The sequence below is a fragment of the Bradyrhizobium cenepequi genome (assembly GCF_020329485.1).
Taxonomy (GTDB): Bacteria; Pseudomonadota; Alphaproteobacteria; order Rhizobiales; family Xanthobacteraceae; genus Bradyrhizobium; species Bradyrhizobium cenepequi.
The window spans coordinates 1-57671 of sequence record NZ_JAGKJI010000025.1 but is presented as its reverse complement, the minus strand read 5'-3'; the positions used below and the strand labels follow the sequence as shown (position 1 = coordinate 57671).

The following is a 57671-nucleotide window of genomic DNA, read 5'->3' as shown; positions in this document are numbered from 1 at the left end:
ACCAGTAGGCGTGCGGCACCAGCGCCGCTGGCGCCGCCAATAGCTGCGCGCCGATGCCGCTTGCGATCGCCATCTCGGCGAGCGCGATCAACAGCCCGCCGTCGGAAAGATCATGCGCCGCGGTCGCAGTGCCAGCATGGATCATGCCGCGCACGACATCGCCGTTGCGCTTCTCGGCAGCGAGATCGACCGGCGGCGGTGCGCCTTCCTCACGACCGCAGACCTCGCGCAGATAGACGGACTGGCCGAGCCAGCCATGGGTCTCGCCGATCAAGAGGATCGCCTCGCCTTCCGCCTTGAACGCGAGCGTCGCCGACTTGGTGAAATCGTCGAGCACGCCAACGCCGCCGATCGAGGGCGTCGGCAGAATGGCGCGGCCGTTGGTCTCGTTGTAGAGCGAGACGTTGCCGGAGACGACCGGGAAATCCAGCATGCGGCAGGCTTCGGAAATGCCCTTCAGGCAGCCGACGAACTGGCCCATGATCTCGGGCCGTTCAGGATTGCCGAAATTGAGGTTGTCGGTGATCGCGAGCGGCTTGCCGCCGACCGCGGTGATGTTGCGCCAGGCCTCCGCCACCGCCTGCTTGCCGCCTTGATAAGGATCGGCCTCGCAATAGCGCGGCGTCACATCGACCGTCATCGCAAGCCCCTTCGGCCCATCCTCCACGCGGACCACGGCCGCATCGCCGCCGGGACGCTGCACGGTGTTGCCCAGGATGACGTGATCGTATTGCTCCCAGACCCAGCGCTTCGAGCAGAGATCGGGCGTGCCGATCAGTTTCTCCAACGCCTGGGGAATGCCGAGCGGCGCCTCGACGTCCCGCGCATGGATCACCGGCTGTGCGACGGAAGCAGTGTGCGGACGATCGTAGACCGGTGCCTCGTCGCCGAGCTCCTTGATTGGCAGATCGGCCATGACATCGTCGCCATGCTTGACCACGAAGCGCTTGGTCGGCGTCGTATAGCCGACCACCGCAAAATCGAGGCCCCATTTGCGGAAGATCGCCTCGGCTTCTTTCTCCTTCTCCGGCTTGAGCACCATGAGCATGCGCTCCTGGCTTTCCGAGAGCATCATCTCGTAGGCGCTCATGCCGGTCTCGCGGGTCGGCACTGCGTTGAGGTCGAGGTCGACGCCGAGATCGCCCTTAGCGCCCATCTCGACCGCCGAACAGGTGAGCCCCGCCGCGCCCATGTCCTGGATCGCGATCACGCAGCCCTTTTCCATGATCTCGAGGCAGGCCTCGAGCAGGAGCTTCTCCGCGAAGGGATCGCCGACCTGCACCGTCGGCCGCTTCTCCTCCGAGTTGTCGTCGAACTCGGCCGAGGCCATGGAGGCGCCGTGGATGCCGTCGCGGCCGGTCTTTGAGCCCAGATAGACGATCGGCATGTTCACGCCGGAGGCCGCCGCGTAGAAGATCTTGTCGGCATCGGCGAGACCCACCGCCATCGCATTGACCAGGATGTTGCCGTCATAGCGGGTGTGGAAGCGGACCTGCCCGCCGACCGTTGGCACGCCGAAGGAATTGCCGTAGCCGCCGATGCCGGCGACCACGCCGGAGACGAGATGCCGGGTCTTCGGATGCTCCGGGGTGCCGAAGCTCAGCGCATTGAGGCAGGCAATGGGGCGCGCCCCCATCGTGAACACATCGCGTAAAATGCCGCCGACGCCAGTGGTCGCGCCCTGGTAGGGTTCGATATAGCTCGGATGATTGTGGCTCTCCATCTTGAAGACCACGGCCTGGCCGTCGCCGATGTCGATCACGCCGGCATTCTCGCCCGGCCCCTGGATCACCCAGGGCGCTTTGGTAGGCAGCCCGCGCAGATGGATGCGCGAGGACTTGTACGAGCAATGCTCATTCCACATCGCCGAGAAGATCCCGAGCTCGGTGAAAGTCGGCACCCGCCCGATCAGTTTCAGGATGCGCTCATACTCGTCCGGCTTGAGCCCGTGGGCGGCGACGAGTTCGGGGGTGATCTGGGGCTCGTTCATGGGTCTCTTATTAGGTAGATCGGACGCGCGGGCAAAGGCCTTTTATGGCGCTTTTCCGCCCTGTCCAGAGCTTTGCGGCGGGTCGCCGCAGGCGCAGAATTTGCACAAGCGGACAGGATCGGATTTAAGACCCGGAACTCAATTTTGAAAGCCTCTCAGCGTGAACGACCTCTCCAAGACCGCATTCGTCCACCGTCCCGACCTGCATGTCGCAACCGAGGGCGAATTCAAGGGCTGGCGCGCGATAGTTTCGAGACCCATGTCGGCCCGTTCTGGCACCAGATGGATGAGAACGGCCGCGTGCATTGCGCCTTCCGGGTCGAGAAAAAACACCTCAACGGCATGCGCAACGTCCATGGCGGCTGCTTCATGGCCTTTGCGGATTACTGCCTGTTCGCGATCGCCTCGGCCGAGCTGGAAGGCCCGGGCGTGACGGTGGCATTCTCCTGCGAATTCCTCGACGCGGCACGCGAGGGCGAACTGGTCGAATGCATCGGCGAGGTGACCCGCGCCGGCGGCTCGCTGATCTTCCTGCGCGGCGTGCTGAAAGCTGCCGATCGCTCGCTATTCACCTTCTCCGGGACGATCAAGCGGGTGAAGCGGAAGGCGCCGCTTGAGGCCAGCGCATAGCTCCTCACCTTTCCTTTTTGCGCTCCCACGCTAAGAGTGGCTCCCAGCGCGCCAATGCGCCGGGGGCCACAAGTGCCGAAGAGCACATCAAGGACGGGTAGCGTGACGGCTGCCGTGGAAACGCCGACACTATCCACCCCGAAGCGGCCGCACCATCGCTGGCAGGATTATGCGCTGCTGCTCGCGCTCGCCTGCTGCTGGAGTTCGACTTATCCGCTGACCAAGATCGGCCTCGGCTCGATCCCGCCGCTCACCTTCATCTCGGCCCGCTCGCTGATCGCCGCACTGTTCCTCCTGGTGATCCTGCGGATCCGCGGCCTTCGCATTCCGACCGACGCCAAGGCGTGGAAGCTGTTCGCCTTCCAGCAGACCATCATCTCGACGGTCCCTTTCCTGGTCATCACCTGGGCGCAGCAATATGTGGCAGCGGCTCCCACTGTGGTGCTGGCCTCGACCACGCCGATCTTTGCCTTCCTGATCACCTGGGCCATCACGCGGCACGAGCCAGCCACGCTGTTAAAACTCGCCGGCGCGATCCTCGGCCTCGTCGGCACTGCCGTCGTCATCGGCCTCGATGCGCTGACTGGCCTCGGCAGCGAAATCTACGCCGAGATGGCGATCCTGCTCGCCACCATCTCGTTTGCCTGCGCCACGATCTTCGGCCTGCGCCTGTCCGATTACGACCCGATGGTGGTCGCGGCCGGCTCGCTGTTGTTCGGCGGTCTCGTGCTGCTGCCGGCATCTCTCATCATCGACCATCCCTGGACCTTGCACCCGACGCCGCAGGCGCTCGCCGCAGTCGCCACCATGGGCATCTTCTCCAGCGCGATCGGCCTGATGCTGTTCTACATGTGCCTCTCTCGTCTGGGCACGCTGACCACCAACGCACAAGGCTATCTGCGCATCCCGATCGGCGTCGGCCTATCGGTGGTGCTGCTGGGCGAAGCCGTGCCGCCGAACTTGGCGCTTGGACTCTTGCTCGTGATGGCGGGCGTGGCCGCGATGACCGTTCCGGGCGACCGCTACAAGCTCGCCCTGAATTGGTTACGTGCGCGGCTAAGGGGCTGAGAGCCTCGATATCCTTTATTGCAGGCTCACGAGGGTCATATCGACGAACCACGATTGCGGCGAGACGAATCCCTTGACCTTCGGGCTCATCGCGCGAGGGTTGAGATCGTGCACGATATAAAGCCAGGGAGGGTTGTCGACGAGGCGTTCATGCGCCTTGCGATAGGCCGCCGAGATCACCTTGGGATCGGTGGCCTCGGAGATCGTCTTGAGCGCATCGTCGAACTCAGCGTCCTTCCACTGCTCGAAATTGAACCCGTTTGGTGAAAAATTCTCGGACGAGAAATAGCGGGCCATGACGCCGGCATCGGAGGATGGCGAAGAGATATTGACCCCATGGCACCCTGTAACGTGGGGCTATCGGGCGTCGCCCGCGCGGCGGTCAAAAGAACCTGCCATTCGATCACGTCGAACGCCACGTTCACACCGCACGCCTCTTTCAGGTTTTGCTGCAGGAATTCGTTCATCGGTAAAGGCAGCATCTGACCCGAACCGGAGTTCGAGATCAGCACCTTGAAGGATAGTGGCTTCGCCGGCGTGTATCCGGCTTCGGCGAGCAGCGCCTTGCCCTTGGCGGGGGTCGAACTTGTAGCGGTTGACCGGCGATCCGAAATCGGGGTCGCTGGCCTTGAGCCAGCCCACCGAACGCTCGGCGGTCCCGTTGAGCAGTGCAACGAGGCCTTCGCGGTCGATGCAATAGTTCAGGGCCTGGCGGACCTTTACGTCTTTGAAGGGACTGTTGGTCGCGCCGATATTGTAGAACCATGGCCAGACATGGGGATATGAGCCGGTGGTAATAGTGAAGCCCGCTGATTTCAGCGAAGCAACGCCATCGGGCGGCGGCACCTCGATCCAGTCGACCTGACCGGAGCGAAGCGCGGCGAGCCGCGAGTTCGCTTCAGGGATCGGCATGAGCACGATATTGTCGACCTTCGCCATTTTGCTCCTGTCCCAATATCCATCCCATCGCGCGAGATCCGCCTCCTGGCGCGGCACGACCTTGGTGATGCGGAACGGTCCGGTACCGGCGGCCGGCAAGGTCGCGACCTTGGCCCAATCCCGCCCCGCCTTTTCGAATGAAGCCGGCGAGGTGAACAGCAGGTAGACCGCCATGTAAGGGAAATAGGACGCTGGCTTGGTCGTGGTGACGACGACTGTAAAATCGTCGATCTTCTTGTAGCTGCCCATGATGGGAACGCGAGCTCGCGACATCGCCGAACTGGCGGGCTCAAATTGCGGGCTGGAACTGTTGAAATATCGCTCGAGATTCCAGATCACGGCATCGGCATTGAAATCCGCACCGTCATGGAATTTCACGCCATGGCGCAGATGGAAGATCCAGGTCTTGCTGTCCTCGGGATCCTGTTCCCATTTCTCCGCAAGGCCTGGACGCAAGCCGGCCAATTTGTCGGTCCTGGTTAGATCCCACAGCACCAATCCCTCGAAGATCGGGTAGCCGAGGAAGCGCATTCCTTCAAAGCCGTTGTTTGGCAGCCCGGTAGCCGTGGGGATATCGGATGCCGTCATGCCGATGCGCAGCATGGTTTCGGCCATCGCCGCCTGCGACGAAAGCAGCGCGGCGAACGTGAACGTGCAGCAAGCCTTGCGAATGAGCATAAAACTCCTCCCGTCCGACGATCGGAAAGATCCGTGCCTGGATCGGGAGAAGTACGGGCAAGTTTCAGGCCAGCAGAGCGGGCCGGCTATTTCTGGTCGTCCGCGAGCAACTTTTTGTATTTCTCGACGTCGCGCGCCACGAGTTGCTGCAGCACCTCCGGCGCATGCTCGTTGGCGTCAGGCGCAACCGTTGAAAGATCGGCAAAGCGCTTTTTCACCGCCTCGCTCTCGACCGCCGTGCGGGCTGCGGTATTGAGTTTCGCGATGATCGCCGGCGGTGTGCCTTTTGGCGCGAACACGCCGTTCCAGCCCTGCGCCTCGAATTCAGGCAAGCCCGCTTCCGCCGAAGTCGGCAGATCGGGCAGCGTGGCGAGTCGAACGGTCGAGCCGACGACGAGTCCCTGCACCAGTTTCTCGTTGATCGCCTGCGACACCGAGGCCGCCGCGTCGCAGACGCCGTCGATCTGGCCGCCGATCGCATCGGTCAGCGCCGGCGCCGCGCCGCGATAGCCGACCAGCGTGACGTCGATTCCGGCAGCATTCACAAAACTCTTGCAGATCAGATAATTCGAGGAGCCGACGCCGGCATGGCCAAGATTGATCTTGCCGGGATTCTGCTTCGCGTAGGCGATGAGCTCCGGCAGATCCTTCGCGGGAAAATCCTTGCGTAACGCAATGATGCCAAAGGTCTTTGCGACCATCGCGACCGGCGCAAAGGAGTCCGGCGTGAACGGCAGTTTCGGGTAGATCGTGTAGGTGGCGGCGCTGGTGCCGGCGTTGCCGATCGCGATCGTGTAGCCATCCGGCTCGGCACGCGCGGCCCGGGCCAGTGCGGTAGAACCGCCGGCGCCTGCGACATTCTCGATCACGATCGGCTGCCCGAGCGCCACGCTCATCTGCTCGGCAACGACGCGCGCGATCACGTCGGAGGTACCGCCGGCCGCGAACGGCACGATCATGGTGATGGGGTGCTTTGGGAAATCCTGCGCCTGCGCGAAGGTTGCGAGCGGGAACGCCGCGATCGCGGCGACCAGCCTCCAGAGCGACTTCACGCAGCCTTTTCCAGATGCTGGACCAGGCCGGCGAACAGGCCGCGACCGTCGGTGCAGCCCATGATGTCTTCGACGTGGTTTTCCGGATGCGGCATCATGCCGAGCACGTTGCCGCCGTCGTTGACGATGCCGGCGATCGAATGGGCGGCGCCATTGAAATTGGAGGCTTCACCGACGACGCCGTCGGCCGAGCAGTAACGATAGAGCACCCGCCCCTCGCCCTCGAGCCGCTTCAGCGTCTCTTCATCGGCTTCGTAATTGCCTTCGCCATGCGCGACAGGCACGCGGATCACCTGCCCCGCATTGTAGCCGCGGGTGAACGGTGTATCGGAGCGTTCGACGCGCAGATGCGCGTTGCGGCAGACAAATTTGATCTCCGCATTGCGCATCAGGACACCCGGGAGGAGGCCGGCCTCGCACAGGATCTGGAAGCCGTTGCAGACCCCCAGCACCAGCCCGCCTTTGGCCGCGAAGTCGCCGACCGCGTTCATGATCGGCGCCCGCGCCGCAATCGCACCACACCTGAGGTAATCGCCATAGGAGAAGCCGCCGGGCACCACGACGAGGTCGGTGCCTGATGGCAGCGAGGTCTCGGCGTGCCAGACCATCGCCGGCTCCTTGCCCGAGATAAGCTTGAGCGCCCGCGCCATGTCGCGCTCGCGATTGATGCCGGGGAAGACGAGGACGGCTGATTTCATCAGAGCAGTTCGACCCGATAGTTCTCGATCACGGTATTCGCAAGCAGCTTGTCGGCGGCGTCTTTCAATGCGGCCTCCGCCTTGGCGCGGTCGGAGTCGGCAAGCTCGATGTCGAACACCTTACCCTGGCGGACGCTGGCGACGCCGTCGACGCCGAGCGATTTCAGCGCACCCTCGATCGCCTTGCCCTGGGGATCGAGGATGCCGGATTTCAACGTAACAGTGACGCGTGCCTTCACTTAAACCTTGCCCCTCTTCAGCTCTTCACCAGCACCGGACCCGAGCCGGCCGGCCGCTCGTTCTCCATGAGGATGCCGAGCCGCTTCGCCACCTCGGTATAGGCCTCCAGCAGCCCGCCCAGATCGCGGCGGAAGCGGTCCTTGTCGAGCTTCTCGTTCGACTTGATGTCCCACAGCCGGCACGAATCCGGCGAGATCTCGTCGGCGACGATGATCCGCATCATCTCGTTTTCAAACAACCGGCCGCATTCCATCTTGAAATCGACCAGGCGGATGCCGATGCCCAGGAATAGCCCGGTCAGGAAGTCGTTGACACGGATGGCGAGCGCCATGATGTCATCGATCTCCTGCGGCGTTGCCCAGCCGAAGGCCGTGATGTGCTCTTCCGACACCATGGGGTCGTTGAGCTGGTCGTTCTTGTAGTAGAATTCGATGATCGAGCGCGGCAGCTGCGTGCCTTCCTCGATACCGAGCCGCTGCGACAGCGAACCGGCGGCGACGTTCCGCACCACCACTTCCAGCGGCACGATCTCGACCTCGCGAATCAGCTGTTCGCGCATGTTGAGGCGGCGGATGAAGTGGGTCGGCACCCCGATATCATTGAGGTGCTGAAACAGGTACTCCGAAATCCGGTTGTTGAGGACGCCCTTGCCCTCGATCACCTGGTGTTTCTTGGCATTGAACGCGGTCGCGTCGTCCTTGAAATGCTGGATCAGGGTTCCGGGCTCAGGACCTTCGTAGAGGACCTTGGCCTTGCCCTCATAGATGCGGCGTCGACGGCTCATTGGGATGTACCGTGTTTTGTTGAAATCCATGAATCTGGTGTGCTCCGGTTGATAAGGGATTGCGACCCACGACGGAGCTGCCGCGGAAGCCTGGAACCCCAAACAGAACAAGAACCAAGCCGTGTGGCAACCTATCCGATTGGCCCATCCAGCACAATCGACCCGGACCCCTTTGGCGGACTTATCCGCCTTGGATTGGGGTCCAAAAATCTGCCATTCTGCCTGCGGCTTAACGGCTCGTTGTCTTGCCGATTCGCCCCTTTTATCTAGGCATCCGCCGGGGCTGCCGCAACGCAAGCTCCACCCGTCCGTCAGCAGGAATTGGAACCGCCCATGACTACATTCGACAAGCGCGAGGAAGGTTTTGAGAAGAAATTCGCCCTCGACGAGGAGCAGAAATTCAAAGCCGAAGTGCGCCGTAACAAGTTGCTGGGCATATGGACGGCGGAAAAGCTGGGCCTCACCGGCGACGCCGCCAACACCTACGCCAAGGAAGTAGTTGCCGCCGACTTCGAGGAAGCCGGCGACCAGGACGTGCTGCAGAAGGTCCTGAAGGACCTCACCGCAAAGGGCGAGGCCATCACGGAAGCTCAAATCCGCGCCAAGATGGACGAACTGCTGGTGCAGGCCGTGGCGCAGGTAAAGGCGGGCGGTTAACCATCCCCGTCATTCCGGGGCGTCCGCAGGACGAGCCCGGAATCCATTTCTCCGCCTCCGCCAGTGGCCCAATGGATTCCGGGCTCGCGCGATGCGCGCCCCGGAATGACCACGACAATGGTCACCCCTCTTTAAATCCGTATTCCGGTACGTTGCCGCTGGCGCCGTAATATTTGTACGGCAGGAATTTTCCGGACATCGTGATCTTGACGCGGTCGCCCTTGGGATTGGGCAGGCGCTCCATCACCATGTCGAAGTCGATCGCCGACATGATGCCGTCGCCGAACTCCTCCTCGATCAGCGCCTTCCAGGCCGGGCCGTTGACCATCACGAGCTCGTAGAAGCGATAGATCAAGGGATCCGTCGGCGGCATCGGCACGCCCTCCCCGCGCATCGGCGTCTCGTTCAACATCGCGATTTCGGATTTGGACAGGCCGAACAGCTCGCCGGCATTCGCGGCCTGCGGCTTGGTCAGTTTCATCTGGCCGAGGATCGCGCCGACGATCAGCACCTCGGAATAGCCGCCGATCTTCTCGCATATATATTTCCAGCTCCACCCCTTCTCCCGCTTGATGTCGAGCAGCTTTTCGATGAGGTCGGAACGTTTCATGTCGGGGTCTCCTTTTAAGGCTAGCGCGCGATGGTCTGCACGGGGCTGGTCTCGATCGCCCGTGGCGGCGAGATGATGGTTGGCTCGATCAAGCCCGGCCGCACCGTCGGCACGTTGCGCCGGTCGTGATTGGTGACGTCAGCCGTAAAGCTCTTGCTGCGGGTGACCAGGAAATCGATGATGTGGTTGCGGAGCGCGTAGTAGTAGGGGTGGCGGTGCAGGTCGATCCGGCCGCGATCCTTGGGCAGCGGATTTTCCACGATCTCCGCCAATACGGCGCCGGGACCGTTGGTCATCAGGAATATCTTGTCGGCAAGATAGATCGCCTCGTCCACGTCGTGGGTGATCATGAACGCGGTCTGTCCGGTTTCCAGACAAATGCGCCGGACCTCATCCTGCAGTGTGCCGCGCGTCAGCGCGTCCAGCGCCGAGAACGGCTCGTCCATCAGCATGATCTTCGGCGTGATCGAAAGCGCCCGCGCGATGCCGACGCGCTGCTTCATGCCGCCGGACAGTTCGGAGGGACGCTTATGCTCCGAGCCTGCGAGGCCGACCAGATCGATGAACTTCTGCGCATGCGCCTTGACCTTCGCGCGGTCCCATTTGCGCCATTTCGAGCTGACTGCATAGGCGACATTGCCGAGCACGGTGCGCCAGGGAACCAACGCGTGGCTCTGGAAGATCACGGCGCGGTCGAGACTGGTGCCCTCGATCGCCTGCCCGTCGACGATCACGGTGCCCTCGCTCGGCTCGTCGAGGCCGGCGAGGATGTTGAGCACGGTCGTCTTGCCGCAGCCGGAATGGCCGATCACGCAGCCGAATTCACCCCGCGCCATCGAGAGCCACAGGTTCTCGAACACGGTGGTGGTGTCGCCGCCCGCGCCCGGATAGCGCCGCGCGATGCCTGCGATCGAGATGAATTTGTCGGTCATCGCCCTACTCCGGAAACGTGACCATGCGCGTGAAGCGCGCAAGAATCTGGTCGAGCAGCATGCCGACGATCCCGATCATGAGGATCGCGATGATGACATTGGTGATCGAGAGGTTGTTCCACTCGTTCCAGACGAAGTAGCCGATGCCGGTGCCGCCGACGAGCATTTCGGCGGCGACGATCACGAGCCAGGCGATGCCGATCGAGATCCGCATGCCCGTCAGAATCGTCGGCGCCGCGGCCGGCAGGATCACCGTGAAGGCGCGCCTGATGGTGCCGACCTCGAGCGTGCGCGCGACGTTGATCCATTCCTTGCGCACGCTGGCGACGCCGAACGCCGTGTTGAGCAGCATCGGCCACACCGAGCAGATGAAGATCACGAAGATTGCCGAGATCGAAGAATCCTTGATGGTGTAGAGCGCGAGCGGCATCCAGGCGAGCGGAGAGATCGGCTTCAAGACCTGGATGAACGGATCGAGCGCCCTGCTGATCAATGGCGACATGCCGATCAGGAAGCCGAGCGGGATCGCGACCAAAACCGCGATGAGATAGCCCAGCCCGACGCGGCCGATCGAATAGCCAAGCTGGATGCCAAGCCCCTTGTCGTTCGGTCCGTTGTCGTAGAACGGCCGCTTCAGGTGCTCCCACAATTTGGCGGCAACATCGAGCGGACCCGGCATCGCCGATTTGCCTTGCGTGACGGTGAGCCCCATCAGCTTGGCGTATTCCGGGCTCATGTTGGTGGCCGGACCGGTGCTGCGGGTCGCAAGATGCCAGACGCCGATGAAGGCTGCGAACAGCACGACAGAGACGATCGCCGCGCGCAAGCGAAGTGAGTTCATCTGCTCCTCCCTTTCTGCGGGAGCACCTTCACGACGCCTTCCTGATCCTGAAGCTCGCAAGATAGTCGTCCGGCTTGGTGGGATCGAACGTCTTGCCCATCACCGCGAACGACTTATACGTGGTTGGCGGCGGCGTGAGCCCCATCTCGGCCATCAGCTTGCCGGTATCTGTGGCGAGATAAACCTGCTCGGCGACCGCCTTGTAATCGACGTCGCCCTTGATCTGACCCCAGCGCTTCATCTGGGTCATTATCCAGACGGCGAAGGACTGCCAGGGGAACGGATCGAAATCGAGGCGGTTGGGCTGCGTGACGACATTGCCGAGGCCATCGGCGAAGGTGCCCGTCAGAATCTGCTCCAGCACGACCTGCGGCTGGTTCAGGTAATTCGCCGGCGAGATCGCTTCCGCGATCTGCTTGCGGTTCTCGGCCTTGTGCGCGAACGCGGTCGCCTCGATGATCGATTTCAGGAGCGCGCCATAGGTGTTCGGCATCGAGGTGACGAACTCCTTCGACGCCGCGAAGGCGCAGCAGGGATGGCCTTCCCAGATATTCTTGGTCAGGATGTGGATGAAGCCTGCGCCGTCATAGACGGCGCGCTGGTTCATCGGATCGGGGCCAAGGAAACCATCGATATTGTCGGCGCGCAGATTGGCGACCATCTCCGGCGGCGGCACCGCGCGGATCTGCACATCGACGTCGGGATCGAGGCCGTGCTCGGCGAGATAGTAGCGCAGCAGGTAATTGTGCATCGAATAGTCGAAGGGAACGGCGAATTTGAAGCCCTTCCAGTCCTTCGGATTGCGCTTGTCCTTGTGCTTGATCGCAAGCGTGATCGCCTGGCCGTTGATGTTCTCGACCGCCGGCATCGTGTACGGCAGCGGGTTGGAGCCGACGCCCATGGCGATGGCGAGCGGCATCGGCGACAGCATATGCGCGGCGTCGTATTCCTTGTTGATGGTCTTGTCGCGGATCACCGCCCAGCCGGCGGTCTTGATCACGTCGACGTTCAATCCGTGCTTGGCGTAGAAGCCCATCGGCGCCGCCATGATGATCGGGGTTGCGCAGGTGATCGGGATGAAGCCGACCTTGAGGTCCTTCTTCTCGGGCGCCGCTCCTTGCGCGAATACCTCGGTCGCCGCCTTAATCGGGAAGAACTGCGACAGCGCCGCAAGCGCAGTGGACGCGCCGACTGACTTCAGAAAGGCGCGCCGGGCCGCGTCCTGCGGAAACACCGCCCGCATCACGGCCGAGGCGACGACGCCCTCGTAACGCCGGTCCTCGCTTTCCATGGGCTCACAGCGCAGTGCGAGCGCTGCATTCCGGTGCTCGGCTTCGCTGATGTGGCGGCCGCAGCTGCAGCCGGTGCGAAGATTGCGGTCGGGATCGAACGGATTATCGAAGATGGACATCGGACCTCCTGCGCGCGACGTTGCCGTTGATTTACGCAAGGTCCATGCCAGCCTCTTTTTTCAGCCGATGGCATTGATGTCGCAGGCTTTTGTCCTCGCCTTGGCGACTACAAAAACTCGTGATACACGAGAAATCGTAATCGAATTACGATTTTTCGGGGCACCTGCACAATGGACCTGGCTCTCAGCGCGACGGCGAGCGCGCAGGACGCAGACCTGCGCGCCGCCACCTTCGAATGCTCGGTCGAGCCAACGCTGCTGCTCGATCCGCATGCCGACGTGATCCTCGACGCCAATCCCGCCGCCTGCACCCTGCTCGGCTACGACCGCGCGCTGCTGCGTCAGACCAAGGTCAGCGCGCTGCATGCGGGCCAATTGCCGGCCCTGATCGTCTTCACCCAGGCGGTGCTCGACAAAGGCGCGTATTGGACCAATGCGCTGACGCCGCGCCATGCGACCGGGCAGAATCTTCGGATCGAATATGCCGGCTGCGTGGTGCCGCAGGACGGGCGCACGCTGATGCTGCTCACGATGAGCGACCTCGACGCCCGCCGCCGCCGCTACGTCGATGCCGCTGCCGAGGATCACATGCGCAGCGGCATTGCCACCTGGCAGCGGGTCGAGCGCGTGTTCCAGGACATCGAGCGCGAGAACCAGTTGATTCTGCGCGCCGCCGGCGAAGGCATCTATGGCGTCAACGCGGAAGGAAAGACCACCTTCGTCAACCCGGCCGCCGAGCGGATGCTGGGCTGGACCGCCGAGGAACTGGTGGGCAAGGAGATCCACCCGATCGTCCATCACACTCATCATGACGGGCGGCACTACCCCGATCATGACTGCCCGATCTATGCGGCGTTCCGCGATGGCGCCGTGCACCAGGTCGATAGCGAAGTGTTCTGGCGCAAGGACGGCTCGCCGGTGTGGGTCGAGTACACCTCGACGCCGATCCGCGACCGCAGCGTTGTGGTCGGCGCCGTCGTGGTGTTTCGCGACGTCAGCCAGCGGCGCGAGGCGGACGAGAAGCTGCACGCCGCGCTTGCTGAGGTGGATCGCCTGCGCGAGCGGCTGGAGCTGGAAAACGCCTACCTGCAGGAAGAAATCCGGATCGAGACCAATCCGCGCGGCATCATCGGCCGGAGCGAGGCGATCCAGAAGACGCTGCGCCAGGTCAAGCTGGTGGCGCCCACGTCAGCGGCGGTGATGATCACCGGCGAATCCGGCACCGGCAAGGAGTTGATCGCGCGCGCCATCCATGAAGCCAGCAGCCGCTCCGACCGGCCGCTGATCCGCGTCAACTGCGCGGCGATCCCGCGCGAACTGTTCGAGAGCGAGTTCTTCGGCCATGTCCGCGGCGCCTTCACAGGTGCGACGCGCGACCGCATCGGCCGGTTCGAGCTGGCCGATGGCGGTACGCTGTTTCTCGACGAAGTCGGCGAGATCCCGCTGGAGCTGCAGGGTAAATTGTTGCGCGTGCTGCAGGAGGGCAATTTCGAGCGCGTCGGCGAGGAGCGCACCCGCACCGTCGATGTGCGGCTGATCGCCGCCACCAACCGCGACCTCAAGCAGGAGGTGCAGCGCGGCCGGTTTCGCGAGGATCTCTATTTCCGCCTCAACGTATTTCCGATCGAGTCGGTGCCGTTACGCGAGCGGCGCGAGGACATCCCGCTGTTGGCGCAGCATTTCCTGATGAGCGAAAGCAAGGCACTGAAATCCGATCTGCGCCTGTCGGAAGGCGACGCCAGGCGGCTCGCGCGCTACGACTGGCCGGGCAATGTCCGCGAATTGCAGAACGTGATCGAGCGAGCGGCGATCCTTGCCCAGAACGGCCGGCTGCGCATCGACCTGCCCGATGCATCCGGCAGCCAGGCCTTGGCGGGCTCGGCCCGCGTGAAGACCGATGTGCGCCCCAAGGTGATGACCGCGGCGGAACTGCGCGATCACGAGCGCACCAACATCGTCGCGGCGCTCGAGGCCTGCGCCGGCAAGGTGTTCGGGCCGGGCGGTGCAGCCGAACTGCTCGACATCAAGCCGACCACGCTGGCCTCCCGGATCAAGGCGCTGGGAATCGCCGGGCGGCACGGCGCGCCGAGCTAAACTTTCATCGCGCCCTGCAGCCGGTCCAGCTCTCCGGCCAGATCGCGCTCCACATCAGCCGCGCGCATGTTGAGCACGCGATAGCCGCGCTCCTCCAACCATTCCCGACGCTTAGCGCGGTCGGCCACGATGGTCTCGTTCTCCTCAGGGTTTTCCAGTTCGATCGCGATCCGCTGGATGAAGGAGACGAAATCGGGAATATGGCGCCCGACCGGGGTCTGGCGCTTGAACAGGCCGGCGAAGCGGCGATCCTTGGTCAGCGCCTGCCACAGGATGCGCTCGGCGTCGGTCGGGTTGCGGCGGAGCAGCCGCGCCAGCCCGCGCACGGTGCTGCTGGCGTCCGCCGAGGGGCCGCCCTGTCCCTGCTCGGCCAGGAGCGCCCGGAGCCGGGTCGCCTGCTCGCCGTCGAGCACCCCGCCCTTGGCCGGCCCCTTGCGTCCCTCGGCGATCGCCATGATCACGCCGTGCAGGGTATGCATGTCCTGCTTGGTCGGCTCCATCCGGGTGAAGATGTTGCGCAGGTTGACCAGCATGGTGTCGCGCTTCTCGGCCGGCCGCAGGAACTCGACCTTGTCGAGCTCGGCGACCAGATTGTCGAAGAAGGCCTGGACCTGGTGCTGGGAGGCACGCTCGGATCGCTCGGGCATCGCGAACGGCAGCACGCCCGCGGTCGAGAGCTTGAACCACTCATAGCCCACCAGCAGCACCGCCTGGGCGAGGTTCAGCGAGGCGAAGCCGGGATTGACCGGAAAGGTGACGATGCGGTCGGCGAGCGCGACCTCCTCATTGGTCAGCCCCCAGCGCTCCCGGCCGAACAGGATCCCGGTCTCACCACTGGCGGCGATATTCGCCACGATCTCGCGGGCTGCCGCATCCGGCCCAATCACCGGCTTGGCCTGGTCATGGGCCCGGGCGGTGGCTGCGAACAGGAGATCGAGGTCGGCGACCGCCTCAGTGACCGTGTCGAACAGCTCGACATGGTCGAGAATATGGTCGGCCCCGGCGGCGGCACGCTGCGCGGCGACGTTCGGCCAGCCGTCGCGGGGATTCACCAGCCGGAGCCGCGACAGCGCGAAATTGCCCATCGCGCGCGCCGCCATCCCGATATTCTCGCCAAGCTGCGGCTCGACCAGGATCACCACGGGACCCCTGAGGTCGTGGCCGGTCTTGGTCTTGTCAGTGCCGGACATCTTAAGCTTCGCTTCCTGATTCAACTTCTGAAGACTCTGATTCAGGTCCTGAAGAACTTCAATCAGACCGCCAAGTTTCCTGGCCCGGCCCGGATTGCCCCGCGGCCGCAAATTTCTCAAGCGGAATAATGGCCTTACGGGCGTTCTTGAATCTTCATCCGAAACCTCAAGGCGCGAGCCTCGCGGCGCTCTTTCGGCTCTTCCGGTGCCATCGAAGCAATGGGGCATAACGGCAGCATTCTCGGCTAAAGGATGAGCCGAAACTGCATAACCCCTTGGCTTCCGCCGGCGCTTTCCCGGTGCTATAGGCCCGGAGCATATTCAGCTAGTCGCGCCCGAAAGCGCGCTGTTCCCCAAGAGGCCCTATTCCCATGGCAAAAATCAAGGTGACCAACCCCGTCGTCGAACTCGATGGCGACGAGATGACCCGGATCATCTGGCAGTACATCAAGGACAAGTTGATCCATCCGTTCCTTGATATCAACCTGATGTATTTCGACCTGGGGATGGAATACCGCGACAAGACCAACGACAAGGTCACGATCGACGCGGCGGAAGCGATCAAGAAGGTCGGCGTCGGCGTCAAATGCGCCACCATCACCCCGGACGAGGCCCGGGTGAAGGAGTTCGGCCTCAAGGAAATGTGGAAGTCGCCGAACGGCACCATCCGCAACATCCTCGGCGGCGTGGTGTTCCGCGAGCCGATCATCTGCAAGAACGTGCCACGCCTCGTGCCGGGCTGGACCAAGCCGATCATCATCGGCCGTCACGCATTTGGCGACCAGTATCGCGCCACCGACATCAGGTTCCCGGGCAAGGGCACGCTGTCGCTGAAGTTCGTCGGTGAAGATGGCACCGTGATCGAGAAGGAGGTGTTCAAGGCGCCTGGCGCCGGCGTCGCCATGGAGATGTACAATCTCGACGAGTCCATCGCGGACTTCGCCCGCGCCTCCTTCAACATGGGCCTGGCGCGCGGCTATCCGGTCTATCTCTCGACCAAGAACACGATCCTCAAGGTCTATGACGGCCGCTTCAAGGACATCTTCCAGGAGATTTTCGACAACGAGTTCAAGTCGCAATTCGAGGCCAAGAAGCTTACCTACGAGCACCGCCTGATCGACGACATGGTCGCTGCCGCGCTCAAGTGGTCTGGCGGCTACGTCTGGGCCTGCAAGAACTACGACGGCGACGTGCAATCCGACACGGTCGCCCAGGGCTACGGCTCGCTTGGCCTGATGACCTCCGTCCTCATGACGCCCGATGGCAAGACCATGGAAGCCGAGGCCGCCCACGGCACGGTGACCCGGCACTACCGCGAGCATCAGAAGGGCAAGGAGACCTCGACCAACTCCATCGCCTCGATCTTCGCGTGGACGCGGGGCCTCGCCCATCGCGCCAAGCTCGACAACAACCCCGCGCTTGCGAAGTTCGCCGACACGCTGGAAAAGGTCTGCGTGCAGACCGTCGAGGACGGCTACATGACGAAGGACCTCGCGCTCCTGGTCGGCGCCGACCAGCGCTGGCTCTCCACCACCGGCTTCCTCGACAAGGTCGCCGACAACCTCAACAAGGCGATGGCGGGATAGGCCGCCTCCCGGGCTTTGCCCCTTCCCGGGGATTACGTGTGGAGACTGACCATGCCGCTCCCCGGGAAAGCTGCGCTCGCATTGCTGGTGCTGTCGGGCACGATGGTCAGCGTGCGCGCTGAAACACCCCTCCCCGACGCCATCGCGGCGCCGGGGGAAGCGGTCGTGCTCAGCGTTCACGCCGAAGGCGCGCAGGTCTACGAGTGCAAGGCTGGCGTCGAAGGCAAGCTGACCTGGGCGTTTCGCGAACCGATCGCAACGCTGATGGCCGAAGGCAGGACTGTCGGCCGCCACTATGCCGGACCGAACTGGGAGCATGTCGACGGCAGCGTCGTGCTGGGCAGGGCTTCCGGCAATACGCCGGGCGCGACACCGAACGACATTCCCTGGCTCAGGCTCAACGTGATTTCGCGGCGCGGCAGCGGCACGCTGACCGGTGTCACGACGGTGCAGCGGATCAACACGGTGGGCGGCATTCTCGAGGGAGCGTGCGACAAGGCCGGTTCGACCCATAGCGCGCCCTACTCCGCGGACTACGTGTTTCTTCGCAAGGACTGAGCGACTCGCGAGCAGTGCCGTAGGATGGGTAGAGCGCAGCGAAACCCATCGCGATGGAGCAAGCCGCGCGATGATGGGTTTCGCTGCGCTCTACCCATCCTACGACTGTGGCAATAGCAGCGCTGGCGTCGTCCTCGCGAAAGCGAGGACCCATAACCACAGGCAGTTGTTGTGGCGCGAGCAAGCGGTTGTGGCGGAGCACATCACAAATGCCTGTGGTTATGGGTCCCGGCTCAAGGCCGGGACGACGTGGGGTTGGTTCTGATTCAAATGTCAAACAGCGAAGCGGATGTGAGTGTACGTTCTCGCGGCGCTTTGCGTCCGAGCTTTGCATCGTCTTCACCCTCCTGGAAGATAGAGGGCGCAGGGAAAGCCGGGTGCCGGTTGCACCCGTGGGCCCCGTGCAACAAAAAGCACGGGGGTAGGACCACAGGTCAACCGGAGCAACACCGGCTTTCCCTGCGCAGTGGTTTACGGCTTACTTCGTGCTCTTCCCGGTGACCGGGCTTTCTTGCCACCGTCACTCGCAGATCAGCTCCGCGAACTTAGCGCCAGCGTCGGGGCGCCAGAACCACACGACTTCGCCGTCCGCTGATGCCGCGCTCGTCAGTCGCAACACCCGCGTCCACCGCATCTCACCGCAACGTTCGTGACGATCGCGAGCCGCCCCTCATTCGGGTGAGACGCGCGGATTAATAGTGCTGATTTGCCCGACGACGGAAGCGGAATGTTTTTCGCGCGAGGGATGGACAGACTTTTGGTGATTTGCCCGTCGGGTTGATTTGTCGCAGCCAAACATCCAAATCACCGTTGCACTCGAAGCGAAGCAGGCGGCTGCGAAAGCAGGATGTTGGTCTCAGAGGCCAAAGGCTCAGCCGAATACCCTGCATGTCCGACTTCGGAGATAGATCGGAAATAGAAAACTCGATCCGATTGTCGCGACCTCGCCGAAGCGACTATGAGCGGAGCACATCAACGCGGGCCATATTTTGTAGAAGACACAGAGCTTCGTCGGCTCTGTGATCGGGCACAAACAAATGATCGTGGTAAAAAGCCGAAACCGCATTCACACTTATGCTGGCTTCCGCAAGTCTAGCGGTGATCGCTGCGAGAAAGCCCACCGCATCAAGCGATGAATGAACACGCAACGTGATCAGACGCGACGCAAACTGGTACGACAACCCTGTACTTTCGGCCTCCTCACGCCGTATCACAATGGTTGTTCCTTCTTGTTCACGGAATGTTAGCAGCGGGCTAATTGCGGCTGGCATTGCTCGTCTTTCGCAATCGTGCAAAACACGAAAATGCCGTCTTGCATTTCGGCTCTCATATCTCTCAACAATGGCAGCCCTGGCAAGAAAGCCTTGTCGCGGCCGGATTCCTGAGTGTCGCGGTGGTGATCATCGCCTGCTCGTTACTTCTCCTTTGGGGCCTTCGGCCCAGAGCATTGCGGCCGAAGCTCGATCTTGCAGGCGCAGCTCAGGCGCAAAGAAATGAGTGAGATCGACAAGCGCAGAAGCTGGGTTCGTCGAGCCCAAATTCCTATCGAGGTGAGGGACGGCATATAACAATGAGCCCATCTTAGTAGGCTCGGCAAACACGGCGCTGCCAGGATGCCGATCTAAAGGCTTAGCCGAGTGCCTGCATGTCCGACTTCGAAGATAGAACTGAAATAGAAAACTCGATTCAAGACTGACCGTTCTTGACCACTCAGCGGACCGTTGGCAAATCGCGAGCGACATCACCTTTGCAGCTCCCTTCCGAAAACTGCGATGCTGGCTGGGTGCTCGGTGGGTCTGTCGTGCGGGAACTGCACACGCAAAGCAAACCGGAACTCGGCCTGCGTCCGTGACGCCGGCCAAGCTGGCCGCAGATTTGTCAGCAGCAATGTTCGGCGACATGGTAGACGCAAGCCTGGTTGGATGTATGCTTAATGCGTACGTGAGGTTGTGAAGGCGCTTTCCGAGACGGCCGGACGGCCGGTCCCGTCGTGACGCCCCCGTCTAAACCATGACGCAGAATCGAAAACGCTGGTTGACCACCGTCCTCGTGCTGGTTGTTGCAGCAGGAGGCTACTTCGCCTGGCAGAAACTCGGAAGAGACAATCTTCCGGCTGGAATTGCCAGCGGCAACGGTCGTATCGAAGCCGTCGAAATCGACATTGCGGCCAAGACGCCTGGACGCATCCAGGACATCGTGGTCAGGGAGGGCGATTTCGTGACGACAGGACAAGTCCTGGCGCGCATGGACACGACCCAATTGGAAGCCCAGCTCCGACAGGCCAAGGCCCAGTTGCGTCGCGCCGGCATCGGCGTCGATACGGCCAAGAGTGTCGTGAGCCAGCGAGAGGCCGAGAAGAAAACTGCCATTGCCGTGATCGCACAGCGCAATGCCGAACTAGATACGGCGAATCGGAAATTCGAGCGATCGACGCGGCTGATAAGAACAAACGCGGTTCCGCAGCAGGTGCTCGACGACGATCGCGCTGCCGCCGAGGGAGCGAAGGCCGCAGTGGCCGCGGCGGAGGCCCAGCGTGCGGCGTCGGAGGCAGCCCTCAGCTCCGCCCAGGCGCAGGTGGTTGATGCCGAAGCGGCGGTCGATTCCGCCAAGGCCTCGATCGACAGCATCGAGGCCGACATCAATGAGGGCACGTTGAGAGCGCCGCGCGATGGCCGCGTGCAGTTCCGCGTAGCCCAACCGGGAGAAATTCTTGCCGCCGGCGGACGGGTGCTCAACATGGTCGACCTCGGCGACGTTTACATGACCTTCTTCTTGCCGACCGCGCAGGCGGGGCGCGTTGCGATCGGCGCGGATGTCCGCATCATCCTGGATGCCGCGCCGCAATGGGTCATTCCTGCCAAGGCAAGCTTCGTCGCCAACGTTGCGCAGTTCACGCCGAAAACGGTGGAAACGGAAGAGGAGCGTCAGAGGCTCATGTTCCGCGTCAGGGCCCATATCTCGCCGGATTTGCTCCAAAGACACATCGAGCAGGTCAAAACCGGCCTTCCAGGCAGGGCCTTCGTCCGCATCGACTCGAACGTCGACTGGCCGCCGTTTCTAACCGAGAAGCTGGTCAAATGAATCGGCCATCGATCGGCGATGATCGTCATCCTCCCGGCCGGGTGGTGCGGCTGGAAGCGGTCAGCCTGTCCTACGGCCAGACGCGTGCGCTCGATGCCATCACGGTCGATATTCAGGGTGGATGCATGGTCGGGTTGATTGGCCCCGACGGCGTCGGCAAGTCGAGCCTGCTCTCCCTCGTCGCCGGCGCTCGCGCCGTTCAGGAAGGGAGCGTCCAGGTGCTCGGCGGCGATATGGCTGACGCCGCGCACCGCCGGCTGACCTGTCCGCAGATCGCCTATATGCCACAGGGTCTCGGCAAGAATCTTTATCCGACGCTCTCTGTTTTCGAAAATGTAGATTTCTTCGGCCGTCTGTTCGGCCACGATAGGCGCGAGCGCGAACGCAGGATCGACCAGCTTCTCGAGAGCACGGGGCTTGCCCCTTTCGCCGGTCGGCCCGCGGGGAAGCTTTCAGGTGGGATGAAGCAGAAGCTCGGCCTGTGCTGCTCGCTGATCCATGATCCCGAACTTCTGATCCTCGATGAGCCTACCACAGGTGTCGACCCGCTTTCGCGGCGCCAGTTCTGGCAATTGATCGACGAGATCCGCGTCAGCCATCCGGGCATGAGCGTCATCGTCGCAACCGCCTATATGGAGGAAGCAGCTCGCTTTGACTGGCTGGTTGCGATGGACGAAGGCCGCCTTCTGGCTACCGGAACGCCTGCGGACCTGCTGCGGCAGACCCATGCAACCAATCTCGACGCCGCCTTTATTGCCTTGCTTCCGGAGACACAACGCCGGGCCCACAGGGAAGTGGTGATCCCGCCGCGGACGATCCAAGATGCCGGCGAGATCGCCATCGAGGCCGAGCATCTAACCATGAGGTTCGGCGACTTCACTGCCGTCGATAATGTGAGCTTTCGCATTCCTCGTGGCGAGATTTTTGGCTTTCTCGGCTCCAACGGCTGCGGCAAGACCACGACGATGAAGATGCTGACGGGACTGCTTCCGGCCAGCGAAGGTACCGCCAAGCTGTTTGGCCACGAGGTCGACCCCAGCGACATGGATGTCCGCCGCCGCGTCGGCTACATGTCGCAGGCCTTCTCGCTGTATTCCGAGTTGACGGTCCGGCAGAATCTCGAACTGCATGCGCGCCTGTTCCGGATGCTGCCCGACACGATCGCCGATCGTGTCGATGAGATGGCACGGCGGTTCGAGCTCGAAGACATCATGGGTATGCTTCCAGACGCACTGCCGCTCGGCGTGCGCCAGCGCCTTTCGCTTGCAGTCGCCATGATCCATGGCCCCGACATCCTTATCCTGGACGAGCCGACCTCCGGCGTCGATCCGGTGGCGCGCGACGGCTTTTGGCAGATGCTGTCCGACCTCTCCCGTCAAGACAACGTCACGATCTTCGTCTCGACCCACTTCATGAATGAGGCGGAGCGCTGCGACCGCATCTCGCTCATGCATGCGGGCAAGGTGCTCGTCAGCGATACGCCGCAACGACTTGCCCAGCAACGCGGCGGCGGCAGTCTCGAAGAAGCATTCGTAGCCTATTTGCAGGACGCCATTGACGCGACCGAGGTCAAGCCGTCGAACGTCGTACGCGCATCGGCGCTCGACGCTGCTGAGGCCAGTGGCCACGGCGCGACAAACAGCCCCCGAACGCACTCCTTCGATTTGCGGCGCGTTTCCGCCTATACCCAGCGGGAATCGCTCGAGCTCCGGCGCGACCCGATCCGTGCCACGCTCGCCATTCTCGGCAGTCTCATCCTGATGTTCGTGATGGGCTACGGCATCAACATGGACGTTGAGAATCTGACCTTTGCGGCCATGGACCGCGACGGGACAACGATAAGCCGCGACTACATCCTGCAAATCTCCGGATCGCGGTACTTCACGGAGATGCCGCCGATTGTCGACTATGACGATCTCGATCGCCGCATGCTCAGCGGTGAGCTGAGCCTTGCGATCGAAATTCCACCGGGCTTCGGGCGCGACGTAGCGCATGGCCGCAACGTTGAAATTGGTGCGTGGGTCGACGGGGCCATGCCCTCGCGGGCAGAGACCGTGAGAGGCTATGTGCAGGCCATGCATGCACAGTGGCTGACCGAGAGGGCACGCCAGATCTACGGCAATGCCGCCACCGTCGGCGATTTCCAACTCGCGGTCCGCTACCGCTACAACCCCGATCTCAAGAGCATCGTAGCCATGGCGCCCGGCGTGATCCCCATTCTCCTTTTGATCATACCGGCAATATTGGCGGCCCTGAGCGTCGTGCGCGAAAAGGAGCTGGGATCGATCACCAATTTTTACGTGACGCCGGTGACGCGGCTGGAATTCCTCCTTGGCAAGCAGATCCCCTATGTAATGCTCGGCATGGTGAACTTCTTGCTGTTGACAGCATTTGCGGTCTTCATCTTCCGCGTACCGTTTACCGGCAGCTTTGTTGCGTTGGCCGGCGGAGCCTTTCTCTACGTCATCATCACCACCGCTATGGGGCTTCTGATATCGGCGTTCATGAGCAGCCAGATCGCCGCGATCTTCACGACCGCCCTGCTCACCATGATCCCGGCCACCCAGTATTCTGGCTTGATCGATCCGGTCTCCTCGCTGCAAGGTGCTGGAGCCATCATCGGGCGAATCTACCCGACCGCACACTTTGTCACCATCACGCGCGGCACGTTCTCGAAAGGACTCGATCTCGCCGATCTGCCCGGCCCGTTCATAGCCCTGCTCGTGACAATCCCGATATTGCTCGTTCTAGCAACGGCGCTTCTCAAGAAACAGGCGAGCTAGAGATGCGCACCGCCAACATCGTTCAACTCGGCATGAAGGAGCTGTGGGGCCTCTTTCGCAACCCGATGATGCTGATGCTGATCGTCTATGCCTTCACGGTTTCGATCTATACCGCATCGAAGGCGCAACCCGAGACCTTGAACCGGGCTGCGCTTGCGATCGTAGACGAAGACAAGTCGCCGGTGGCGACGCGCATCATCACGGCGTTCAATCCGCCCTACTTCGCCATACCGCGTCTGATTTCACAGACGGAAATAGAGGGCCGCATGGACGCCGGTCTCGATACTTTCGCGCTCAACATCCCGCCGAACTTCCAGCGCGATATGTTGGCCCAGAGAACGCCGACCATCCAGCTCAACGTCGACGCCACCCGTATGTCGCAGGCCTTCACGGGTGCGGGCTACATCCAATCCATCGTGACCGACGAGGTGAGCGAGTTCCTGGCCCGCTACCGCTCGACCGCGCCACTTCCCATCGACCTCGCGCTGCGGGCACGATTCAACCCCGAGCTCAATAAGGGCTGGTTCGGCGCCATCAACAACGTGATCTCTTCCGTTACGATGCTGTCGATCATTCTGACTGGAGCGGCGCTCATTCGCGAGCGCGAGCATGGCACGATCGAACACCTGCTCGTCATGCCGGTGACGCCATTTGAGATCATGGCAAGCAAGATCTGGTCGATGGGCCTGGTGGTTCTGCTGGCCGCCAGCGTATCGCTGGTGTTTATCGTGCAGGGGCTACTGTCGGTACCGATCGGAGGCTCGGTGCCGCTGTTCCTGTTCGGCACGGCGCTCTACCTTTTCGCCATGACGAGCATGGGTATTTTCCTGGCAACAGTCGGGGGGAGCATGCCGCAGTTCGGCCTGCTGTTGATGCTCGTCCTGATGCCGCTTCAGATGTTATCGGGGGCTACCACGCCGCGGGAGAGCATGCCGCAGATCATCCAGGACATCATGCTCGCTGCACCGAACACCCACTTTGTCATTCTTGCCCAGGCCGTGCTGTTCCGTGGCGCCGGACTGACCGTTGTCTGGCCGCAGTTCGTCGCCCTGCTGGTGATCGGCGCGATTCTGTTCTCCTTCTCCCTTCGGAGGTTCCGAGCTTTCTTGCGGTAGGGGGCAAATGGTTGCCATGCACACTGACGGCTGACCGGGCCCGTGACGGGGATAAGGTCGGAATGAACTCCGAAGATCCGGGGGCGGTTAATGGCTCTCCGCCCGAAGCCGTGCAGTCAAAAGCGCTTCTCGGAAAGAATACGCGCAGCGTGTTGAAGCCTGTCAACAGAGCGCTCGGTGTCGGTCAGAGCGCAGCAGCTCACCAAGGTGTCGATAATGGCGAGTTGAGCTACGCGGCTGCTCATGGCCTCGGGCCGATATCGGGTTTCATTTGCGACAGTATAGAGCAGCACATCGCAATGGGCCGCGAGAGGCGACTTGCCGAGCCGCGTGATGCCGATGGTCCGGGCGCCGGCTTCCCGCGCCAATCGGGTCGCGAGCACCGTCTCAACCGTGCTGCCTGAGTGAGACACCGTGACGGTCGTGACTGACGGGCCGGTCATGCCCGCGCTGACGGCCTGGACATGAGAATCGACGACCGCGCTCGCTGCGAGCCCCAGTTGCAGCAAGCGATAGGACAGGTCCTGCGCAATTGGCGCCGAACTTCCTATGCCATAAATCTCAATCCGCTGCGCTTCCCTCAACAAGCTCGCCGCCTTCGCCAATGATTCCATTGAAAGCAGGCGGCGTGTCTCGTGGAGCGAAGCGGCGTGGGCGGCAAAGATATGATCCGTGACGGTCGCCGGATCATCGCCCCGATGCAGATCCTCCTGAATCAGACGGACCGGCTCGATCAGATCCCGCGCCAGAAGAATCTTGAGCTCCTGAAACCCCCGAACGCCCACCCGGCCGCAAAAGGAAACGATGGTGCCTTCGCTGACGCCACATGTCTCGGCAACTTCGGTAATCGACATGTGAATGAAAGAATCAGGCTGCGCGACAATCAGGTCGGCGATCTGTCTGGCTTTCGGAGGAAGATCAGACTGCAATTCACGAACGCGGGAAAGGATGCCGCTTACGGACGATCCTGCATTGAAGTTCGAGCGTGTCACCTGCGCCCTCGCTGACAACGTGGGACTTCATTTGGTTGATAGCGCAAGGTGACCGCGATTCCTCTGGCAGCGCGGAGCTTCAATTCTCGTGGGCCGCCGGCACAAGCCGGCGACGATGATGGCTCATATGTCATTCCCGCCCGCTCCCGCGTCTCTCCCTGGCGCCGTCACTCATATAGTGAGAAAAGCTCACAAAAAATTCTCTCGGAAATAAATTATTCACAGCGACGTCAAGTCGCACTGCTATTGCCGACCGGCTTGCCCGTGCAGGGAGCCAAGCCTGCACTGCAAACCGTCGTCCGTTCCTTCAACTATCAACCCAAGGTAGAATAAGAATGACAACACGTCGCGATTTTCTGGCGGGCGCCACGGCGGCGGCTGCCTTTGCCAGCATCGACCGGGCGCTGGCCATTCCGGCGAGGCGCCGGACCGGCACCATCAATGACGTCAAGCACATCGTGATCCTGATGCAGGAGAACCGCTCGTTCGACCACTATTTCGGCACACTGCGCGGCGTGCGCGGCTTCGGCGATCGCTTCCCTATTCCGCTCGAAAGCGGCAAGCCGGTCTGGTTCCAGTCCGATGGCACCCGCGAGATCCCGCCTTATCATCGCGACTCCGCGACCAGCAACGCGCTGGTCGGTTACGGCACGCCGCACTCGTTTGGCGACAGCCAGGCAGCGTGGAACCAGGGCAAGATGGGCTTCTGGGCCAAGTACAAGACCCCGTATGCGATGGGCTATTTCGGCCGCGACGACATCCCCTTCCAGTTCGCGCTCGCCGAGGCCTTCACGCTGTGCGATGCCTACCACGCCTCCATCACCACCGGCACCGACCCCAACCGGATCGTGTTCTGGTCGGGCTCCAACTTCAATCCCGCGCTGCGCGCGCAGGGCATCAACTGCACTACCAACGATTCCGAGCCCAACAACAACCGCTGCTGGCCCAACCCTCACAACTGGGTGGCCGGCCTGCCTCAGCCGCAGCCGTCCTACCGCTATGTCGGCAGCGACTTCAACTGGGACACCCTTCCCGACCTGCTGCAGCGCGCCGGCGTAAGCTGGCACATCTACCAGGACATGAACGACAACTGGACCGGCGCGATGCACGGCTGTCTGGCGTTCGCCAGCTTCCGCCACGCACAGCCGAATGATCCCAACTATGTGCACGGCCTGACCGGTGGTCCGGACTATCTGGCGAGATTGAAGGCCGACGTGATGAGCGGCAACCTGCCGCAGGTATCGTGGATCTTGCCGAGCCAGGCCAACTCCGAACATCCCGGCGGCGGCAGCCCGACCCGCGCCGGCAATTTCACCGACCAGGTGCTGGACGCGCTGACCTCCAACCCCGAGGTCTGGAGCCAGACCGTCTTCTTCCTGACCTTCGACGAGAACGACGGCTTCTTCGATCACCTGCCGGCGCCGGCGGTGCCGTCGTATGACAGCGACGGCAACCTGATGGGCAAGGCCACGATGCCGCTCGCGGGTGAATATTTCTCCAACACCGTCGGCAACGTACTGAGCGCCGACGACAAGATCAGCGGCAACATCCGTCCCTGGGGTCTTAGCGCGCGCGTGCCGATGTACGTCGTATCGCCGTGGAGCAAGGGCGGCTGGGTCAATTCGCAGGTCTTTGACCACACGTCGGTGGGCCGTTTCCTCGAGAAGCGCTTCGGCATCAAGGTGGACGCCATCAGCCCCTGGCATCGCGCCATTTCGGGCGACCTCACCACGGCGTTCGACTTCGCGAGCCCCAACGATCCCCGCTTCCCGGAGCTGCCCGACCAGAGCAACTGGCAAGCATCGGATGCGCACCAGAAGACACTGCCGGCCCCCACCGCGCCGGCAACGCCGCAGCCGCTGTTTCAGGAAACCGGCGTTCGCTTCTCGCGCGCGCTTCCCTACATTCTGCACGCCAACGCGCAGGTCGATGCCGGCAAGGGCAAGGTCAGGCTCCTGTTCGCCAACACCGGCTTTGCAGGCGCCGTGTTCCACGTCTACGACAAGATGCACCTGGATCGCATTCCGCAGCGTTACACCGTCGAGGCGGGCCAGATGCTGGACGACGAATGGGCAGTCGGGGACGATGGCCTCTATGATCTGTGGGTGCTCGCCCCCAATGGCTTCCACCGCCACTTCAAGGGCGACATCTCTACGATGCGGCACAAGAATGAGCCCAACCCCGAAATCTTCGCTGGCTACAACGTCCACGACGGCGGTCTGCACCTGCAGCTACGCAACGACGGGAATGGCCACCTGCGCTTCACGGTGAAGTCCAACAAGATCTATGGACCGCTGCTGGCCGTCAGCGCCTCGGTAGCCGCCGCAATGCAGCCGGAGCCTCCGGGTTTCGGTCCGCGTCCCAACTTCCGTCCTGTGGGCTTCGGCCCGGTGCCTGGTTTCCGGACCGCTCCCGACTTCTGCGCGCCCGGCTTCGGCTTCAATCCGCCGGTCTTCTTCCCAGGACCGGATTTCGGCGGCGGTCCGCGCACGTCGTGGGATGTCAAAGTGTCCGCTTCTGGCCGCCCCAGTGAGCTCTACTGGAATCTGCGCACCACCGGCCTGTGGTATGATTTCATCATCACCGCCGACTCGGGCAGCGGCTTCTCTCGGCGCGTCGCCGGCCATGTGGAAACCGGCCGAGCTTCGGTGAGCGATCCTGGCATGGGCGCGGACGACCGGTTCTGAAGCGGGCCGCGCGATCACCACAGCGAATTTGGAGGCGCCTTCGGGCGCCTCTTCATTTCATCTTCACCTTGTATCGTTGCAATCGATGAGCGTGCGGCACCTTGCACCCGGATTTGAATCGCTTCCCAACAGCCGGACGTCTATGCTGTCGTGATGTCGCGCCTCGTGTGTCTGTCGATTGCCATTGCCCTATCGCTGCTGCCGGTCGTAGCGGCGGCCGGGCCCGTTCATAAACGACCGGTGCCACGCTGGCACGGCTACGGATTCCTCCCGGGCTATCAGCAGCCACCGAACAACAGCCGTCCACTTTACGCCCAGAAAGGTTCGGTTTCGCGCATGGCGCGCCCCGGCCGGTACCCTTGGTACATCGATCCAGTCCCAAGATATTTCGGGTACGATGGCAACTGGCACTATTTCGGCCGGCCAGGCTTTTACGGCGGTCGCTACAATGGCGGCAGCTTCGGCCCTTGCTGGACGCGGACGCCGATCGGGCCGATCTGGAATTGCGGCTGATTGGCCTGTATGCCGCTTCTTGGGATTCAGCGGCACGATGAATTTATGAGCGCACGGCCGAATCGTCACTCGCGCCGGTCTCAGCCGGCTCAGCCTGCGCGATCTCGGCCTCGGCGATATCTCCCTTGCTGACCTCCATCGTGTCGGCGATCCGCGATTCCGCGGTCTGCTTCACATGCTCCGCGAGCGCGGGGAGGCGCTCGATCAGGGCATGAAAATCCTGGGCGTCGAGCGCGAGCAGCCTGGTCTTGCGCGTCGCCGTCACGGTGCCGGAGCGGCTGGTGCGCTTGAGCAGCGCGATTTCGCCGAAGAAGGTGCCATCGGACAGCCTGACCCGCTGGTTCGGCAATTCGATCTCCACCTCGCCCGCCGTGATGAAATACATCGAAGACGCCACGTCGCCGCGGCGGACCAACACCTCGCCCTGCTCGATGGTCTGCGCGCGCAACAGCCGCATGATGTCGGCGATCTCGGCGGCACGGAGATGAGAGAACAGCGGCACCCGCGCCAGCATGCCCCAGGTGACGACGAAATCGCGCCGGCGCACCTCGTCGGCAAAGGCGGTCGAGACGATCGCGACCGGCAGCGCGATCATGGCAATTCCGACCACGATCGCGAACACCGTGACGATCTTGCCGAGTGGCGTCGCCGGGATCACGTCGCCATAGCCGACGGTGCCGAGCGTGACGATTGCCCACCACATCGCCTGCGGGATGGTGCCGAATTTGTCCGGCTGGACGTTGTGCTCGATGGCATAGAGCAGCGAAGCGAACAGCAGCATCGCGCCGGTCAGGATCACCACGCAGCCGACCAGCGTGCGCCGCTCGGCATGCAGCGCCGCCAATAGCGAGCGCATCGCAGGCGAATAGCGCACGAGCTTGAAGAACGGCAGCATGCCGAACAGCACCACCGCGGTCTTGTCGCCCAGTATCAGCGCGATGGCCGACGGCAGGAAGGCGATGAGGTCGATAATGCCAAAGCTCGAGAACACGTATTCAAGCCGTGCCCGTGCGGCCGTCGCGGCATGCAGGGAGTGACCGGCCGCGCTCCAGATCCGCACCGCATATTCCAGCGCGAAGACGATGACCGCGCCGATCTCGATGGTCGTGAACAGCGTCCCAAACGAGGCGTCGAGCTCCGGCACCGACGCCAGGATCGCCGCCAGCACGTCGATCGCGATGATGACGACGAGCAGCCGGACCAAGTGTGAGCCGGCCGAATAAGGTAGATGATCGTGTTCGAGCAGCTCGTATAGCCGGTCCCGCAACTCCCGGGCACCGGTTGCGCGCTTGCCCGGCATGGTCGCTTACGCGCCGGCGAGCGCTTGCTCGATCGCCGACAGCGCCGCATTTGCCTTGGCGCCGTCGGGACCGCCGGCCTGGGCCATGTCGGGCCGGCCGCCGCCGCCCTTGCCGCCGAGCGCCTCCGATCCCCTGCGCACCAGATCGACCGCGTTGAAGCGCGAGGTGAGGTCGGCGGTGACGCCGACCACGATGCCGGCCTTGCCGTCTTCGGTGACGCCAACGATCGCGACCACGCCGGAACCGATCTGCTTCTTGCCGTCGTCGACCAGGCTCTTGAGGTCCTTGGTCTCGACGCCCTCGACGGCGCGCGCCAGCAGCTTGACGTTGCCGACCTCGCGCACGCCCGCACCCCCGCCGTTCGACGCGGCACCACCGCCCATCGCGAGCTTCTTGCGCGCATCCGACAGGTCGCGCTCCAGCTTCTTGCGTTCTTCCATTAATGAGGCGATGCGCGCCGGCACATCATCGATCGACGTCCTCAGCTCCTGCGCCGCGGTCTTCGCCAGCGCGATGGTGTCATTGGCGTGCTTGCGGGCATAGCGCCCCGTGAGGGCCTCGATGCGGCGGACGCCGGAAGCAACCGCGTTTTCGCCGGTGATCGAGATCAGGCCGATGTCGCCGGTGCGGCGGACATGGGTGCCGCCGCACAATTCGACCGACCAGCCAAGCGCATTCTGGCCCTGCTCGCGCGGGCCTTTGCCCATCGAGACCACGCGGACCTCATCGCCATACTTTTCGCCGAACAAAGCGCGGGCGCCGGCTTCGCGCGCGTCATCGACCGCCATGATGCGGGTGGTGACCTCGTCATTCTCGAGCACGACGTCATTGGCGATGTCCTCGACGCGGGCGAGTTCTTCCGGCGTGATCGGCTTAGGGTGCACGAAGTCGAAGCGCAACCGGTCCGGCGCGACCAGCGAACCGCGCTGGGCGATGTGATCGCCGAGCACCTGACGCAGCGCCTCGTGAATCAGGTGCGTCGCCGAGTGGTTGGCGCGGATCGACGAGCGGCGCGCATGGTCCACCTCGAGCTGCAGCGCAGCGCCGGCCTTCAACGTGCCCTGCTCCACCTTGCCGATGTGGACGAAGAGATCGCCGGCCTTCTTCTGGGTATCGGTGACGCGGAACGTGACGCCTTCGCCGGTCAAAACGCCGGTGTCGCCGACCTGGCCGCCGGACTCCGCATAGAACGGTGTCTGGTTCAGGACCACCGCGCCACTCTCGCCGGCCTTCAGGCCGTCGACCTCAGCACCGTCCTTCACCAGCGCCGCGACCACGCCCTCGGCACCCTCGGTCTCATAGCCCAGGAACTCGGTCGCGCCGAGCTTCTCGCGCAGCGGGAACCAGACGCTCTCGGTCGCGGCCTCGCCCGAACCCGCCCAGGCCGCACGTGCCTTCTCGCGCTGCCGTTCCATCGCGTCGGTGAACGACGCCTGGTCGACGCTGATGCCGCGCGACTTCAGCGCGTCCTGGGTGAGGTCGAGCGGGAAGCCATAGGTGTCGTAGAGCGTGAAGGCGGTGTCGCCGTCGAACATGTCGCCCTTTTTCAGGCCGGCGCTCTTCTCGTCCAGAATGGCAAGACCGCGCTCCAAGGTTTTGCGAAAGCGGGTCTCTTCCAGCCGCAACGTTTCTTCAATCAGTTTCTCAGCGCGCACCAGTTCCGGATAGGCCTGGCCCATCTCGCGCACCAGCGCCCAGACCAGGCGATACATCAGCGGCTCACGCGCACCGAGGAGCTGCGCGTGGCGCATCGCGCGGCGCATGATCCGGCGCAGCACGTAACCGCGGCCCTCGTTCGAGGGCAGCACGCCGTCGGCGATCAGGAACGAGGAGGCGCGTAAGTGGTCGGCGATCACGCGCAGCGATGCCTTCTGCTCGCCCTTCGGGTCGGCGCCGGTGAGATCGGCGATGGCGCGGATCAGCGAGACGAACAGGTCGATGTCGTAATTGTCGTGCACGCCCTGCAGCACGGCGGCGACGCGCTCCAGCCCCGCCCCGGTGTCGATCGAGGGCTTCGGCAGCGGATTGCGCACGCCGCCCTCGAGCTGCTCGTATTGCATGAACACGAGATTCCAGATCTCGATGAAGCGGTCGCCGTCCTGCTCCGCCGAACCGGGCGGGCCGCCCCAGACCTTGTCGCCATGGTCGTAGAAGATTTCCGAGCACGGGCCGCAGGGACCAGTCTCGCCCATCTGCCAGAAATTGTCGGAGCCGGCGATGCGGATGATGCGCGACTCCGGCAGCCCTGCGATCTTCTTCCAGAGATCATAGGCCTCGTCGTCGTCGATATAGACCGTCGCGGTCAGCTTGTCCTTCGGCAGCCCGAATTCCTTGGTCACCAGGTTCCAGGCCAGCTCGATCGCGCGATCCTTGAAGTAGTCGCCGAAGGAGAAATTGCCGAGCATCTCGAAGAAGGTGTGATGGCGCGCGGTGTAGCCGACATTGTCGAGGTCGTTGTGCTTGCCGCCGGCGCGGACGCATTTCTGCGAGGTGGTGGCGCGCTGGTACGGCCGCTTCTCGACCCCGGTGAAGACGTTCTTGAACTGCACCATGCCGGCATTGGTGAACATCAAGGTCGGGTCGTTGCGCGGAACCAGCGGCGATGACGGCACGATCTCGTGGCCGTTCTTCGCGAAGAAATTCAGAAATGTCGACCTGATGTCGTTGACGCTGCTCATAGCCATCCAACCGGAAAAGGGGCCCGGAATCCGCCACTAGATCACGATCCGATTAGACTGAATCGGATCATGATCTCATCTCTTTGTTGAGCATGATCTTTTCGGAAAACCGGTCTCCACTTTTCCGGATCATGCTCTAAAGGGTTAATCTTCCGGCCGAACGCTTTTAGACAAGGCGTACGGCGGTGTCCAGAAACTGTGCAAGCACATCATAGGCTTGCCGCAACCGCGTAAAGGGCCGTTGATAGTTGTCGCGGCTGCGTTGACAGCCTAGCCGCGCCGTGTTTCCCTCCTATCTGTTATCAGTCACGTCGGGAGAGACCGGCTTTGAGCCGGCGCCGAAGGAGCAACCGCCCCGGAAACTCTCAGGCAAAAAGGACCGCGTGACCACTGACATCTGGAAAGAGGCGCGTGAGGCTTCAAGCCGGCCGCGCCCGCCGACGGGATAATACTCTCAGGCAAAGCGACAGATGGGGCTTCCAGGTTTCCAGGGAATGGTCCCCAAGGGAACCGCGAGGGCCCCGTAATGCTTGCGCGAGACCAATCCGAGCTCAAACGCACTCCCCTCCACGCGCTGCACCTTGCCCGCGGGGGCAAGATGGTGCCGTTCGCGGGCTATGAGATGCCCGTGCAATATCCCGCGGGCGTGTTGAAAGAACACCTTCATACGCGCAGCCACGCCGGGCTGTTCGACGTCTCCCATATGGGCCAGATCGCGCTGCGGCCGAAATCCGGCAAGGTTGCTGACGCGGCGCTGGCGCTGGAGCGGCTCGTGCCGCAGGACATCGTGGGCATCGCGCCGGGACGGCAGCGCTACGCCCAGTTCACCAATCAAGACGGCGGGATCCTCGACGACCTCATGGCCGCGAATTTCGGCGACCACCTGTTCCTGGTGGTGAATGCGGCCTGCAAGGCTGAGGACGAGGCGCACTTACGCAAACATCTATCCGATGCCTGTGACATCGATTCGCTGGAAGGCCGCGCGCTGATCGCGCTGCAGGGGCCGAAGGCCGAATCGGCGCTGGCGAAGATTTGTGCAGACGCGGCGTCGATGAAGTTCATGGACGCCGGCCCACGCCGCGTCGGCGATTTCGACTGCTTCGTCTCCCGCTCCGGCTATACCGGCGAGGACGGTTTCGAGATCTCCGTTCCCGCGGCGCAGGCCGAGGCGCTGGTGACCCGGCTCCTGGATAATCCCGATGTGCTGCCGATCGGGCTCGGCGCGCGCGACAGCCTGCGGCTCGAAGCCGGGCTCTGCCTCTACGGCCACGATATCGACACCACGACCACGCCGGTTGAAGCTGCGCTGGAATGGTCGGTGCAGAAGAGCCGCCGCAAGGATGGCGCCCGCGCCGGCGGCTTTCCGGGCGCGGACAAGATCCTCGGCCAGTTCGAACATGGCGCGCCGCGCCGCCGCGTCGGGCTGAAGGCGCAGGGACGCGCGCCGGTGCGCGAGGGTGCGCCGCTGTTTGCTGATAGCACCTCTGGCGAGGCGATCGGCAAGGTCACATCCGGCGGCTTTGGCCCGAGCCTCAATGCGCCGGTGGCAATGGGCTATCTGCCCACCTCGCTCTCCCGCATCGGCACCACGGTTTTCGCGGAGGTGCGTGGCCAGCGCCTGCCGCTTGCGGTCGCCGCCACGCCTTTTGTTCCCAACACCTATAAACGCTGAGGAAGTTTCATGACGACGCTCTACACGTCCGACCACGAATGGCTCCGCATCGAGGGCGATGTCGCCACGATCGGCATCACGGATTACGCGCAGACGCAGCTCGGCGACGTCGTGTTCGTCGAGCTGCCGAAGGTCGGGCGCACGCTGAAGAAGGCGGAAGCCGCTGCCGTCGTGGAATCCGTGAAAGCGGCCTCCGACGTCTACGCGCCGATCTCGGGCGAAGTGCTCGAGGTCAATGACGCGCTTGCCGCCGAGCCGGCGCTGGTCAATTCGGACGCCGCCGGCAAGGCCTGGTTCTTCAAGATGAAGATCGCCGACAAGAACGAGCTCGGCGGCCTGATGGACGAAGCCGCCTACAAAGCCCACACCGCCTGAGAGGTTTCCATGAACGCGCCGTTCAAACCGACCAGCGAAGCTGCCGCCACCTTCGTGCGCCGCCACATCGGCCCCTCCCCGAGCGACGTCGACGCGATGCTGGAGACGGTCGGCGCGAAAAGCCTCGCCGCGCTGATGGGCGAGACGCTGCCCTCTTCGATCCGGCAAAAGGCGCCGCTCGATCTCGGCCGCGCGCTGAGCGAGACCGAGGCGCTGGCCCACATGACCGAACTAGCCGCGCAGAACCAGGTGTTCACCTCACTGATCGGCCAAGGCTATTCCGGCACGATCCTGCCCGCGGTGATCCAGCGCAACATCCTGGAAAATCCCGCGTGGTACACGGCCTACACACCCTATCAGCCCGAGATCAGCCAGGGCCGGCTGGAAGCGCTGTTCAACTTCCAGACCATGATCTGCGATCTGACCGGGCTTGACGTCGCCAACGCCTCGCTGCTCGACGAGGCAACGGCGGCCGCCGAAGCGATGGCGCTCGCCGAGCGACACTCGCAGGTGAAGGCGAAAGCATTCTTTGTCGATCATGAAGTCCATCCGCAGACGCTCGCGGTGCTGCGCACCCGTGCCGAGCCGCTGGGCTGGAGCCTGGTCGTTGGCGATCCCCTCACGGATCTGGGCAAGGCCGACGTTCTCGGCGCTCTCCTGCAATATCCTGATACGTCCGGCGCGGTGCGCGACCTGCGGCCCGTGATCGCGACCTTGCGTGCGAAGGGCGCGCTCGCGATCGTCGCCGCCGACCTGCTGGCGCTGACGCTGCTGGCGTCGCCAGGCGAGCTCGGCGCCGATATCGCGATCGGATCGGCGCAGCGCTTCGGCGTGCCGATGGGCTATGGCGGCCCGCATGCCGCCTATATGGCCGTACGCGATGCGCTGAAGCGTTCGCTGCCCGGCCGCATCGTCGGCCTATCAGTGGATTCGCGCGGGCTGCCTGCCTATCGGCTGGCGCTGCAGACGCGCGAGCAGCATATCCGCCGCGAGAAGGCGACCTCCAACATCTGCACCGCGCAGGTGCTGCTCGCCGTGATCGCCTCGATGTATGCGGTCTATCACGGCCCTGAAGGCCTTACCCATATCGCGCGCAATGTGCATCGCCGCGCCGCCGTGCTGGCGGCGGGATTGCGCAAGCTCGGTTTCACGCCCACGAGCGACGCGTTCTTCGACACGCTGACCGTGGAAGTGGGCGCGAAGCAGAACGAAATCGTGGCCCGCGCGCTTGCCGAGAAGATCAATCTGCGCACCGGCGATCGCACGCTCGGCGTCGCCGTCGACGAGACCACGACGCCTGAGATCGTCGAGGCGGTCTGGCGCGCATTCGGCGGCAAGCTTGCCTATGCCGAAATCGAGGCCGGCGCGCGCGAGGCACTGCCGACGGAGTTGAAGCGCACCACCGCGTTCCTCACCCATCCCGTGTTCCATGCGCATCGCTCCGAGACCGAGCTGCTGCGCTACATGCGCAAGCTCAGTGATCGCGACCTCGCGCTCGACCGCGCGATGATCCCGCTCGGCTCCTGCACGATGAAGCTGAACGCCACCACGGAGATGATGCCGCTGACCTGGCCTGCGTTCGGCAGCCTGCATCCGTTCGCGCCGGCCGATCAGGCCAAGGGCTATCACGCACTGTTTGCGCGGCTGGAAAAATGGCTGTGCGACATCACCGGCTATGACGCGGTGTCGCTGCAGCCGAATTCGGGGGCGCAGGGCGAATATGCCGGCCTGCTGGCGATCCGCGGCTATCATGCCGCGCGCGGCGAGGCCCATCGCAAGATCTGCTTGATCCCCTCTTCCGCCCACGGCACCAATCCGGCGTCCGCCGCGATGGTCGGCATGGAGGTGGTGGTGGTCGCCTGCGACGCTCGCGGTGACGTGGATGTCAACGATCTCCGCGCCAAGGCGGAGAAGCACTCGGCCAATCTCGCGGCGGTGATGATCACCTATCCCTCGACGCATGGCGTGTTCGAGGAACACATCAGCGAGATCTGCGACATCGTGCATCAGCATGGCGGACAGGTCTATCTCGACGGCGCCAACCTGAACGCACAGGTCGGGCTGTCGCGGCCCGGCGACTACGGCGCCGACGTCAGCCATCTCAACCTGCACAAGACGTTCTGCATTCCGCATGGCGGCGGCGGCCCCGGCATGGGCCCGATCGGCGTGCGGGCGCATCTCGCCCCCTATTTGCCCGGCCATCCCGCAACCGATGGCGGCACGCCGCACCCGGTCGGACCGGTGTCGGCCGCGCCGTTCGGCTCGGCGTCGATCCTGACCATCTCCTACATCTACATCCTGATGATGGGCGGCGAAGGCTTGAGGCGCGCCACCGAGACCGCGATCCTCAATGCCAACTACATCGCGGCGCGCCTGGATCCGCATTTCCCGGTGCTGTACCGGAACGAGAAGGGCCGCGTCGCGCATGAATGCATCGTCGATCCACGGCCGCTGAAGACCTCGGCGGGCGTCACCGTCGATGACATTGCAAAACGGCTGATCGATTACGGCTTCCATGCGCCGACCATGAGCTTCCCGGTGCCGGGCACGCTGATGATCGAGCCGACGGAATCCGAATCCAAGGCCGAGCTGGATCGTTTCTGTGATGCCATGATCGCAATCCGCCAGGAGATCGCCGAGATCGAAAGCGGCCGTTTCAAGGTCGAGGCCTCGCCGCTCCGGAACGCGCCGCACACCGTGCACGATATCGCCGACGATGCGTGGGCGCGCGCGTACAGCCGCGCCGAGGGGTGTTTCCCCGATGGCGTCTCGCGCACGGACAAGTATTGGAGCCCGGTCGGCCGCGTCGACAATGCCTACGGCGACCGGAATTTGGTGTGCTCATGCCCGCCGGTGAGCGATTACGCGCAGGCGGCGGAGTGATGTGATCACCAGCCTTTGTAGGATGGGTAGAGCGCAGCGAAACCCATCACACCCGTGCGCTTGGTGGCAATGATGGGTTTCGCTGCGCTCTACCCATCCTACGAGTTTACATCAAGGAGCGACCAAGGCGCGGTACAAGGGATCCCAGCGCCACAATCGGTCGTTGGTCAGCTCGGTGCCGCCCCACCAGCGATGGGTTGTGCCGGCTGAAATCGTCCGCGTGCGCGACAAGCGCTTTTCCGAGTTCGGTCAACGCAAGCCGGCTTTGCTTATAACGCGCGTGGCGATCGGCCTGTTCGTGCATTTCGATCGTAAAGAGTGCTTCGTCGAGGCCGGACACGGCAGGCGATGGACAATGGGCCAGGCCATCCAGCAATGCCCCAACCTCCCAATAATCGAACGCCTGACGCTGGTTCGGCTTCTCATGCCCTGGGAACAGGTCGTAGGGATATACGTGGCCTGCCGAAAGCAGCTCCAGCATTCGCATTTCCGTCCCACCAACTCCCGAGCCACGGTTCGGAAGTTCTTCAAGCAGGGTAATAATGGTGTCCTGCAGTCGCGGGAGCGCACTTAAATCTCGCGCCAATAGTTCGAACCACGCCAGCGGCGTTAGCGCGCGATAGGCGGCTCAGGCCGTGCCGGCTGTCTCCAGGTGCTCGTTGCGAATTGGGATCGCGGTGTGCCCGAGGCCGCTTAATTCCATCGGCAGGTGTTCGCCGATGGCGGTATCCATCTGGACCAAAGCTAGCCTGGAAGTGACGTTCGAATGCCGTCGCAAATGGCCCAGCAACCAGAGCGAGTTCGGCTCTGGATCGATCCACAACTCGACCGCCTCAAAGCGCTCGCAGAATTCGGCCAGGCCAAGTCCATGCGTTCGCGCTTCATCGACGTATTTGCCGGTCAGATTGTCCAGCCAGTGATGAACCGAAGCTCCGTGTCCGGCCGAGCGTGCTGACAGCAATCTCTCAAGCTTGACCGGCGACGGCAATTGTCCCCAGACAAACCGCAGACCAAATGGGATCACACAATCCGCGAATCCTGCCCTCTTCAGAGCTCCCGCGCCGCTGTCACTCGAGGTCAGGATCAGACGCTTCATGGCCCCCTCGGCAATCACCCCGAAACGAAACGGGCGCCGAAGACGTCGGCAACTCAACGTCCTCAGCGCCCGCTTCCCGCGAAGAAATCGGATATCTTGAAACTTACTCTTCCGCCGGCTCCTCGCCGTCGGCGTCACGCTCGGGGGTGCCGGCGAGGATCTGCTCGGCGATCAGGCCGGAATTCTGCCGGATCGCGAGCTCGATCTTGCTGGTGATATCGGGGTTTGCCCTGAGAAACGCCTTAGAATTCTCGCGGCCCTGGCCGAGGCGCTGGCTGTCATAGGAGAACCAGGCGCCGGACTTCTCGACGATGCCGGCCTTGACGCCGAGATCGAGGATCTCGCCCATCTTGGAGACGCCCTCGCCATACATGATGTCGAATTCGACCTGCTTGAAGGGCGGCGCCAGCTTGTTCTTCACCACCTTCACGCGCGTGGTGTTGCCGACCACCTCGTCGCGCTCCTTGATCGCGCCGATACGGCGAATGTCGAGGCGGACCGAGGCGTAAAACTTCAGCGCATTGCCGCCGGTCGTCGTCTCCGGCGAGCCATACATCACGCCGATCTTCATGCGGATCTGATTGATGAAGATCACCATGGTGTTGGACTTGTTGATGGAAGCGGTGAGCTTGCGCAGCGCCTGGCTCATCAGCCGCGCCTGCAGGCCGGGCAGCGCATCGCCCATCTCGCCTTCAAGCTCGGCCTTCGGCACCAGGGCCGCCACCGAGTCAACCACCAGCACGTCAACCGCGCCCGAGCGCACCAGCGTGTCGCAGATTTCCAGCGCCTGCTCGCCGGTGTCGGGCTGCGAGATCAGGAGCTCGTCGATGTTGACGCCGAGCTTGCGCGCATAGACCGGGTCGAGCGCGTGCTCGGCATCGATAAAGGCACAGATGCCGCCCTTCTTCTGGGCCTCCGCCACCGTATGCAGCGCCAGCGTGGTCTTGCCCGAGGATTCCGGCCCGTAGATCTCGACGACGCGTCCCTTCGGCAAGCCGCCAACGCCGAGCGCGATGTCGAGCCCGAGCGACCCCGACGACACCGTCTCGATGTCCATCGAGCGGTCGTTCTTGCCGAGCTTCATCACCGAGCCCTTGCCGAACTGGCGCTCGATCTGGGACAGCGCGGCAGACAGAGCCTTGGACTTATCCATAGAGGATCCTTCGACGATACGCAGGGCGGTGGCGGACATTGGATGTGCTCCTTATGACGGGGATTCGCTAGCGGGACAAACGGGGTCGATGAGGATTCGATGGTTTATTGCGTTGGAAAATTCTGTACCATCTTTGTTCCATGTTCGCAATATGTTCTTTTTCGTTAATGGGTACTGGCCTGTTCCGGGCTTGGTGGCCTAGTTTGAAATTGGGAGTGGCCTAATTTGAACTAAGCCGCCCGCTCTGCGTAGACCCGGATGGAACGGAATCTGGACAAGCACAAGGAAGAGGCTCTTGTCTTGGTGTCATTAAGCACCGCGACACTGATTGCCTGTTTCGGCATCTTGCTCGCGATGCTCTAAGGCCGCCTCAATTGGCCCGTAGTTCTCCGGTCGTAAACGGAGTTCCTAACATGGGTTAAGGCCGCCTCAGTTGGCGGCCTCTTTCATGTCAGATGATGCTGAGCAAGTACGCAAGCTCCCGCTGATAACGCTCGGCAGAAGAGTTCACCTGCAACCGCTTGCCCTCCACCATGTGGAAGCTGCCGATTTTAAGCCGTGAGATGGGAACGCTCTTCGCGCCGCTAATTCGGCCTGCCGACACAAAGTCATCGGTGATGACAAAAGAGTCAGCGGGGTTAGCGTGATTAAACAGACCGCTGTAGCGTTCGGCAATATCGAGGGCGCGCTCAATGTACATTCGAGACGCGCGGTCGGGCGTGGATTGGATTTCCTGCACGATCTCCGCAGCCGCGTCATCGGCCAGCCCGAGATTTCAACGAACGGCTTTCACCCCTACCGCTTGGCGATCCGCGACGCATTCGGCGACAGCCCCTCGCCTGGCGTCATCGTAAAGACCTACAGCGTAACCTACCTTGTAAAGGAAGCGCAGGGCCGGTACTCGCCGGCCGCCGTAGTAGCTATAAGCCGTGACGTAGTAAGCGGCGATCCGGAGCAGTACGTTTCGACCAGCTACGTTGAACGGCAGAACCTTTCGCTCCGCATGGGCAGCCGTCGCTTCACCCGCCTAACCAATGGCTTCTCAAAGAAGCTGGATAACCACATTGCAGCCGTCGCGCTGTATGTCGCTCACTACAATCTTTGCCGCGCCCATGAAGCCCTGCGCACGACGCCAGCCAAGGCGCTGGGCGTGGCGGATCGCGCTTGGAGTATCGGGCAGCTTGTGGACGCCGCGCTGTCTATGGGCCCGACTGAGACGCCTCCGGATCGGCGCCGGAAATTTACGGTAATTACGGGCAGGAGGGCCTAGCCGCCATGGTACAGTGGGTTGCGGATCAACCGATTCGCAACTCATGCCATGAAAGGGCATCACCCATGGATAAGAACGAGAAGACCGGTAAGGGCGCTGGATCGCTGGCGTCAAAGGCAATGCGCTCGCCGGGTTCGTTGTCGAACAAGGAAATCAAGTCGCTCGGGGCTTCCGCCCTCACGCAGCGGCCAGACCGGAAGTCTCCGCCGCCGTCGCGCAAGAAGTAAGTCGCTCGATCTTAGTAACGGCGGCTGTCGGGATCGTCATAAGTTCCGACGCCTGATCCCAATCATCATCACCGCAAGTTGCACCCAAGTTCGGCGCGAGAACCTTTGTTGCCTCGTCATCCTGTACGAGAAACCCGACGGATACGTATTTCAGAGCTTTGCGCGGTTCCAGACCGTCGAGCCATTGCCAACCCGGCACCGGCTGGCCGCTATCGACCCATTGCAATTAGAACAAGTTGCGGGCTGTCTGCCATGGCTGAATCTCGCCGGGTTATGGTTAACGGTTGGTAAATTTCACAGTGGCCGGTTTCGATTGGGCGAGTGGCCTATTTCGGCCAGTACCCGTTAATGGCGCGCTGTGGAAGCAGGGCACGACGATCCGTAGTTCTCCGATCGAGAACGAAGTTCCTCAATGCACGTTGGCGCGCGCCAAAGCCGAGTCGCTTGCGTACCGTAGTTCACGCGAGAGACTGCTTAGGATCGCGGAAGAATATGATCGACTGGCCGCCTACGCGAGCAATGGCAGTTGCAACAGGAGTGCCGAGTCATCCCGAGATGCCGCCGACATCGGGAAGAATTGGTAATCGTCGACGCCCGGCGGTCGATCAAGGCCCCTCGCAAGACTCTCGTGCCGTGCTTTGCGAAAGGTATGCGCTTCACATCGATGCGCACGCAGCCAATCGTCTGTCCGTCCTCATCCGATTGCCGCCGCCCGCAAGCAGTGATGCAAAGGCCCGCGCAGAACTGCAGTCTCCATTGATCAGCGACGATTGCTTCGCCGTGACGGCAGCGACGATCTACAATCTGAGATCCCAAATGGTGAGCACTTAGGTGCCTACATACCGATCGCGCCTCACGGGTGCCGTAGTTCTCCGGACAAGAACAAAGTTCCGTCAAAATGTTCGCGGTTTGGTGCATCCCCTCGACAATGCAGGGCTTTTCGATGCGCCGGCTGCCTGACGGTATCGTTCCACACCTTGCGGATCGCAACGCCAGAATTCGACGGTATTCGGCTGGCTACTCTCCTCGGGACGACAGGTTCCCCGTCGCGCGCAGACGCAGCGCGCTCGTCCAAGAATCTGCCACGGCAACTCGCGCTTTCGTTCGAATGGCGCGTTGAGTGGGGCCTGACCAGACTTTGGGGAAAATATGCAGTCCGCCGGAACGGCCCCGGATTGGATCAATGTTAACTTGCGTTAAGCTCCGGGACAGCAATTGATAGGGCTGTGAATGCGGGGACCGGGCGATCGGATCGCGCGAGGCGGCAGCTGCCCGTCGGCGGATTGCAATGTGGCGCAAGCGTTCGTTCGGCCTGGAATGTCGCCGGACGTGCGTGGAGCCTGCAGATGATCCATAAGGGCGTCGAATACACCATCACACCGTCCGCCCCCAGTGTCTGGAAGTGGCGCTTTCAGATCGGCGACACGATCAAGACCGGCAAGACCGAGGCGAAGCTTCAGTTGCTGGCGATCCGACGGGTCCAGCTACGCATCGACCGCGAGTTGAAGAAGGCCAGCCGTGAAGCAAGCGGCACTGAGGACTCACCATTGCGCTGACAGCACTCCCGTAAACAACCGGGATTGATCTTTCCCCCGCCAGGGATTCCACTTCACGCTCCCAGTGGGTTGCCCGTCGGCGGCCTTGATGCGCCGGTGCCATCTCATGCCACTGTTCTTCTTTCGCATCCGCACTGCCGACGGCACCGGCATCTGCAATGACGGTGCGGAGTTTCCTGGCCGCGACGCGGCCTGGAAGGAGATGACTCGCGTCTGCGCCGACATGATCGGCGGCGTATCGCGTCATCTTCAGGAAAACGCTGAGTGGCAGATCGAACTGCTGGACGGGACCAAGCGCCCGATCTTCCGGATTCGACTGGTTGCGAAAACGCTGGAGTAGAGCATTTTCGGTTCTGATTGAATCAGAACCAAAGCTCTAGACTCTTGTTTTGACGCGTTTTCTTCACGCGAACCGGTATCCACTTCGCTCGAAAACGCTCTAGATCGACGCCGTTTGCGGCTTTGGAGCCGGCTCCTCAATCGGCGCTGGCAAGGCGCCGCATCGTGAATTCGATCCTGTCGCCGGGCAATTCACGCCAGCTTTCCACTGAACTCATATAGGCGGCCTTGGGATACCGGTTCAGGAAGTCGCGCGCCTTCAGCCGCGCCTCGTCGCGCGGCAGGGTGAAGGTCTCGCGCAGGAAGCCGTCGCCCCGCCTTCGCCGGGCGGCCATTCGGCTCGCAAGATCACGCGGACGCAAGGCCATGTCGCAATTCCAAACGAGGTGACGACAGGCCCAAATATAGGGAGAGCGGAGACCAATCCGAGTCCCCGCCTCAAAGCCGGCGCTACTGCTGCGCGCTGCCGGTCTTGGTCTTCGGCTTGGCCGGAGTAGCGGCCTTGGGGGGCTCGCTCCGCACGGTACCCCATGGATCGGATGACGTCTTGGCGTTCGGAATCTTCCTCAGCGATTCCTTGTACGCCTTGTCCCTGATCGCATCCTGCTCGAGCTCGTCCGGCGTCTTCGTCGGCCCATCGGCAAGCAGGTTGATATGTGGGGTCGATATTTGCGCGTAGGCCGGCGTTGCCAGCATCGCCACGACGGCGATGGCGCTCAGAATTCTCATGAGATGCTCCCTTACTACTCCCCTGGGATTTGTCTTGGCGTATACCATCCCCCAAGCCGCGCCGCCAAGCAGGCCCCAGACATGATCGGGCATCAAAAGTCTGGCAATTTCAAGCCGCCGCTTGCTGTTCCCTTCCCCGTAATGCCCTCTAGAATGCATCGCAATCATCGCTAGGGAGAGGAAAGCGCGCTCATGCAGCAACAAGAGGTCACGGAATTCGGCATCGAGGATGCGCGGCGCCTGCTCGGCGAGGTATTTGCGCCTTGGGTGCTCGATCTCAATCTCTCGATCGAGGGCTTTGATGTTGCGCCGCCGCGCGAGGCCGGCGCCGATTGGCAGCCCGGTGCAATACTGCGCATGCCGTTCTCGGAACGGCTGTGCCGCCATGGCGGCGGCGTCTGCGGCCAGGCGCTGATGGCGTTCGCGGATACGTCGATGGTCATCGCCAACCTCGCCGCCAACCGCAGCTATCGGCCGATGACCACCGTCGATCAGACCACGCATTTCATGCGCGCGGTGAGCGCCGCCGACGTGCTGGCGGATGCGCGCATCGTCCGCCTCGGCCGCACCATGAGCTTCGGCCGCGTCACGCTGGTCTCCGCCACCGACAACAAGCCGGTGGCGATGGTCTCGAGCGCCTTTGCGATGCTGTGACGGCTCAGCAGTGTTCAGCGAGCATTGCTTCGGCGCCAGCGCCACAGCACAACCACCAGCACTGCAAGAACAAGCGCTGCGGAAATCACACCGCCAAAGGAGCGTCCGCCCGGCCGGTCGATCGTACGCGACCACAGCGAAGGCGCTTCGCCCTGCCGCGGCAAGCGGAAAGCCACCACGCTGTCGCCGATCGTCGTGCCCGCTTCCGAATGGCCGCCGGCGCCGATCACGACATATTGCTCGCCTTTCCACAGATAGGTCATGGGATTGGCGACGCCCGGCACCGGCAGCCGGCCCTGCCACAGCTCCCGGCCGGTTCTGGCATCGAAGGCGCGCAGATAAGCATCCATCGCGCCGGTGAAGACTATCCCACCCGCGGTGACCACCACGCCACTCAGAAGCGGCGTGCCCCAATGGAAGGCGATACCGAGCGGCGCGAGATCCTCCGTCGTGCCGACTGTCGAACGCCAGAGGACCTTGCCGGCCCTCAGATCGACCGCGACCATCTCGCCCCAGGGCGGCTTGTTGCAAAACGGCCCGAGCGGCGACGTCACCATCGCGCGCGACATCGCAAAAGGCGCGCCGTCCTGCCGGCCGAAATCATGGCCCGGCGGCGGACTGAAGCCGGCCGCCTGCTCGCGCGGGATCAGCTTCACCAGGTGCACGGCGCGGCTGACATTGGCGTAGAGGATCTGATGGACCGGATCGAACGCGACGCCGCCCCAGTTCACGCCGCCGCCGGTGAACGGAAACAGCAGCGTTCCTTGCGTCGATGGCGGCGTGTAGAGGCCCTCGCTGCGCGCGGCTGCGAATTGCTCCTTGCAGGCGGAGCGGCCGACGAGTGGGAACAGATCGAAGGCGTCGTCGGCCGAGATCTTCTGCGGCACCAGCGTCGGCACATGGGTCGGGAATGGCTGCGTCGGTGAAGGCCTCTCGCCGTCCGCCGCGCCTTGCGGCACCGCGCGCTCCTCGACCGGCCACACCGGCTTGCCGGAATTGCGGTCGAGCACGAAGACAAAACCCTGCTTGGTCGGCTGGATCACCACATCGCGCATGGCTTCGCTGACATCGATCCGTATCAGCGTCGGCTGGGCCGGCAGGTCGTAATCCCAGAGATCGTGATGCACGGTCTGGAACGACCACACCAGTTCACCCGTCTCGATGCGCAAGGCGACGACGGAGTTGGCGTGCTCATTATTGCCGGGGCGCTTGCCGCCCCAGAAATCCGGGCTCGGCGACGACGTCGGCAGGAACACCAGGCCGCGCGCTTCATCCACCGACATCGGCGCCCAGACATTGGCGTGGCCTGCCTCGATGCCGTCATGTCGCAGCGGATCAAAATTCCAGCGCGGCGCTCCGCTGCGCGCATCGAAGGCGCGCACCACGCCACGCGGTGCATCGACACGGCGGTTGTCGCCGATCGCGGAGCCGACCACGACCACGCCGCGGCCGACCACCGGCGGCGAGGTCACCTGAAACTCCCCGGGCCATTCCAGTGTCATGCCGATATCGAGCCTGACCTCGCCGCCATTGCCGAAATCGGCGCAGGGAATCCCGCTCTTCGCATCGAGCGCGATCAGACGGGCATCGTTGGTGCCCATGAAGATCCGCGATCGGCAGACAGCGCCGACCGGCGCGCGGTCGTCGATCCAATAGGCGACGCCGCGGCAGACATAACGGTTGGCGGGACGCTGGCGGGTGCCGATGTCAGGATCGAAGCGCCACTTCTGTGTCCCGGTCCCGGGATCGAGCGCGATCACCTCGTTGAACGGCGAGCAGAACACCAGGCTGTCCTCGACGAACAGCGGCGTTGCCTGGAATTTCGTGCGCCGCATCACCTCCGGCGCGCGCCGGTCGAGATCACCGGTCCGGAATTCCCAGGCGCGGATCAGGTTGGCGACATTGTCAGGCGTGATCTCTTTGAGCGGCGAGAAACGCGATCCGCCACGATCGCCGCCCCAATGCTCCCATGCGAGGGCTGGCGTTGCGAGACACAACACGGCAAGCAGGCGGAGCAGATGGCGCATGGCGTCCCGCTGAAGATGTGGTCATCGACGGCTGCATCTTCCTCGGATGAATTACGCCATTACCGATTCAGTATCCACTCCTGCGACCGGTCCAGCCATCGCTACCGCGCCCGCCATAGCCGCCGTAGCCGGCGGGTCGACCGTAGCCGCCGCCGATGCCGATCCCGATCGAGGCCGGTGGTCCGGCTGGTTCGTAGACAACCCGCGGCGGTGGACGGCGTACGACCACGACGTCCTCCTCCTCGACGAAGCGGCGCCGCGGCGGCGTGCTGGCACGTTTGGGCGGCGCCGGCTCGGCGCGCTTCCTGGCAGGCGTATCGACCCGCTTGATCGGCGCCGGTTGCGACGGCGCGTTGCAGGGACAGGTCAGCGCCGCGTTGGTCGCGGGCATGCTGACGGGCGCGGCCAGTGCCAATGCTGCGCTTGGACGGTTGCGCAGCCGCTCCTCCAGCTTGCGCGCCGTCGCGGCAAGATCGCTGCCCGGATATCGCGCGAGAAACGCGCGATAGCCCGCCGCGATGTTGGTAGTGACGGCGTTGTTCCAGGCCACCATGCGGCGATGGCGATCGAGCCAGTCGCGCGCCTGCAGGCCGCGTGGCGTCGAGGCATAGAGCGCAGCAAAGGCTTCATAGGCCTCGTCGGTCCCGTCGGCGACGATGATCTCATTGGCGGTCTGGACCGGCTTGCCCTGCAACTCGCGCTTCCATTGCTCGACGGTGCGCTTGGTCGATGCGAGTTTTGGCGCAGCCGCGTTGGTGCCGGCGGCATCAGCCACGAAACGGAAGTCCTCAGTCAGTGACGAACTGTCCCACGGCGTCTGGCGGCCATCGGTCGCCTTGTTCACGGCGACGCGGACGCGCTTCAAAGTCTCCTCGATCGGCGCCGGGTCCTTCGCCGCGGCGAGCAGCGCCGTCGTGTAGGGACTGTTGCTGCCGTCGCCGTCTTCGGCCTCCGCGCCGGGCGAGGTCGAGAACGACAGGAAGGTGCCGGGCGCGCCGGTCTTGGCGTCGACAATCGCAAGCCCATGGCCGGTGCTCTTGAGCTGCGGAAACGGGTTGTTGCGGCAGGCGTCGAGCAGAAGGATGCGCATCTTGCTCGGCACCGAATTCAGCGTGTTCAGGACATCATTGAGGCGTACCGCCTGGATCGGAATGTCGGCCTCGCGCTTCGGATCGACGTCGGTCGGGACGAGGAAATTCTCACCATCGACCTGCAGGCCGTGCCCGGCATAGAACACCAGCGCCACCGTGTCGGCGCCCTTTGCTGCCACCTCGCCGGTAAATTCGCTGACCTTGGCCCGCAATTCATTCTGCGAGAGGTCGGAAGCCGTTACGACCTGGAAGCCCGAATCGGTGAGAAGCTGCGTCATCGCCTTGGCGTCATTGGCCGGGTTGGGCAGTACCGGCACTGACTTGTAGGCGGATTGTCCGATCACCAGCGCCAGCCGGTTCTCGGCCATCGCGGGATAGGCGCCGAGCAGCACGGCAGCGGACACAAGCAGTCTGGCGAGCGAGCGGCGCGGCATCGGGTGACCTCCGGCAATGCGATGGCTTGCCGGATTGGTCGTCAACTTTCGCGGCAAGGTTCAACCTCGCCGACCGATCGCAACATCTGAAGGCTTGCGCGTTGAGGGCGATGTGTCGCACGCCCCCATCAACATCGCGCCGCCCTTCGACGACGGATTGCCGTCAGATCACTTCGACTTCTTCGCAGTCTCAGTTGGCCGCGCCACGCCCCAGGGATCGTATTTCTCCTTGGGCTCGGGGATACGTTCGAGCGCGGCCTTGTAGGCCTTCTCGTCGACCTTCGGCTTGCTGTCCTGCTTACTCCCCGTTGCGTCGCCGTGATGCCGCTTGCCGCCCATCTGGGCATAGGCCGGAGCCGCCATCAGCGCCAACACCGCCGCGGCGACCATGAACTTGCGCATGGTTGTTACTCTCTGTTGTTACTCTCTCCGACCTGCCACTCCGCCCCGGTATCTTCATACTGGAAAGCGGCACCACAGCGTGCGTCCGCGTCAATTTCAGCAACAGTTGATGGATAACTCGCCGCCGGGGGGCAGCCAAGTCTATTTGCGCAGGGTAAGTACATCGAATGGGGTGGGACGGCGCTCGGATTACATTGATGATAGGCTTGGCGGCGACGCTGGCCGGTTGCGGCTTCGTGGACAGCCGCTCACCGCTGCCGATGCCGGCGTTCTTGCGCGCCAAGGAGGCCGAGCCACCGCCGCCTGAAGCACCGCCCGACATCAAGCGGCTGGTCGGCGAAAAACTGGACGCTGTGTTCGTATCGACCTCACGTCCCGCCAATGTCCGGGTCTCGCAACCGCTGCACGATCCGCGCGGACCGGGATGGACCGCCTGCGTGCGTGCTGAACTGACATCGGTGATGGGCCAGCCGCTGGGCACCCAGACCTATCGCATCTTCATCGATGACGGCGTGATTTCCGACCGCCGCCGCGCCGAAGGCGAGGATACTTGCGCGACAGAAAATTACGAGCCGATCTGATCTCTGTTCCCCAATCACGGAACTGTTCCAGTTCAGCGCGACAAAGGATGCCGTTCTCGAGCCGGCACGTCCGGCCTGCACGATGGAACCCATCGGCCGCGCCCAAATCTTTCGGAACGAAACCCTCCGCGCGGCTTTGTCAGCCGCAAGGGTAAATTATGCGGAGGCGGAACCATGAAGACATTTGCAATCGCTTTGCTGGCCGGCGTCGGCGCGTTGTCTGTCGGCAGCGCGGCCAAGGCGACCGATATCTACAGCACCACCGAGTACAGCAATCCAGAACTCGTGCAGCCGGTGCGCATGGTGTGTGACGATGACGGGCGCTGCTATCGTACCCGCGGCGGCAAGCGTGTGATCATCCGCGATTCCTACAACTATGCGCCGCGCGAACGTTACATTGAGCGCCGCGAGTATCGCGACCGCGACTACTACGATGACGGCCCGCGTGCGGGCGTCGGCATTCGTACGCCCGGCGGCACCGTGGGAATCGGCGTTGATCGTTACTAAACACTGACAAGACAAAGGGAGCCGCCGAACTCGCTTCGGCGGCTCTCTTTTGCTGAACAGCCCGTTAAGATTACCATTCGAATTGCCGCGCCAAACCAACCCTATTTTGCATTTCTTCCGCTAGCCTCCCGGCCAGGTGCGATTATGAGGCGACGTCGATAGTCCCTCCATCGCTCGCGCGCGGGGAAGCGGGGAAAGTGGCCGAGATCGCCGATAAAACGGTTGTCCATCGCGCATCGACGGACGATGCCACGCCCACGCATGCGCCGGCGAAGGGCAGTTCCGCGCTACTGCCGCTCGCCGATATTCCCGCGGGCCAATGGCGCGCGCTCGCCGAGCACGTTGTCGAGCCAAACGCCTATTACCTGCCGGAGTGGGCGTTGGCGGTGAGCGCCTCCGCGCGCGGCCGCATGGGCGCGTTGGCGCTCAGCGCCTTCAGCGATGCTCCGCTCGCCTATGACGGCCCGGCGCGGATGATCGGCCTGCTGCCGGTCGTCTCACTGTGGCGCGCCTATAAGATTCCCCTGCCCGCACTGGTGACCGCACAGCCCTATGGCACACTGTGCACGCCACCGCTCGATTGCGACCTCGCAGAAGCGGCAGCGGAGCGGCTGATGCTGGAAGCGGGCAAGGCCGGCGCGCATGCGCTGGTCCTGCGCGACATGTCGCTGGACGGCAAGGCGATGCGGGCCTTCACCGAAGTGCTGCGGCTGAACGGCATGCGTCCCCGGCTGATGCAGTCATATCTCCGCGCCTGTCTCGACGCGACGCGCAATGCCGACGAGCTGCTGCTCGAGGCGCTCGGAGCCAAGAAGCTGAAGGAGTTGCGCCGGCTGCGTCATCGTCTTGCCGAGAATGGCACTGTCCGCTTCGAGGTGGCGCGCACGCCCGCTGAAGTCGCAGCCGCGCTCGAGACGTTCCTCGTTCTCGAAGCCAGTGGCTGGAAAGGCAAGCGCGGCACGGCGCTCGCCCAGCACGTGGGCGATGCCGCCTTCATCCGCCGCGCCACGGCGGCGCTTGCCGAAACCGGCCAATGCGAGATCGTGACGCTTCGCGCGGGCGATGGACCAGTCGCAGCCGCGATCCTGCTGCGCCATCAGGACCGCGCGTTCTATTTCAAGCTCGGCATCGACGAACGCTTTGCCAAATATTCGCCGGGGGTGCAGCTCACGCTCGATCTGACACGCCACCTCTGCAGCGATCCGGCGATCCGCTCGGCGGATTCAACCGCAGCGCCTGACCATCCCATGATCAACCCGATCTGGCGCGGACGCTTTGCCATCGGGGACGTGCTGATCCCGCTGCGGCGATACGATCCGCTGGTGCCAATGATCCACACCGCCCTGGCCGTGCACCGCCTTGCAGAGGAGGCCGCACGTGGTGCTGTTCGGTTCATCAGAAGCCGCGGCAAGTCCCCCTAAACATCGTCGTTAGGCAGTCGTCCTCACTGCAACGGCGAGTGAGGCGCGGGCAGCATGATGGTCGAGTGCATCTCGTCGAGCAGTGGGCTGCCTTTGCGGAGGAAGTCCTGCCACGCCGGATCTTTCAGCGCGTTTGCGCGGGCTTCAATGCGCGCATTGAGGCTGGGATAAGCCCAGATGTGGCAAACTTCGTTCGGCTGACCTGCCTCGGTCTGCCAGAGGCCGACGATCTTGGAGTATTTCTCGCGCGCCGGGAGCGCCTCGGCGAGCGCTTCGAGCCATTGTTTAGCCGCGCCGCCGGGCTTGGCGCGATAATTGCGGAATTCGTAGATATTGCCGGTCGATGCCGGAGCAGCCGGTGGCTTCACCGCGTTGAGCAGGCGGATATCCTGACGCTGGATCAGTGGACGGATCAGCGGAACATACTCGCCGGTCCAGCGCGGATTCCTGGCGAGCTCGCCGCGTAGCCTGCTCCGCTCGTCGAAATCCTTATAGCTCCACAGGTGCATGACCTGATTGAGCGGACCGATCTCGGTCATCCAATAGCCTTCGAGCTTGCCGTAGTCGTCCTTCCGGATGTCGCGCGACACGGTACTTGCGGCTTTGACCATCTCGCCGATGGTCCCGGGCTTCACCGTGTAGGTCCGGAGCTCATAGAGCATGACGTTCTCCCAATTTTCTTTGATCGTTTTTTTCGGCCCTAGCCCGGGTGAAGCGCAGCGTTACTCTGCCGCCTCGGCGTTGATTTCAGCCGACATTTGGCGGATGGCGCGGGCGAGCTGTTCGGCGGGCTGTGCGCCGGAGACCGCGTATTTCTGCGCGAACACGAAGGTCGGCACGCCGGAAATGCCTTTGTCCGACGCCTCCTGCGCCTGCGACGAGATCAGCGCGACATCCTCATCGGTCGCAAGACGCTTGCGCACGTTGTCGGCATCGAGCCCAATATCGGCCGCGGCCTGCACCAGCACGTCGATGTCGGTGAGATCACCGCCGTCGCGGAAGTAGAGCTCCATTAGCCGCTGCTTCATCTCGGCGGCCTTGCCGCTCGCTTCCGCCCAGTGGATCAGGCGATGGCAATCGATGGTGTTGGGCTGGCGCTTCACGAGATCCGGACGGTAGGTCAGCCCCTCCTCGCCCGCAGCCGAGACGACACGCCCGGCGATGCCCTTGTAGGCCTCGACCGAGCCGAACTTCGCGGTCAGATATTCGTCGCGGCTGATGCCCTCGCGCGGCACCCAGGCATTGAGGAAGAACGGCCGCCAGTGCACTTCCACCGGCACGTCCGGCACCAGCTTGAGCGCATTCTCGATCCGCCGCTTGCCGATGTAGCACCAGGGGCAGACGACGTCGGAGACGATATCGAGGCGAAGCGGCTTCAGGGTGCTCATGGGGCGTTCCTCCGCTGGAAAAGGCAGAGATAAGGCCCGGGAAGAAACCCGACAACCCGCTATTTCATGGCGTCAGCCATCTGCTTCAGCCGCTCGGCGGTCACCTCATCGGCAGGGAAGAAGGTTTCCAATGCCAGTTCCGACAAGGTGATATCGACCGGTGTGCCGAACACCATGGTGGTGGAGAAGAAGCTCAACACCCCGCCATCGTGGCGCAGCTTGAGCGGGATCGCGACATTGTCCGGCGGCAGCGGTCCCGAGCGCGCCGGGATCGGATAGCTCTTCAGGTCCTGGTAGAGCGTCAGCAATTCCGGATCGGCCGTCGCCTCGCATTGCCGGTGCAGCCGCTCCAGAAGGTGCCCGGTCCATTCGGCGAGATTGATCGTGCGCGCCGCCAATCCCTCGGGATGAAAGGCAAGCTTGAGGATGTTGAAGGGCTGGCCCAGCAGGCGCTGCGGAATGCCTTCGAGCAGCGGCGCCACCATGCGGTTGGCAGTGACGAGATTCCAGTGCCGGTCATAGGCCAGCGCCGGGTTCGGCTCATGCGCCTTCAACACCAGATCGATCGCTTGCCGCGCCGATTTCAGCGCGGGATCGTCGAGCGATCGCTGCGGGAAGGCCGGCGCGAAGCCCGCGGCGACCAAGAGGACGTTGCGTTCACGCAAGGGCACCTCCAGCCGTTCGGCCAGCTTCAACACCATCTCGCGCGACGGTGCGGCGCGGCCGGTTTCCACGAAACTCAAATGGCGCGCCGAAATATCCGCCTCGATCGCAAGATCGAGCTGGCTCAGATGGCGGCGCTGCCGCCATTCGCGCAAGTGCTCGCCGACATGAATCGGCCTGATTGGTTCGGCCCGCGCCGTGGATGCATGTGCGTTCATGGCCGGAAAACTATCACGCGGCTTTCACCCATTCCATTACGTCCGAGGTAATGGATTTTGACGCATAACTACCTGAAATCGCTTGATTTTCTTTGGTCAAACCCAGGCTGATACCAACACAAATACCAACATCTCGAGGTCAACTACCATCAATAAAAAAATCCTGGCGAGCCGATTGGTCATTGACCTTGCCCCAAGTTTTATCCAGTCCTGTGTTCGCCCCGGTGCAAGTGTAGTTGTGCGTCGTTGTAATCGGCCCGCCAACAGCCGAGCGTGATGCTGGCCAGTGACGCGAACAGCGGCTCGTTCAACAATCCCGAAGCCGACCATTGAAGCTCAGCGACGAGCTGGGGCTTCGCGTGGCGCCACGCCGATCAAACCGGTTTGAACATGCTGTGACCGGCATTCGAATGCAGACGGCCATAGAATTCGGTCGCGTAACGGTCGGTCATGCCAGCGACGAACCACCTCGTATCCACGGAATTCAGGTGATTGACGCGAGACGAATAGATCATGCTCTCGAACGTGTATTGCTTCAAAACCTCAACCCGTAAACGCACCTCATCACTAAGATACGCCTCGCTTAGCATCGGATACTGAGGATCAAGCTTCACTTCGACCGAATTTATCGCCTCGTGGACGAGCTGCGATGACAGCTTGGTTCTGAAATAGCCCGAGTCGCTGAAGGCCTGCGAAGCCCGAGCGGATGTTGTTTGTCTCGTCGTAGTAGAATGTGTAGGCCGAGTCGGCCCGGATCAGTTGACATAAGGCGATGTCGGGCTCGCGGATTTGATTTACATGAACCACATTCGCACTCGCTGGAAACTAGTCAGGCGATCCGCACATGTCTGATCGATAACAGCGTATGGACTCCGACCATCTCTAGTTTTTTCAAGTAACCTTGTTCGCGCGCCTTTCGATACCAGAAGCCGCCTCGAAAGTGGACCTGCTAAAGCATCCCGTCCTTCTGCGGGCTGTCACGACGGCGGTTTGGCGCTTTGTTGAGTAGGCCGGCAAGCCGCAAACCTTCCAGGATGCCTTCCAGCCGCTGCACACGGATCATCGCAGCAACCATTGAAACGGCGTCCTGTTGTTGGATCGTGAAGTGCACATCGGGAAATTGCTCAGACATCGCCTCCAAGAATGTCTGCGGGTTGGTAACGTGATCTCGGAGCGCATGCGCCGCTTCCTCCGCGAGGTAGGTCGCAAGATCGCTGTCGACGAGCCCGACGAAATTGAAGTCATAGCGGGTACCGTCTTTGATCGATTGGCGAATCAGCTCGCTTTGGTGTCTTGCCTCAACGAAGAGCATAAAGACCGCATCAGGCAAGTTGTCGCGCGGCACCTTCTTCAAATCAGCGATCCGGGCGTAAATGTCCTTCCCGGCCCGCTCGTTCCGCTCGAATCGGGCTTGAACCTCCTGGGCCTCATGCTTCCGCAGCATTTTCTTCCGCTTCTTTCCGAACATCGCACATCCTCCGAGCGGCGATATAGTTTGGTTCTTGCAAAAGATCAAAATGGCGTCTGGCGATCCGTAGGTGCATTTAAAGCGAACGTGACGCCTAGTCTAGTTTCTGTCGCGAAACGCCTGCATTTGTGTTGAGGGCGTCATTTCCTCAATAAAACCGGGTCGAATTAGCAATAGATGTTAGCATTCGCCATGTGTTTTGACGCGAGTTTTGTCGCGATTTCATGAGGGGTTCGGTAGACGGTGCAGTATTGCACTGAAGTGCAGCGGATAAGATTTCCGCCGCAAGCGAGGGACTTGAAGGGATATTGTCAGGCGGTTTTTCGTCTGCGCGACGATCGGTCCGCCAGCAGGGCTGCGACCTTCATGAGGTTGTTGGCGAGCACGGCGGCTGCAACCCATAGCTCGAAGCGCTCGCGACCTTCGGCGAGACAACGCTTCATGCCACGACCGCGGAACAATACCGAGATGCGCCCCTCGATGCCGGCGCGAAAGCGCTGGCCGTCCTTGAACTCCCGGCTCTTCTCATAGGCTTCGCGTTCGGGCGCCTTGGTGCCGCCCCGCTGCGGGATGCACACCACCTTGACGCCTTCCTGCTTGCACGACATCACGTTCTTTTCGCTGAAGAAGCCGCGATCCGATCCGTACAATTCGGGGACGTCGCCGAAGGTCTGCCTGTGGCGTACCAGCGAGATAACCACATGCTGTTCGTCGATGGGATTTCCGTCCAGCACGTCATACTGCGTGATCAAGCCGCGCGCGCTTTCGGCGAGGAAGACCTTGTGGCCGACCTCGATCGGCGACTGCACCTTACCGCGCTTGATGAGGTCCGTGTGGGGCTCAAAGATCGAATAGAGCTTCTCGGCCGTTGGGACTTGCTCGCTGTTAAGCACACGGCGGCGCGACTGATCTGTCACACGGTCTCCAAGACCACAAAAGTGCTCTATCTCTTTGCGCGTCTCCGCGATGGCCAGATCGGTGATCATATCTTTGCCGCGCGCTTTACGGGTTTGCCGGAGCGCCGTTCGTGCGCTTGCGATGACGTCCTCGGCAATGCCAATGAGTTCACGATATGTCGCGGTCTGCTGATCCTGGCGCTGCCTTGTGGTCATTCGTTGGATCTCTTGCATCCGCCGCGCCGATCGCGTTCGATCTCGGAACCCCTTGATACGCCGGCGCTCCAGCGCTTTGGCGAGGCGACCGATCAGGCGCGTGACCACGCGAACGACATCCCACAACAGCGTGTTGTCGGTCGGATGATGAATGTCGGTCTGCACCACCGTGGTGTCGACACGCAGCTTTTGGCCGTCTTCCAGTCCGAGCTCGACCGCCGCCTGCACCACCACATCATTGATCGCCTTGAGCGTCTCGGGCGTGAGCCGATTGAAGCCGCGGTGGAACGCATCGTGTCGAGGCACTGGCAGACAATAGAAGTCCGTGAACTGGCGCAGCGTGCATCCGTCGGCAATCCGCTCACGTAATTCGCGATAGTTCCAGTTCTTGACGCGCATCAGAACTAGCGAGCGCAGCACCTGTTGCGGTGTCAGGCCGCTGCGACCCGTCTCGGCCTTCTTCAAACCCCGCGACAGATCGCAGCGGACCTGGTCGATTATGTCCTTCTGCTCGTCAAGAAAATCGGAAATCGCCTGTAGCAACGGCTCAAGGCACAGGCCCTGACGCACCAACTCCCAATCAGCAAAACTGACATCGGGCCATTCGATCAACAGCCATTCTTCGGCATGCGGCTCGCTCAGCTAGTAATCGCGATGAGCGGGACGGACCCGGAGCCTCGCAAAGCGCGAGGTCAAGAAGTCAGCGCTGCCTTCGCGCCATTTGACATTCCGCCAAGCCTGTTTCGGTAGACCGAGAGCAAGTTCCTTGACCGAGCAAGGCTTGTGCTTGTCGTCCCGCCGCATCAATTTCGTCGGCCGCCCATTCCCCGACCAGTTCTTAGGCGGCAGCGGTCCCATGCCGGGCGGCCACACGGACGTGTTTGGCAAGATGCCCGCAACATAGCGCAATTCCAACGCCGTCACTTCCTTGCGCAGCGTCGTATCCGCGCCATATCCGGCATCCATCAGTACCACGCCACGCTCAACGTCGGCTTCACAGGCCGATCGGATTTGCTCCAGCGCGATCTCGGGCTTGGTCTTGAAGACAACATCCTTGGGCACACCGGCCTTCTCTCGACGTTCCTCCTCCTCGACCCATCTCTGGGGCAAGTACAAACGATAGGCGATCGGCAAGCTCGCATGGTGATTGGCAATCGACAGCGAAACTGCCACCTGGCAATTGTCTTGCTTGCCAAGTTGACCGCAATATTGACGCGCCACGCCGACCGAATGCCGGCCTTTTTTGGGAAAGCCAGTGTCATCGATGATCCAAGCTTCAATCGCGCCGTGCCGCTCA

General features: G+C 62.7%; 47 protein-coding genes, 6 pseudogenes and 1 riboswitch (1 of these 54 running past the window's edge). Of the genes and pseudogenes, 22 read left to right on the top strand and 31 right to left on the bottom strand.

The window, feature by feature from the left end:
• A protein-coding gene (gene purL / locus J6497_RS24515; protein WP_225706849.1) for a phosphoribosylformylglycinamidine synthase subunit PurL crosses the window boundary here: on the bottom strand, positions 1-1990 show its 5' portion. The gene continues 218 nt to the left of window position 1, outside the view; 1990 of the gene's 2208 nt are visible here — the first part of the coding sequence; its start codon is at positions 1988-1990; its stop codon lies beyond the left edge, outside the window.
• Between the two features lie 160 nt (positions 1991-2150).
• Between purL and J6497_RS24510 the strand changes: the two are divergent.
• Both J6497_RS24510 and J6497_RS24505 read left to right on the top strand, forming a co-directional pair.
• Positions 2151-2620 (top strand): annotated as a pseudogene (locus J6497_RS24510) (PaaI family thioesterase).
• Positions 2621-2692: 72 nt separating this feature from the next.
• Positions 2693-3688 (top strand): DMT family transporter, encoded by a 996-nt coding sequence (locus J6497_RS24505; RefSeq protein WP_225706848.1) that lies wholly within the window; start codon positions 2693-2695, stop codon positions 3686-3688.
• 15 nt (positions 3689-3703) lie between these two features.
• On the opposite strand, the gene J6497_RS24500 is transcribed toward J6497_RS24505, so the two are convergent.
• The 6 genes and pseudogenes from J6497_RS24500 to purC all read right to left on the bottom strand — a co-directional run bounded on the left by J6497_RS24500 (position 3704) and on the right by purC (position 8079).
• Positions 3704-3985 carry a hypothetical protein gene (locus J6497_RS24500; protein ID WP_225706847.1) on the bottom strand — a complete coding sequence of 94 codons (282 nt, stop codon included), beginning with the start codon at positions 3983-3985 and terminating at the stop codon, positions 3704-3706.
• A gap of 140 nt (positions 3986-4125) precedes the next feature.
• Positions 4126-5158, bottom strand: a pseudogene (locus tag J6497_RS24495) (ABC transporter substrate-binding protein); the annotation flags it as partial.
• Between the two features lie 233 nt (positions 5159-5391).
• Positions 5392-6357 (bottom strand): tripartite tricarboxylate transporter substrate binding protein BugD, encoded by a 966-nt coding sequence (locus J6497_RS24490; RefSeq protein ID WP_225706845.1) that lies wholly within the window; start codon positions 6355-6357, stop codon positions 5392-5394.
• Complete coding sequence (purQ, locus tag J6497_RS24485) at positions 6354-7055, bottom strand: phosphoribosylformylglycinamidine synthase subunit PurQ (protein ID WP_225706844.1); 702 nt, start codon at positions 7053-7055, stop codon at positions 6354-6356. Before purQ ends, J6497_RS24490 begins: the two co-directional genes overlap by 4 nt.
• Positions 7055-7294 (bottom strand): phosphoribosylformylglycinamidine synthase subunit PurS, encoded by a 240-nt coding sequence (purS, locus tag J6497_RS24480; RefSeq protein WP_225706843.1) that lies wholly within the window; start codon positions 7292-7294, stop codon positions 7055-7057. Before purS ends, purQ begins: the two co-directional genes overlap by 1 nt.
• Before the next feature lie 17 nt (positions 7295-7311).
• Positions 7312-8079 carry a phosphoribosylaminoimidazolesuccinocarboxamide synthase gene (gene purC / locus J6497_RS24475; RefSeq protein WP_008974302.1) on the bottom strand — a complete coding sequence of 256 codons (768 nt, stop codon included), beginning with the start codon at positions 8077-8079 and terminating at the stop codon, positions 7312-7314.
• A gap of 333 nt (positions 8080-8412) precedes the next feature.
• On the opposite strand from purC, the gene J6497_RS24470 reads away from it, so the two are divergent.
• Complete coding sequence (locus tag J6497_RS24470; RefSeq protein ID WP_225706842.1) at positions 8413-8736, top strand: DUF1476 domain-containing protein; 324 nt, start codon at positions 8413-8415, stop codon at positions 8734-8736.
• Between the two features lie 121 nt (positions 8737-8857).
• On the opposite strand, the gene cynS is transcribed toward J6497_RS24470, so the two are convergent.
• Genes cynS through J6497_RS24450 form a run of 4 tightly spaced genes read right to left on the bottom strand, consistent with a single transcriptional unit; the run spans position 8858 to position 12530 of the window.
• Positions 8858-9346: a cyanase gene (gene cynS, locus J6497_RS24465; protein ID WP_225706841.1), complete on the bottom strand. Its 489-nt coding sequence runs from the start codon at positions 9344-9346 to the stop codon at positions 8858-8860.
• Positions 9347-9366: 20 nt separating this feature from the next.
• Positions 9367-10278: an ABC transporter ATP-binding protein gene (locus J6497_RS24460; protein WP_225706840.1), complete on the bottom strand. Its 912-nt coding sequence runs from the start codon at positions 10276-10278 to the stop codon at positions 9367-9369.
• 4 nt (positions 10279-10282) lie between these two features.
• Positions 10283-11119 carry a nitrate ABC transporter permease gene (gene ntrB, locus J6497_RS24455; RefSeq protein WP_225706839.1) on the bottom strand — a complete coding sequence of 279 codons (837 nt, stop codon included), beginning with the start codon at positions 11117-11119 and terminating at the stop codon, positions 10283-10285.
• A 28-nt stretch (positions 11120-11147) separates the two neighbouring features.
• The gene (locus tag J6497_RS24450) at positions 11148-12530 is read right to left on the bottom strand and encodes a CmpA/NrtA family ABC transporter substrate-binding protein (RefSeq protein WP_225706838.1); all 1383 of its coding nucleotides are present in this window, start codon (positions 12528-12530) and stop codon (positions 11148-11150) included.
• Positions 12531-12701: 171 nt separating this feature from the next.
• Between J6497_RS24450 and J6497_RS24445 the strand changes: the two genes are divergently transcribed.
• The gene (locus J6497_RS24445; RefSeq protein ID WP_225706837.1) at positions 12702-14624 is read left to right on the top strand and encodes a sigma 54-interacting transcriptional regulator; all 1923 of its coding nucleotides are present in this window, start codon (positions 12702-12704) and stop codon (positions 14622-14624) included.
• Here J6497_RS24445 and J6497_RS24440 read toward each other — a convergent pair.
• The gene (locus J6497_RS24440; protein WP_225706836.1) at positions 14621-15814 is read right to left on the bottom strand and encodes a TrmJ/YjtD family RNA methyltransferase; all 1194 of its coding nucleotides are present in this window, start codon (positions 15812-15814) and stop codon (positions 14621-14623) included. The two genes, J6497_RS24445 and J6497_RS24440, sit on opposite strands and share 4 nt — an antisense overlap.
• 371 nt (positions 15815-16185) lie before the next feature.
• On the opposite strand from J6497_RS24440, the gene J6497_RS24435 reads away from it, so the two are divergent.
• Both J6497_RS24435 and J6497_RS24430 read left to right on the top strand, forming a co-directional pair.
• On the top strand, positions 16186-17400 hold the full coding sequence (locus J6497_RS24435; protein WP_225706835.1) for an NADP-dependent isocitrate dehydrogenase: 1215 nt from the start codon (positions 16186-16188) through the stop codon (positions 17398-17400).
• A 51-nt stretch (positions 17401-17451) separates the two neighbouring features.
• Positions 17452-17958 carry a DUF3455 domain-containing protein gene (locus J6497_RS24430; RefSeq protein ID WP_225706834.1) on the top strand — a complete coding sequence of 169 codons (507 nt, stop codon included), beginning with the start codon at positions 17452-17454 and terminating at the stop codon, positions 17956-17958.
• 956 nt (positions 17959-18914) lie between these two features.
• Here the strand turns inward: J6497_RS24430 and J6497_RS24425 are convergent.
• Positions 18915-19288: pseudogene (locus J6497_RS24425) on the bottom strand (ACT domain-containing protein).
• Positions 19289-19968: 680 nt separating this feature from the next.
• Between J6497_RS24425 and J6497_RS24420 the strand changes: the two are divergent.
• From J6497_RS24420 to J6497_RS24410, 3 genes are read left to right on the top strand one after another with little or no spacing between them, the layout of a single operon-like run.
• A complete protein-coding gene (locus tag J6497_RS24420) occupies positions 19969-21039 on the top strand; it encodes an HlyD family secretion protein (RefSeq protein ID WP_225706833.1) in 1071 nt (356 codons plus the stop codon).
• A complete protein-coding gene (rbbA, locus tag J6497_RS24415; RefSeq protein ID WP_225706832.1) occupies positions 21036-23822 on the top strand; it encodes a ribosome-associated ATPase/putative transporter RbbA in 2787 nt (928 codons plus the stop codon). The genes J6497_RS24420 and rbbA overlap by 4 nt, the downstream gene beginning before the upstream one ends.
• 2 nt (positions 23823-23824) lie before the next feature.
• A complete protein-coding gene (locus J6497_RS24410) occupies positions 23825-24937 on the top strand; it encodes an ABC transporter permease (protein ID WP_225706831.1) in 1113 nt (370 codons plus the stop codon).
• 116 nt (positions 24938-25053) lie between these two features.
• Here the strand turns inward: J6497_RS24410 and J6497_RS24405 are convergent, their stop codons facing one another.
• Positions 25054-25929 carry a MurR/RpiR family transcriptional regulator gene (locus tag J6497_RS24405; RefSeq protein WP_225706830.1) on the bottom strand — a complete coding sequence of 292 codons (876 nt, stop codon included), beginning with the start codon at positions 25927-25929 and terminating at the stop codon, positions 25054-25056.
• Positions 25930-26264: 335 nt separating this feature from the next.
• Here J6497_RS24405 and J6497_RS24400 point away from each other — a divergent pair, with 335 nt between their 5' ends.
• Positions 26265-28616 carry a phosphocholine-specific phospholipase C gene (locus tag J6497_RS24400; protein WP_225706829.1) on the top strand — a complete coding sequence of 784 codons (2352 nt, stop codon included), beginning with the start codon at positions 26265-26267 and terminating at the stop codon, positions 28614-28616.
• Positions 28617-28769: 153 nt separating this feature from the next.
• Entirely contained in the window at positions 28770-29129 is a 360-nt protein-coding gene (locus J6497_RS24395) for a hypothetical protein (RefSeq protein ID WP_225706828.1), read from the top strand.
• A 43-nt stretch (positions 29130-29172) separates the two neighbouring features.
• Here the strand turns inward: J6497_RS24395 and J6497_RS24390 are convergent, their stop codons facing one another.
• A complete protein-coding gene (locus tag J6497_RS24390; RefSeq protein WP_225706827.1) occupies positions 29173-30429 on the bottom strand; it encodes a cyclic nucleotide-gated ion channel in 1257 nt (418 codons plus the stop codon).
• A 6-nt stretch (positions 30430-30435) separates the two neighbouring features.
• Positions 30436-33108 (bottom strand): alanine--tRNA ligase, encoded by a 2673-nt coding sequence (gene alaS / locus J6497_RS24385; protein WP_225706826.1) that lies wholly within the window; start codon positions 33106-33108, stop codon positions 30436-30438.
• Positions 33109-33409: 301 nt separating this feature from the next.
• A riboswitch (glycine riboswitch) is annotated at positions 33410-33500 on the top strand.
• Between the two features lie 134 nt (positions 33501-33634).
• Here alaS and gcvT point away from each other — a divergent pair.
• From gcvT to gcvP, 3 genes are read left to right on the top strand one after another with little or no spacing between them, the layout of a single operon-like run.
• Positions 33635-34780: a glycine cleavage system aminomethyltransferase GcvT gene (gcvT, locus tag J6497_RS24380; RefSeq protein WP_225706825.1), complete on the top strand. Its 1146-nt coding sequence runs from the start codon at positions 33635-33637 to the stop codon at positions 34778-34780.
• 9 nt (positions 34781-34789) lie between these two features.
• Entirely contained in the window at positions 34790-35155 is a 366-nt protein-coding gene (gene gcvH, locus J6497_RS24375) for a glycine cleavage system protein GcvH (protein WP_225706824.1), read from the top strand.
• A 9-nt stretch (positions 35156-35164) separates the two neighbouring features.
• The gene (gene gcvP, locus J6497_RS24370) at positions 35165-38038 is read left to right on the top strand and encodes an aminomethyl-transferring glycine dehydrogenase (protein ID WP_225706823.1); all 2874 of its coding nucleotides are present in this window, start codon (positions 35165-35167) and stop codon (positions 38036-38038) included.
• A 106-nt stretch (positions 38039-38144) separates the two neighbouring features.
• Here gcvP and J6497_RS24365 read toward each other — a convergent pair whose 3' ends face one another.
• The 4 genes from J6497_RS24365 to J6497_RS24350 form a co-directional block, all read right to left on the bottom strand.
• Positions 38145-38519, bottom strand: a complete 375-nt coding sequence (locus tag J6497_RS24365; protein WP_225706822.1) for a hypothetical protein — start codon at positions 38517-38519, stop codon at positions 38145-38147.
• Positions 38520-38666: 147 nt separating this feature from the next.
• Complete coding sequence (locus J6497_RS24360) at positions 38667-39134, bottom strand: hypothetical protein (protein ID WP_225706821.1); 468 nt, start codon at positions 39132-39134, stop codon at positions 38667-38669.
• A gap of 103 nt (positions 39135-39237) precedes the next feature.
• On the bottom strand, positions 39238-40326 hold the full coding sequence (gene recA, locus J6497_RS24355; protein WP_225706820.1) for a recombinase RecA: 1089 nt from the start codon (positions 40324-40326) through the stop codon (positions 39238-39240).
• A 412-nt stretch (positions 40327-40738) separates the two neighbouring features.
• Positions 40739-40987: a hypothetical protein gene (locus J6497_RS24350; RefSeq protein WP_225706819.1), complete on the bottom strand. Its 249-nt coding sequence runs from the start codon at positions 40985-40987 to the stop codon at positions 40739-40741.
• A gap of 24 nt (positions 40988-41011) precedes the next feature.
• On the opposite strand from J6497_RS24350, the pseudogene J6497_RS24345 reads away from it, so the two are divergent.
• From J6497_RS24345 to J6497_RS24330, 4 genes and pseudogenes are all read left to right on the top strand, one after another.
• Positions 41012-41557, top strand: a pseudogene (locus J6497_RS24345) (transposase); the annotation flags it as partial.
• A gap of 65 nt (positions 41558-41622) precedes the next feature.
• Positions 41623-41784, top strand: coding sequence for a hypothetical protein (locus J6497_RS24340; RefSeq protein WP_225706817.1), 162 nt, complete (start codon positions 41623-41625; stop codon positions 41782-41784).
• 1346 nt (positions 41785-43130) lie between these two features.
• Entirely contained in the window at positions 43131-43340 is a 210-nt protein-coding gene (locus J6497_RS24335; protein ID WP_225706816.1) for a hypothetical protein, read from the top strand.
• A 106-nt stretch (positions 43341-43446) separates the two neighbouring features.
• The gene (locus tag J6497_RS24330) at positions 43447-43680 is read left to right on the top strand and encodes a DUF6894 family protein (protein WP_225706815.1); all 234 of its coding nucleotides are present in this window, start codon (positions 43447-43449) and stop codon (positions 43678-43680) included.
• 136 nt (positions 43681-43816) lie between these two features.
• Here the strand turns inward: J6497_RS24330 and J6497_RS24325 are convergent, their stop codons facing one another.
• A complete protein-coding gene (locus J6497_RS24325; protein ID WP_225706814.1) occupies positions 43817-44047 on the bottom strand; it encodes a hypothetical protein in 231 nt (76 codons plus the stop codon).
• A gap of 82 nt (positions 44048-44129) precedes the next feature.
• Positions 44130-44408, bottom strand: coding sequence for a hypothetical protein (locus J6497_RS24320; RefSeq protein ID WP_225706813.1), 279 nt, complete (start codon positions 44406-44408; stop codon positions 44130-44132).
• A 192-nt stretch (positions 44409-44600) separates the two neighbouring features.
• On the opposite strand from J6497_RS24320, the gene J6497_RS24315 reads away from it, so the two are divergent.
• Complete coding sequence (locus J6497_RS24315; protein ID WP_225706812.1) at positions 44601-45062, top strand: PaaI family thioesterase; 462 nt, start codon at positions 44601-44603, stop codon at positions 45060-45062.
• Positions 45063-45076: 14 nt separating this feature from the next.
• Here J6497_RS24315 and J6497_RS24310 read toward each other — a convergent pair whose 3' ends face one another.
• The 3 genes from J6497_RS24310 to J6497_RS24300 form a co-directional block, all read right to left on the bottom strand.
• On the bottom strand, positions 45077-47089 hold the full coding sequence (locus tag J6497_RS24310) for a pyrroloquinoline quinone-dependent dehydrogenase (protein ID WP_225706811.1): 2013 nt from the start codon (positions 47087-47089) through the stop codon (positions 45077-45079).
• Positions 47090-47156: 67 nt separating this feature from the next.
• Positions 47157-48614, bottom strand: a complete 1458-nt coding sequence (locus J6497_RS24305; RefSeq protein ID WP_225706810.1) for a caspase family protein — start codon at positions 48612-48614, stop codon at positions 47157-47159.
• 168 nt (positions 48615-48782) lie between these two features.
• Positions 48783-49016 (bottom strand): hypothetical protein, encoded by a 234-nt coding sequence (locus J6497_RS24300; RefSeq protein ID WP_225706809.1) that lies wholly within the window; start codon positions 49014-49016, stop codon positions 48783-48785.
• A 197-nt stretch (positions 49017-49213) separates the two neighbouring features.
• Here J6497_RS24300 and J6497_RS24295 point away from each other — a divergent pair, with 197 nt between their 5' ends.
• The 3 genes from J6497_RS24295 (at position 49214) to J6497_RS24285 (ending at position 51525) form a co-directional block, all read left to right on the top strand.
• Complete coding sequence (locus J6497_RS24295; protein WP_225706808.1) at positions 49214-49597, top strand: hypothetical protein; 384 nt, start codon at positions 49214-49216, stop codon at positions 49595-49597.
• Between the two features lie 174 nt (positions 49598-49771).
• Positions 49772-50104, top strand: coding sequence for a hypothetical protein (locus J6497_RS24290; protein WP_225706807.1), 333 nt, complete (start codon positions 49772-49774; stop codon positions 50102-50104).
• Between the two features lie 197 nt (positions 50105-50301).
• Positions 50302-51525: a GNAT family N-acetyltransferase gene (locus J6497_RS24285; protein ID WP_225706806.1), complete on the top strand. Its 1224-nt coding sequence runs from the start codon at positions 50302-50304 to the stop codon at positions 51523-51525.
• A 23-nt stretch (positions 51526-51548) separates the two neighbouring features.
• On the opposite strand, the gene J6497_RS24280 is transcribed toward J6497_RS24285, so the two are convergent.
• The 6 genes and pseudogenes from J6497_RS24280 to J6497_RS24255 form a co-directional block, all read right to left on the bottom strand.
• Entirely contained in the window at positions 51549-52187 is a 639-nt protein-coding gene (locus J6497_RS24280) for an NIPSNAP family protein (protein WP_225706805.1), read from the bottom strand.
• Positions 52188-52247: 60 nt separating this feature from the next.
• Positions 52248-52913, bottom strand: coding sequence for a DsbA family oxidoreductase (locus J6497_RS24275; protein ID WP_225706804.1), 666 nt, complete (start codon positions 52911-52913; stop codon positions 52248-52250).
• 59 nt (positions 52914-52972) lie between these two features.
• Positions 52973-53794 carry a helix-turn-helix domain-containing protein gene (locus tag J6497_RS24270; protein WP_225706803.1) on the bottom strand — a complete coding sequence of 274 codons (822 nt, stop codon included), beginning with the start codon at positions 53792-53794 and terminating at the stop codon, positions 52973-52975.
• Between the two features lie 218 nt (positions 53795-54012).
• Positions 54013-54131: pseudogene (locus J6497_RS42055) on the bottom strand (integrase core domain-containing protein); the annotation flags it as partial.
• A gap of 612 nt (positions 54132-54743) precedes the next feature.
• Entirely contained in the window at positions 54744-55262 is a 519-nt protein-coding gene (locus J6497_RS24260) for a hypothetical protein (RefSeq protein WP_225706802.1), read from the bottom strand.
• 311 nt (positions 55263-55573) lie between these two features.
• A pseudogene (locus tag J6497_RS24255) lies at positions 55574-57671 on the bottom strand (ISNCY family transposase); the annotation flags it as partial.

Bases quoted from the DNA above. Each gene is read 5' to 3' on its own strand.
- J6497_RS24295 (WP_225706808.1), top strand. From the start codon at position 49,214: ATGATAGGCTTGGCGGCGACGCTGGCCGGTTGCGGCTTCGTGGACAGC.
- alaS (WP_225706826.1), bottom strand. From the start codon at position 33,108: ATGAGCAGCGTCAACGACATCAGGTCGACATTTCTGAATTTCTTCGCG.
- J6497_RS24430 (WP_225706834.1), top strand. From the start codon at position 17,452: ATGCCGCTCCCCGGGAAAGCTGCGCTCGCATTGCTGGTGCTGTCGGGC.
- rbbA (WP_225706832.1), top strand. From the start codon at position 21,036: ATGAATCGGCCATCGATCGGCGATGATCGTCATCCTCCCGGCCGGGTG.
- J6497_RS24275 (WP_225706804.1), bottom strand. From the start codon at position 52,913: ATGAGCACCCTGAAGCCGCTTCGCCTCGATATCGTCTCCGACGTCGTC.
- J6497_RS24420 (WP_225706833.1), top strand. From the start codon at position 19,969: ATGACGCAGAATCGAAAACGCTGGTTGACCACCGTCCTCGTGCTGGTT.
- J6497_RS24400 (WP_225706829.1), top strand. From the start codon at position 26,265: ATGACAACACGTCGCGATTTTCTGGCGGGCGCCACGGCGGCGGCTGCC.
- J6497_RS24320 (WP_225706813.1), bottom strand. From the start codon at position 44,408: ATGAGAATTCTGAGCGCCATCGCCGTCGTGGCGATGCTGGCAACGCCG.
- J6497_RS24445 (WP_225706837.1), top strand. From the start codon at position 12,702: ATGGACCTGGCTCTCAGCGCGACGGCGAGCGCGCAGGACGCAGACCTG.
- J6497_RS24395 (WP_225706828.1), top strand. From the start codon at position 28,770: ATGTCGCGCCTCGTGTGTCTGTCGATTGCCATTGCCCTATCGCTGCTG.
- ntrB (WP_225706839.1), bottom strand. From the start codon at position 11,119: ATGAACTCACTTCGCTTGCGCGCGGCGATCGTCTCTGTCGTGCTGTTC.
- J6497_RS24390 (WP_225706827.1), bottom strand. From the start codon at position 30,429: ATGCCGGGCAAGCGCGCAACCGGTGCCCGGGAGTTGCGGGACCGGCTA.
- J6497_RS24360 (WP_225706821.1), bottom strand. From the start codon at position 39,134: ATGAAGCGTCTGATCCTGACCTCGAGTGACAGCGGCGCGGGAGCTCTG.
- J6497_RS24440 (WP_225706836.1), bottom strand. From the start codon at position 15,814: ATGTCCGGCACTGACAAGACCAAGACCGGCCACGACCTCAGGGGTCCC.
- J6497_RS24330 (WP_225706815.1), top strand. From the start codon at position 43,447: ATGCCACTGTTCTTCTTTCGCATCCGCACTGCCGACGGCACCGGCATC.
- purC (WP_008974302.1), bottom strand. From the start codon at position 8,079: ATGAGCCGTCGACGCCGCATCTATGAGGGCAAGGCCAAGGTCCTCTAC.
- J6497_RS24335 (WP_225706816.1), top strand. From the start codon at position 43,131: ATGATCCATAAGGGCGTCGAATACACCATCACACCGTCCGCCCCCAGT.
- recA (WP_225706820.1), bottom strand. From the start codon at position 40,326: ATGTCCGCCACCGCCCTGCGTATCGTCGAAGGATCCTCTATGGATAAG.
- gcvT (WP_225706825.1), top strand. From the start codon at position 33,635: ATGCTTGCGCGAGACCAATCCGAGCTCAAACGCACTCCCCTCCACGCG.
- J6497_RS24305 (WP_225706810.1), bottom strand. From the start codon at position 48,614: ATGCCGCGCCGCTCGCTCGCCAGACTGCTTGTGTCCGCTGCCGTGCTG.
- J6497_RS24260 (WP_225706802.1), bottom strand. From the start codon at position 55,262: ATGTTCGGAAAGAAGCGGAAGAAAATGCTGCGGAAGCATGAGGCCCAG.
- J6497_RS24450 (WP_225706838.1), bottom strand. From the start codon at position 12,530: ATGTCCATCTTCGATAATCCGTTCGATCCCGACCGCAATCTTCGCACC.
- J6497_RS24350 (WP_225706819.1), bottom strand. From the start codon at position 40,987: ATGTACATTGAGCGCGCCCTCGATATTGCCGAACGCTACAGCGGTCTG.
- J6497_RS24280 (WP_225706805.1), bottom strand. From the start codon at position 52,187: ATGCTCTATGAGCTCCGGACCTACACGGTGAAGCCCGGGACCATCGGC.
- J6497_RS24470 (WP_225706842.1), top strand. From the start codon at position 8,413: ATGACTACATTCGACAAGCGCGAGGAAGGTTTTGAGAAGAAATTCGCC.
- J6497_RS24365 (WP_225706822.1), bottom strand. From the start codon at position 38,519: ATGCTGGAGCTGCTTTCGGCAGGCCACGTATATCCCTACGACCTGTTC.
- J6497_RS24325 (WP_225706814.1), bottom strand. From the start codon at position 44,047: ATGGCCTTGCGTCCGCGTGATCTTGCGAGCCGAATGGCCGCCCGGCGA.
- J6497_RS24315 (WP_225706812.1), top strand. From the start codon at position 44,601: ATGCAGCAACAAGAGGTCACGGAATTCGGCATCGAGGATGCGCGGCGC.
- J6497_RS24300 (WP_225706809.1), bottom strand. From the start codon at position 49,016: ATGCGCAAGTTCATGGTCGCCGCGGCGGTGTTGGCGCTGATGGCGGCT.
- gcvH (WP_225706824.1), top strand. From the start codon at position 34,790: ATGACGACGCTCTACACGTCCGACCACGAATGGCTCCGCATCGAGGGC.
- J6497_RS24310 (WP_225706811.1), bottom strand. From the start codon at position 47,089: ATGCGCCATCTGCTCCGCCTGCTTGCCGTGTTGTGTCTCGCAACGCCA.
- J6497_RS24435 (WP_225706835.1), top strand. From the start codon at position 16,186: ATGGCAAAAATCAAGGTGACCAACCCCGTCGTCGAACTCGATGGCGAC.
- J6497_RS24340 (WP_225706817.1), top strand. From the start codon at position 41,623: ATGGATAAGAACGAGAAGACCGGTAAGGGCGCTGGATCGCTGGCGTCA.
- J6497_RS24290 (WP_225706807.1), top strand. From the start codon at position 49,772: ATGAAGACATTTGCAATCGCTTTGCTGGCCGGCGTCGGCGCGTTGTCT.
- J6497_RS24410 (WP_225706831.1), top strand. From the start codon at position 23,825: ATGCGCACCGCCAACATCGTTCAACTCGGCATGAAGGAGCTGTGGGGC.
- J6497_RS24460 (WP_225706840.1), bottom strand. From the start codon at position 10,278: ATGACCGACAAATTCATCTCGATCGCAGGCATCGCGCGGCGCTATCCG.
- J6497_RS24270 (WP_225706803.1), bottom strand. From the start codon at position 53,794: ATGAACGCACATGCATCCACGGCGCGGGCCGAACCAATCAGGCCGATT.
- cynS (WP_225706841.1), bottom strand. From the start codon at position 9,346: ATGAAACGTTCCGACCTCATCGAAAAGCTGCTCGACATCAAGCGGGAG.
- J6497_RS24500 (WP_225706847.1), bottom strand. From the start codon at position 3,985: ATGGCCCGCTATTTCTCGTCCGAGAATTTTTCACCAAACGGGTTCAAT.
- gcvP (WP_225706823.1), top strand. From the start codon at position 35,165: ATGAACGCGCCGTTCAAACCGACCAGCGAAGCTGCCGCCACCTTCGTG.
- purQ (WP_225706844.1), bottom strand. From the start codon at position 7,055: ATGAAATCAGCCGTCCTCGTCTTCCCCGGCATCAATCGCGAGCGCGAC.